Origin of the sequence: Oleidesulfovibrio alaskensis DSM 16109 (assembly GCF_000482745.1) — a bacterium.
In the GTDB taxonomy this organism is placed as follows: domain Bacteria; phylum Desulfobacterota; class Desulfovibrionia; order Desulfovibrionales; family Desulfovibrionaceae; genus Oleidesulfovibrio; species Oleidesulfovibrio alaskensis.
Genome location: NZ_AXWQ01000004.1, coordinates 57672 through 115342 on the forward strand (window position 1 = coordinate 57672; position 57671 = coordinate 115342).

Annotated in this window: 53 protein-coding genes (2 of these 53 cut by a window edge); 10 read left to right on the top strand and 43 right to left on the bottom strand. The window is 56.1% G+C overall.

Features of this window, described 5'->3' with window-relative positions:
• The 25 genes from dnaG to H586_RS0100420 form a co-directional block, all read right to left on the bottom strand.
• Positions 1 to 234, bottom strand: the 5' portion of a protein-coding gene (dnaG, locus tag H586_RS0100300) for a DNA primase (RefSeq protein ID WP_011367955.1). It extends 1497 nt beyond the left edge of the window; the window shows 234 of its 1731 coding nt (coding positions 1-234); its start codon is at positions 232 to 234; the stop codon falls past the left edge of the window.
• Between the two features lie 27 nt (positions 235 to 261).
• Positions 262 to 2577, bottom strand: coding sequence for an endonuclease MutS2 (locus H586_RS0100305; RefSeq protein WP_027181099.1), 2316 nt, complete (start codon positions 2575 to 2577; stop codon positions 262 to 264).
• 2 nt (positions 2578 to 2579) lie between these two features.
• On the bottom strand, positions 2580 to 3035 hold the full coding sequence (locus H586_RS0100310) for a GatB/YqeY domain-containing protein (protein WP_027181100.1): 456 nt from the start codon (positions 3033 to 3035) through the stop codon (positions 2580 to 2582).
• 112 nt (positions 3036 to 3147) lie between these two features.
• Complete coding sequence (gene rpsU / locus H586_RS0100315; RefSeq protein WP_011367958.1) at positions 3148 to 3351, bottom strand: 30S ribosomal protein S21; 204 nt, start codon at positions 3349 to 3351, stop codon at positions 3148 to 3150.
• A 145-nt stretch (positions 3352 to 3496) separates the two neighbouring features.
• Complete coding sequence (locus H586_RS0100320; RefSeq protein WP_027181101.1) at positions 3497 to 3685, bottom strand: hypothetical protein; 189 nt, start codon at positions 3683 to 3685, stop codon at positions 3497 to 3499.
• A 21-nt stretch (positions 3686 to 3706) separates the two neighbouring features.
• The gene (locus H586_RS0100325) at positions 3707 to 3979 is read right to left on the bottom strand and encodes an HU family DNA-binding protein (RefSeq protein ID WP_011367960.1); all 273 of its coding nucleotides are present in this window, start codon (positions 3977 to 3979) and stop codon (positions 3707 to 3709) included.
• A gap of 193 nt (positions 3980 to 4172) precedes the next feature.
• Positions 4173 to 5015, bottom strand: a complete 843-nt coding sequence (gene rsmA, locus H586_RS0100330; RefSeq protein WP_081701732.1) for a 16S rRNA (adenine(1518)-N(6)/adenine(1519)-N(6))-dimethyltransferase RsmA — start codon at positions 5013 to 5015, stop codon at positions 4173 to 4175.
• Positions 5015 to 6469, bottom strand: coding sequence for an alpha,alpha-trehalose-phosphate synthase (UDP-forming) (locus tag H586_RS0100335; RefSeq protein WP_011367962.1), 1455 nt, complete (start codon positions 6467 to 6469; stop codon positions 5015 to 5017). Before H586_RS0100335 ends, rsmA begins: the two co-directional genes overlap by 1 nt.
• 98 nt (positions 6470 to 6567) lie before the next feature.
• Positions 6568 to 7374 carry a trehalose-phosphatase gene (gene otsB, locus H586_RS0100340; RefSeq protein WP_027181103.1) on the bottom strand — a complete coding sequence of 269 codons (807 nt, stop codon included), beginning with the start codon at positions 7372 to 7374 and terminating at the stop codon, positions 6568 to 6570.
• The gene (locus H586_RS0100345; protein ID WP_011367964.1) at positions 7349 to 7870 is read right to left on the bottom strand and encodes a DUF2062 domain-containing protein; all 522 of its coding nucleotides are present in this window, start codon (positions 7868 to 7870) and stop codon (positions 7349 to 7351) included. Before H586_RS0100345 ends, otsB begins: the two co-directional genes overlap by 26 nt.
• Before the next feature lie 40 nt (positions 7871 to 7910).
• Positions 7911 to 9953, bottom strand: coding sequence for an elongation factor G (fusA, locus tag H586_RS0100350; RefSeq protein WP_027181104.1), 2043 nt, complete (start codon positions 9951 to 9953; stop codon positions 7911 to 7913).
• 51 nt (positions 9954 to 10004) lie between these two features.
• Entirely contained in the window at positions 10005 to 10796 is a 792-nt protein-coding gene (locus H586_RS19790) for a hypothetical protein (RefSeq protein ID WP_051363798.1), read from the bottom strand.
• Positions 10797 to 10934: 138 nt separating this feature from the next.
• Positions 10935 to 11666, bottom strand: coding sequence for an outer membrane protein assembly factor BamD (locus tag H586_RS0100360; RefSeq protein WP_027181105.1), 732 nt, complete (start codon positions 11664 to 11666; stop codon positions 10935 to 10937).
• Complete coding sequence (trxB, locus tag H586_RS0100365) at positions 11659 to 12582, bottom strand: thioredoxin-disulfide reductase (protein ID WP_027181106.1); 924 nt, start codon at positions 12580 to 12582, stop codon at positions 11659 to 11661. Before trxB ends, H586_RS0100360 begins: the two co-directional genes overlap by 8 nt.
• Positions 12582 to 12905, bottom strand: coding sequence for a thioredoxin (gene trxA / locus H586_RS0100370; RefSeq protein ID WP_011367969.1), 324 nt, complete (start codon positions 12903 to 12905; stop codon positions 12582 to 12584). Before trxA ends, trxB begins: the two co-directional genes overlap by 1 nt.
• Positions 12906 to 13056: 151 nt before the next feature.
• Entirely contained in the window at positions 13057 to 14160 is a 1104-nt protein-coding gene (gene tsaD, locus H586_RS0100375) for a tRNA (adenosine(37)-N6)-threonylcarbamoyltransferase complex transferase subunit TsaD (RefSeq protein WP_027181107.1), read from the bottom strand.
• 78 nt (positions 14161 to 14238) lie between these two features.
• Positions 14239 to 15255 (bottom strand): class 1 fructose-bisphosphatase, encoded by a 1017-nt coding sequence (gene fbp / locus H586_RS0100380; RefSeq protein WP_027181108.1) that lies wholly within the window; start codon positions 15253 to 15255, stop codon positions 14239 to 14241.
• Positions 15256 to 15280: 25 nt separating this feature from the next.
• The gene (locus H586_RS19795; protein WP_155891326.1) at positions 15281 to 16546 is read right to left on the bottom strand and encodes an SPOR domain-containing protein; all 1266 of its coding nucleotides are present in this window, start codon (positions 16544 to 16546) and stop codon (positions 15281 to 15283) included.
• Between the two features lie 43 nt (positions 16547 to 16589).
• Complete coding sequence (locus H586_RS0100390) at positions 16590 to 17534, bottom strand: tetratricopeptide repeat protein (RefSeq protein WP_027181109.1); 945 nt, start codon at positions 17532 to 17534, stop codon at positions 16590 to 16592.
• On the bottom strand, positions 17518 to 17844 hold the full coding sequence (locus H586_RS0100395) for an FtsB family cell division protein (RefSeq protein ID WP_011367974.1): 327 nt from the start codon (positions 17842 to 17844) through the stop codon (positions 17518 to 17520). Before H586_RS0100395 ends, H586_RS0100390 begins: the two co-directional genes overlap by 17 nt.
• A 2-nt stretch (positions 17845 to 17846) precedes the next feature.
• Entirely contained in the window at positions 17847 to 18119 is a 273-nt protein-coding gene (locus H586_RS0100400) for a hypothetical protein (RefSeq protein WP_011367975.1), read from the bottom strand.
• 60 nt (positions 18120 to 18179) lie between these two features.
• The gene (gene pgsA / locus H586_RS0100405; protein ID WP_011367976.1) at positions 18180 to 18731 is read right to left on the bottom strand and encodes a CDP-diacylglycerol--glycerol-3-phosphate 3-phosphatidyltransferase; all 552 of its coding nucleotides are present in this window, start codon (positions 18729 to 18731) and stop codon (positions 18180 to 18182) included.
• A gap of 122 nt (positions 18732 to 18853) precedes the next feature.
• Positions 18854 to 19750 (bottom strand): Mrp/NBP35 family ATP-binding protein, encoded by an 897-nt coding sequence (locus H586_RS0100410; RefSeq protein ID WP_011367977.1) that lies wholly within the window; start codon positions 19748 to 19750, stop codon positions 18854 to 18856.
• Between the two features lie 79 nt (positions 19751 to 19829).
• Positions 19830 to 20417, bottom strand: coding sequence for a YqaA family protein (locus tag H586_RS0100415; RefSeq protein ID WP_011367978.1), 588 nt, complete (start codon positions 20415 to 20417; stop codon positions 19830 to 19832).
• A gap of 9 nt (positions 20418 to 20426) precedes the next feature.
• Positions 20427 to 21068: a protein-L-isoaspartate(D-aspartate) O-methyltransferase gene (locus tag H586_RS0100420; protein WP_027181110.1), complete on the bottom strand. Its 642-nt coding sequence runs from the start codon at positions 21066 to 21068 to the stop codon at positions 20427 to 20429.
• 194 nt (positions 21069 to 21262) lie between these two features.
• On the opposite strand from H586_RS0100420, the gene H586_RS0100425 reads away from it, so the two are divergent.
• Both H586_RS0100425 and H586_RS0100430 read left to right on the top strand, forming a co-directional pair.
• Positions 21263 to 21691 (top strand): CBS domain-containing protein, encoded by a 429-nt coding sequence (locus H586_RS0100425; protein WP_011367980.1) that lies wholly within the window; start codon positions 21263 to 21265, stop codon positions 21689 to 21691.
• Positions 21692 to 21774: 83 nt separating this feature from the next.
• Positions 21775 to 23082 (top strand): M23 family metallopeptidase, encoded by a 1308-nt coding sequence (locus H586_RS0100430; protein WP_027181111.1) that lies wholly within the window; start codon positions 21775 to 21777, stop codon positions 23080 to 23082.
• Positions 23083 to 23348: 266 nt separating this feature from the next.
• On the opposite strand, the gene H586_RS0100435 is transcribed toward H586_RS0100430, so the two are convergent.
• The 3 genes from H586_RS0100435 to H586_RS0100445 all read right to left on the bottom strand — a co-directional run bounded on the left by H586_RS0100435 (position 23349) and on the right by H586_RS0100445 (position 31835).
• Entirely contained in the window at positions 23349 to 26933 is a 3585-nt protein-coding gene (locus tag H586_RS0100435) for a PEP/pyruvate-binding domain-containing protein (protein WP_011367982.1), read from the bottom strand.
• Between the two features lie 193 nt (positions 26934 to 27126).
• Positions 27127 to 30843, bottom strand: a complete 3717-nt coding sequence (locus tag H586_RS0100440; RefSeq protein WP_027181112.1) for a pyruvate carboxylase — start codon at positions 30841 to 30843, stop codon at positions 27127 to 27129.
• A gap of 92 nt (positions 30844 to 30935) precedes the next feature.
• Positions 30936 to 31835, bottom strand: coding sequence for a biotin--[acetyl-CoA-carboxylase] ligase (locus H586_RS0100445; protein ID WP_027181113.1), 900 nt, complete (start codon positions 31833 to 31835; stop codon positions 30936 to 30938).
• A gap of 71 nt (positions 31836 to 31906) precedes the next feature.
• Here H586_RS0100445 and H586_RS0100450 point away from each other — a divergent pair, with 71 nt between their 5' ends.
• Positions 31907 to 33013 carry a tRNA nucleotidyltransferase/poly(A) polymerase-related protein gene (locus H586_RS0100450; protein ID WP_081701733.1) on the top strand — a complete coding sequence of 369 codons (1107 nt, stop codon included), beginning with the start codon at positions 31907 to 31909 and terminating at the stop codon, positions 33011 to 33013.
• Positions 33014 to 33279: 266 nt separating this feature from the next.
• Positions 33280 to 34581 carry a phenylacetate--CoA ligase family protein gene (locus H586_RS0100460; RefSeq protein WP_011367986.1) on the top strand — a complete coding sequence of 434 codons (1302 nt, stop codon included), beginning with the start codon at positions 33280 to 33282 and terminating at the stop codon, positions 34579 to 34581.
• Positions 34582 to 34669: 88 nt separating this feature from the next.
• Here H586_RS0100460 and H586_RS0100465 read toward each other — a convergent pair whose 3' ends face one another.
• The gene (locus tag H586_RS0100465) at positions 34670 to 35176 is read right to left on the bottom strand and encodes a 4Fe-4S dicluster domain-containing protein (RefSeq protein ID WP_027181116.1); all 507 of its coding nucleotides are present in this window, start codon (positions 35174 to 35176) and stop codon (positions 34670 to 34672) included.
• A 26-nt stretch (positions 35177 to 35202) separates the two neighbouring features.
• Positions 35203 to 36261: an FAD-dependent oxidoreductase gene (locus H586_RS0100470; RefSeq protein WP_011367988.1), complete on the bottom strand. Its 1059-nt coding sequence runs from the start codon at positions 36259 to 36261 to the stop codon at positions 35203 to 35205.
• Positions 36262 to 36454: 193 nt separating this feature from the next.
• Between H586_RS0100470 and H586_RS0100475 the strand changes: the two genes are divergently transcribed.
• The 3 genes from H586_RS0100475 (at position 36455) to H586_RS0100485 (ending at position 40332) form a co-directional block, all read left to right on the top strand.
• Positions 36455 to 36886, top strand: coding sequence for an ACT domain-containing protein (locus H586_RS0100475; protein WP_011367989.1), 432 nt, complete (start codon positions 36455 to 36457; stop codon positions 36884 to 36886).
• A 67-nt stretch (positions 36887 to 36953) separates the two neighbouring features.
• Positions 36954 to 38390, top strand: coding sequence for an RtcB family protein (locus tag H586_RS0100480; protein WP_081701734.1), 1437 nt, complete (start codon positions 36954 to 36956; stop codon positions 38388 to 38390).
• 4 nt (positions 38391 to 38394) lie between these two features.
• On the top strand, positions 38395 to 40332 hold the full coding sequence (locus tag H586_RS0100485; RefSeq protein WP_027181118.1) for a molybdopterin-dependent oxidoreductase: 1938 nt from the start codon (positions 38395 to 38397) through the stop codon (positions 40330 to 40332).
• A gap of 103 nt (positions 40333 to 40435) precedes the next feature.
• Here H586_RS0100485 and H586_RS0100490 read toward each other — a convergent pair whose 3' ends face one another.
• From H586_RS0100490 to uvrB, 6 genes are read right to left on the bottom strand one after another with little or no spacing between them, the layout of a single operon-like run.
• Entirely contained in the window at positions 40436 to 42088 is a 1653-nt protein-coding gene (locus H586_RS0100490) for an NAD+ synthase (RefSeq protein ID WP_011367992.1), read from the bottom strand.
• Positions 42089 to 42868, bottom strand: a complete 780-nt coding sequence (gene dapB, locus H586_RS0100495) for a 4-hydroxy-tetrahydrodipicolinate reductase (protein ID WP_027181119.1) — start codon at positions 42866 to 42868, stop codon at positions 42089 to 42091.
• A gap of 22 nt (positions 42869 to 42890) precedes the next feature.
• The gene (ligA, locus tag H586_RS0100500; RefSeq protein WP_234702925.1) at positions 42891 to 44954 is read right to left on the bottom strand and encodes an NAD-dependent DNA ligase LigA; all 2064 of its coding nucleotides are present in this window, start codon (positions 44952 to 44954) and stop codon (positions 42891 to 42893) included.
• Positions 44955 to 44983: 29 nt separating this feature from the next.
• Positions 44984 to 45715, bottom strand: coding sequence for a glycosyltransferase family 2 protein (locus tag H586_RS0100505; RefSeq protein WP_011367995.1), 732 nt, complete (start codon positions 45713 to 45715; stop codon positions 44984 to 44986).
• 6 nt (positions 45716 to 45721) lie between these two features.
• A complete protein-coding gene (locus tag H586_RS0100510; protein WP_011367996.1) occupies positions 45722 to 46762 on the bottom strand; it encodes a potassium channel family protein in 1041 nt (346 codons plus the stop codon).
• 32 nt (positions 46763 to 46794) lie between these two features.
• Positions 46795 to 48843 (bottom strand): excinuclease ABC subunit UvrB, encoded by a 2049-nt coding sequence (gene uvrB / locus H586_RS0100515; RefSeq protein ID WP_027181121.1) that lies wholly within the window; start codon positions 48841 to 48843, stop codon positions 46795 to 46797.
• 213 nt (positions 48844 to 49056) lie between these two features.
• Here uvrB and H586_RS0100525 point away from each other — a divergent pair, with 213 nt between their 5' ends.
• On the top strand, positions 49057 to 49542 hold the full coding sequence (locus H586_RS0100525) for a hypothetical protein (RefSeq protein WP_011367998.1): 486 nt from the start codon (positions 49057 to 49059) through the stop codon (positions 49540 to 49542).
• Between the two features lie 49 nt (positions 49543 to 49591).
• Here the strand turns inward: H586_RS0100525 and aat are convergent, their stop codons facing one another.
• From aat to H586_RS0100545, 4 genes are all read right to left on the bottom strand, one after another.
• Positions 49592 to 50338 carry a leucyl/phenylalanyl-tRNA--protein transferase gene (aat, locus tag H586_RS0100530; protein ID WP_011367999.1) on the bottom strand — a complete coding sequence of 249 codons (747 nt, stop codon included), beginning with the start codon at positions 50336 to 50338 and terminating at the stop codon, positions 49592 to 49594.
• Between the two features lie 26 nt (positions 50339 to 50364).
• Complete coding sequence (clpA, locus tag H586_RS0100535) at positions 50365 to 52647, bottom strand: ATP-dependent Clp protease ATP-binding subunit ClpA (protein WP_027181122.1); 2283 nt, start codon at positions 52645 to 52647, stop codon at positions 50365 to 50367.
• A 1-nt stretch (position 52648) separates the two neighbouring features.
• Positions 52649 to 52963: an ATP-dependent Clp protease adapter ClpS gene (clpS, locus tag H586_RS0100540; protein WP_011368001.1), complete on the bottom strand. Its 315-nt coding sequence runs from the start codon at positions 52961 to 52963 to the stop codon at positions 52649 to 52651.
• Between the two features lie 64 nt (positions 52964 to 53027).
• Positions 53028 to 53678 (bottom strand): class IV adenylate cyclase, encoded by a 651-nt coding sequence (locus H586_RS0100545; protein ID WP_234702920.1) that lies wholly within the window; start codon positions 53676 to 53678, stop codon positions 53028 to 53030.
• Between the two features lie 20 nt (positions 53679 to 53698).
• On the opposite strand from H586_RS0100545, the gene H586_RS0100550 reads away from it, so the two are divergent.
• Complete coding sequence (locus H586_RS0100550) at positions 53699 to 54073, top strand: fluoride efflux transporter FluC (RefSeq protein ID WP_027181124.1); 375 nt, start codon at positions 53699 to 53701, stop codon at positions 54071 to 54073.
• Positions 54074 to 54109: 36 nt separating this feature from the next.
• Positions 54110 to 54460, top strand: a complete 351-nt coding sequence (locus tag H586_RS0100555; RefSeq protein ID WP_027181125.1) for a DUF190 domain-containing protein — start codon at positions 54110 to 54112, stop codon at positions 54458 to 54460.
• A 173-nt stretch (positions 54461 to 54633) separates the two neighbouring features.
• Here H586_RS0100555 and H586_RS0100560 read toward each other — a convergent pair whose 3' ends face one another.
• The 3 genes from H586_RS0100560 to H586_RS0100570 form a co-directional block, all read right to left on the bottom strand.
• Positions 54634 to 55704 carry a protein-glutamate methylesterase/protein-glutamine glutaminase gene (locus H586_RS0100560; RefSeq protein WP_027181126.1) on the bottom strand — a complete coding sequence of 357 codons (1071 nt, stop codon included), beginning with the start codon at positions 55702 to 55704 and terminating at the stop codon, positions 54634 to 54636.
• A 7-nt stretch (positions 55705 to 55711) separates the two neighbouring features.
• Positions 55712 to 56563: a CheR family methyltransferase gene (locus H586_RS0100565; protein WP_011368006.1), complete on the bottom strand. Its 852-nt coding sequence runs from the start codon at positions 56561 to 56563 to the stop codon at positions 55712 to 55714.
• Positions 56564 to 56631: 68 nt separating this feature from the next.
• Positions 56632 to 57671, bottom strand: the end of a protein-coding gene (locus H586_RS0100570; RefSeq protein ID WP_027181127.1) for a chemotaxis protein CheA. The gene runs 1090 nt beyond the window's last position; 1040 of the gene's 2130 nt are visible here — the last part of the coding sequence; its start codon lies off the right edge, out of view; it ends in the stop codon at positions 56632 to 56634.

The window sequence follows — 57671 nt, forward strand, 5'->3', positions numbered from 1 at the left end:
TCCGTTTATCCGGCTGTAAAAATCAATTATATCACCGGAAGCCTGACAACCGAAGCAGTAGAAAAAGCCCTCTTCCTCATTGATGGAAAAAGAAGGTTTGGTCTCCTGATGAAAAGGACACGGTGCCATCCAGCGGTTGCCTATACGGCGCAATTCAACATATCGCCGCGCCAGCTCGGCAAGATTCAGTCTGGACTTGATGGCCTGTACAGCCGAATTATCGTGACCCGACATAATGGCACAATCTCCGCAAATGCAAGGCTACTTCAATTCGACAATGGTCATGCCGTCGCCGCCGCGCCCTTCGGGTGCAAGGCGGAAAGCATCGACCGCAGCAAAACTCCGCAAAAAAGCGTGAACTTCCTTCCGCAGCGCACCTGTACCCCGGCCATGGACCACTTCCACCTCGCGGGTACCGGCAAGCAGTGCGTTATCAAGCACAGCCGCAAGCTCTGCCACGGCCACATCGGCTCTCATCCCGCGCAGATCTGCGCGCATGGGCGGACCGGCAGGTTCCTGCACGTTATCTTCCGCCACCACCGACTCACGCCGTACGGTCTTCGGCGCGGCAGGCGGTACCGACGCGGCCACATCCTTGCAAGAAACCCACAAAGACACACCGTTCAAGTCAACTTTAAGGCGCTCTTTGCGTGCGTCAACCTCTTCAATGACAGCCTTTTTTCCCCAGGGAATATAACGGACAGTCATGCCTGCGCAAAGTGCTTCCACCGGGGCGGCCTGTTCCTGCTGCGCCGCGGCCTGCTCGCTGACAAGACGCTGACGCACCGCCGCAAGGTCTTTCAACGCCTGCTTATGGCTGCGCTTACCCTGTTTCCAGTCACGCAGCACGTCCTGCGCCTGAGCCTGCACACTTTCAAAAAGACGGAGCCGCTCCTTTTCAAATCTGGCTTCAAGCTTGTCCCGCTTGCTCTTCAGTCGCAGCTTTTCGCGTTCAAGATCATCCAGTTCCTGTTCTCTGGATACTGCAAGGGCATTAAGACGTTCAATAAGCGCAGCTGAATCTTCTCCGTCCAGCAGCAGATAGTTATGCGCACGCCTGAGCACAGCATCGGGCATGCCATGTTCACGGGCAACATCCAGAGCCTGACTGGCCCCAACCTGATCATAGGCAAGACGGTACAGAGGTCTCTTGGTACCGGGATCAAAAAGCACCGAAGCAGCGCGGACACCTTCCCTGCTCAGGGCATAGGCTTTGAGAGCCGGAAAATGAGTAGCCACACACACGGTGACATTCTTTTCCATAAGCTCGTCAACCACAGCCTGAGCCAGCGCGGCGCCCTGCGCGGGGTCCGTTCCCGCACCGAATTCGTCAAGAATAACAAGCGAACCGCTACCGACTTCCTGCCAGATATCACTAAGGTTGCGTATCTGAGCCGTGAACGTACTGACATTGCCCTCAAGGCTCTGTTCGTCGCCGATAAAAGCATGAACTGCACGCCAGCACGGCAGGGTGCTGCCTTCAGCAGCAGGCACGGGCAGCCCGGCAGCGGCCATCAGCGCCACAAGACCTATGGTCTTCAGGCTTACCGTCTTGCCGCCGGCATTACCCCCGCTGATGATCAGGCAGTTCTGTCCTTCCAGCAATTCAAGGTCCACCGGATGCGTATCCGCAGAAGACAGTGCCAGCAGCGGATGCTTCACCCCGCGCAGAGAAAAGGGTCTTGTGTCGTCAAAATCTATGGCGATGCCGCCAAAAGCACCGGCCAGAGCGCACCGCGCCAGCAGCACATCCGCTTCCACAAGCAGGTTCCAGCACGCGTTCACGCCTTCCATCTCTGCGCGAAGCAGACCCGTGAGATATTCAAAAACCTTGCGCTCTTCCGCGCGTTCCTGCCGTTTCAGATTCTGAAGATCGTTGTTGATCTCCACAAGAAACATGGGTTCGAAATAGCAGGTTTCACCGGTCTGGGAGTATTCGTGAATTATTCCCTGCAGCCGGCCTTTGAAGTTTGCCTTCAAAGGAAGCACATATCTGTCAGAGGAAAGCGTCAGGAACTCATCCTGCATGTAATGGCTGAGATTGTAAGTATTGGCCAGCTCTTTCACCTTGCGTGTGCAGAGCCGGTGAATACGGCGTATTTCTTCCCGGACCAGCAGCAGCTCCGGTGAACTTTCATCACGCAGCAACCCGTCTTCGCCAAGGCAACGCATCAGTCCGGAAAGAGCCTTTTCAGGCATGCGGTAACGTTCCAGCATCTGCGCCAGAAGCGGCCAGTTTTCCGCCGTATTGCCACTCCCTATGGCAACGGCCAGCTCGCGTGATTGCGCAAGCACCTGCCGCACGGCCCACAGGGCGTCAATATCCAGCACAGCCGCCGGTGATTCCAGAAAACGGAACACACCTGAAAGATCGGGAAACGGAGCAAGAGAGAACCCTGTCCGTTCCGCCCACAGCTGTCCCTGACGGAAAAAAGCGCAGCGCATTCTGGCGCTGTCACAGTCAGCGGCGGGCGCCAGCAAAAGACAGGCCTGTGCCCCGGCTTCGGATACAGCATATCCGGCAAGGTGCCGGAGCACCTTATCAAATTCCAGTACGTGCGCGCTTCTGGACTGCATATCTAACTGGACTGAGCCTGCAGCTTGGTGCGCACCATCCCGCTGAGAGCCTTGCCGTCCACACGTCCCTTGTAGTCCGCCATGATGGCGTTCATCACCTTGCCCATATCCTGCATGCCAGAGGCACCCAGATCGGCAATGGTCTTTTCCACAAGTGCGGCCAGCTCGTCTTCACCTATCTGCGCGGGCATGTAGTCTTTCAAAATTTCAAGCTCGGCGGCTTCAGTGTCTGCCAGATCCTGACGGCCGGCAGCCGTGTACTGTTCAATGGAGTCCTGCCGCTGCTTGGTCTGCCGGATGACCACTTCCAGAACTTCGTCTTCTGTAAGCGGACGCATTTTTTCAACCTGCAGATTCTTTACGGCGGTCTTCAAAAGACGCAAAACGCCAAGACGCAAAGAGTCCTTGGCTTTGTAAGCGGCGATGTAGTCTGTTTCGATACGGGAAGAAAGAGTCATGAATTACCCCTTTTGCAAGACAATACGGGAAACCCGGAGCAAGCCGGATTTCCCGTGAAAGTTATATCAGCCACAGCGAAGCTTGCGGGCCTTCATAACAGAGAGGGTGCAACTAACCCATGTTAGCCTTGCGCATTTTCTTCAGAAGACGCTTGCGGGCAGCCGCTTTCTTCTTCTTGCGCATCACGCTGGGCTTTTCAAAGTGCTGACGCTTCTTCATTTCGGAAAGAACGCCGGCCTTTTCGACCTGCTTCTTGAAGCGACGCAGTGCGATATCAAAGTTGTATTCGTTATCGTCAAGGTATACACCGGGCAAAGAAATCACCTCCCTACAACGGCAGTCTGCCGCCGTAGCGGATGCCGTGAACAGATTTCTTTACCCGACAAACTACGCCATGGCAACCCTTGTTTTGCCACGGCACAAAAAAAGGCGACCCGAAGGCCGCCCCGAAAAACGGAGTCTAGTGGTGCGACCCGCCGCCCTGACAGTCCTGCGCAGCCTGTGCAGCCGACTTGAACACCACATAACCGAGGCCGGCAAACAGCACAAAAAGCACTGCGTACAACACGCCGAAAAACACAAAGTGATCAGGAGCCCACCACGGGATATCCATGGGGAGCGGGCTCTGTATGGTTTCACCATGCAGCATCATGACAAAAGCCTCCGATGGTTACTTTACTGCGTCTTTAAGCAGTTTGCCGGGACGGAACTTAACAACCTTGGCAGCAGGAATGACAATGGGATCGCCCGTGCGGGGGTTGCGGCCCTGACGTTCCTGACGGGTTTCAACCATAAAAGTACCGAAGCCGGTAAGGGTAAGTTTGCCTTCCTTTACCAGCACATCCTCAACGGATTCAAGAAAAGCGTTCAGAGAACGTTCTGCGTTGGCCTTAGTCAGGTTCGCTTTTTCAGCAATTTTTTCCACCAGATCAGCCTTGGTCATCTGCCGTCTCCTCCTCTCAGGGTTTGCAGGATTATCAGGCTAAAGCGTTACGACCGGCGCACCCACACAATATCTGCAACCGGCACTTTGAGATTTTTTTCTCAAGCTTCTTTTTTTCCGATACCAGAACACCTTGGGAGGCGCAACCGGCACTATCGGCAGAAAAGACTCAAGCATATTTCAATGCCCTGCGTCAAGACACAAGCTGTGATTCCAGCAGGTTTGCAAGTTGTTGAAACTGGTTAGGCGACAATTCCTCAGGCCGGGCGGCGGGCGGCAATCCCTGCTGCTCAAACCAGCCGCACACTGCATCACTCCAGTAACGCTTTAATATTTTTTGCAATTGCTTTCTGCGCTGCTGAAAGCATATCTTTAAAAGAACTGAAAGAGCCCCCGGACTGAAATTTCTGGCCGAAAGCGGCAGAGGTGCAAAAGAAAGGACCGCCGAATCAACCTTGGGCCGGGGTTTGAAAACAGTAGGCGGCACGATCAGTTCCTTTCTGGGAACCGTATGACTCTGTAACCATACACTGAGCGCGCCGTACTGCCGCGAACGCGGGGCGGCCACAATGCGGTCCCCGACTTCCTTCTGAATCATAAAAACAGCACGGCTGAAAGCGGCAAGACTGAGACAGTCCCACATAAGGGGCGAAGCCACGTTATAGGGCAGATTTCCTATAAGCTTCCATGAACGGTCATCCGACAGGCGTTCCCACGGAAACGTCAGGGCATCGGTGAGCACCACCTGTTTTTCCACCGGCGTTCTGCTGTCCGAGCGACGGTGTTCCCCTGCCCAGTATGTATCTTTTTCCAGCAGCCACAAACTTGCGGGCGCAGCCTTCTGGATAAAATCAGTCAATGCCCCCGGCCCCGGGCCGATTTCAATGACGCAATCTGCCGGGCCGATCTGCAGGGCAGCGACTATTTTGGCTGAGATATTCTTGTCCTGCAGAAAATTCTGCCCCAGGCTTTTCTTCGCCCGTGGCGCAGATGCGGTTCGTTCGGTCATAATATGCTGGTATTCCTTATCAGTCATTATTTACGGGCATAGGTCGGCGGAAAGTCATCAAGATGGCGCGAAAACGCAGCCAGCAGAAACATATCCACCCAGCGGAAAATATCATTTTTTCGAATCACGTCCCGCATTCTGTCCATCCTACGGCGTGCTTCCTCGGCAGGCATATCCAGAGCCTCTTTGATGCTCTGCGCCATGCCTTCCCTGTCAAAAGGGTTCACCAGCACGGCTCCGTTCTGCAGCTGCGCTGCGGCACCGGCAAATTCGCTGAGCAACAGCACGCCCCGCCGGTTCACATTGCAGGCGCAGTATTCTTTGGCCACCAGATTCATGCCGTCACGCAGAGGGGTGACTATGGCCATCGAAGCGGCCCTGTAATACGCCACAAGCTCTTCCCTGCCAAGGCTTCTGTACTGGTACTGCACAGGATTCCAGCCCGGTCTGCTGAACAGCCCGTTGATTTCCCCGACCAGCCTTTCAATTTCCTGCTTCAGGGCGTTGTATCTGGGCACCTCCTGCCGGCTGGGAACCATTATCTGCATCAGGGTGACATTGCCCCGCAGTCCGGGGTATTTTTCCAGCGCTTCCCGAAAGGCCTCCAGCCGGAATGTTATTCCTTTAGAATAATCAAGCCGGTCCACGGCCAGAAGCATCCTGCGCCCGTCCATGGCGCTTTTCAGCTCGTTCACCCTGCCGGACACCGCAGGAGAACGTGCCGTACGGACAAAAGACCGGTAATCGATGCTGATGGGAAAAGCCCCCAGCCTTACCTTGCGCCCGTCCAGCAGCAGTTCGATTACAGGCCCCCTCCCCTGCGGTTTCACATGAGGAAGCAGTACCTGTACCGACTGCATGAAATTTCTGCGGTCACGATAGGTCTGAAACCCCACAAGATCATACTCCAGCAGCGCGGACAGCAGTCTGCGCCGCCACGGCAGCTTCAGATAATTGTCCATCGGGGGAAAAGGAATGTGCAGAAAAAAACCTGCCCTGCGCCTGCTGCCCATGGACTTGAGCATTTCGCCCACATGCATCAGGTGATAGTCATGCACCCAGACGTACGCTTCCGGATCGCCGGAATCCATGACAGCACGGGCATACAACTCGTTCACCCGCAGGTACGATTTCCAGTATTTCGGAAAAAAATTGCACAGCGACTGGAAATCATGAAACAGCGGCCAGATAACCTCGTTGGCAAAGCCATAGTAAAAATCGGCCACATCTTCTTTCTCCAGCCTGACCGGCTTGAGGGAATAGCCGGCCTCACGGGAAAACTCGCCCAGAAGTGATTCGGCCTCATGTTCACCGCTGGCGCCGGTCCATCCCACCCAGGTGCCTCCCCGGTCTCTCAGTACCGGAGCCATGGCAGAAACCAGACCTCCGGCACCGGTCGTTATTCCCCACCCGTCTTCATTTCTGGACAACACGACGGGAAGCCGGTTGGATACGACGATCAGGCCCTTTGCTGGCGTCATGGAAGCCTCCTTCTGATAATTGCAGTGGAGGAAACTATAACGGCAACGGCACTGCCGGACAACCCGGAGCAGAATTACGCGGAAAAAAACAAAGGCAATCAGCAGCGGCAGGCTGCAAGGCGGGATAAAAAGGCCAGCAGCTGCACCGGCGGCACAAGATGCCACTGTGCAGCAGAAACCGCAGCAGGACGGTCAGTAACCAGAACAGCAGCGCCTGTACGGTCACCGGATGCCAGAACAGGAACAAGCACGCGGAAAGCATCTTCGTCTGTTTTGTCATCTCCCAGATAAAATGCCGCAGCCAGGGGATGATCTTTCAAAAGCTGCGTCACTGCACGGGCCTTGCTGAAACCGGCTACACGCAGTTCCAGGCCGCATTCGAATGGCAGAATCTCCAACGCCGCGTCACTTGCAAGCAGTGTCCACTGCCCCCGCAGCGCATCCAGCACTGAGGATGCCGTGCCGGAGTCCATGCCCCGCACGTGCACAGCCACGCTGAAGGTTTTGCGTTCAATCCGGCGCAGACAGACCTGCCCGCAGGCAAGAGCGAACGCATCATCCAGCCGCTGGCGCAAATCACCGGACAGCGCAGCCTTTTCACACTGAGCACCGGGAAGCTGCCTTTCGGCCCCGTGCCCGCCCCATACTTCCAGCGGAATACCAAGGTCCAGCAAAGGCGGAATTTCGTGACACTGTCTGCCGGAAACAATAACCGGCACAATGCCGGTGCACGCAGCCAACCGGCGGAGGGATTCCCTCACGCCGTCATACGGCCATGCTCTGTCCCGTTCAGCGGTAAAAGGTGCCAGCGTACCATCATAGTCAAGCATAAGCAGCACCTCCGGGGCAACGGCCACCTTTGCCCACAGTGCCTGATGATTATCTGCCTGCTCCCATGTCAGCATGTTCTCTCGCCTTCCTGCCCGCTTCGTATTGTTTAAGCAGCTTTATCATTCTGCGCTGCCGGTAGGCGTTCACCATGCGGAAGGTGACTATATATGTCAGAAAAGCCAGAGGAACCCCCAGCAGAATACCACCGGCAAACATAACAACCACAATCTCCCAGCCCTGGTGCAGCATGGCTTCGAGTTCAAGGTGATGCGGGTTGAAGTGCGCCTGCACCGGCATGACAAGGCTGCCTATGTAGTACAGCATTGTATAAAACGGAATCATATTCACCGGATTTGAAATCCAGGTCCCCAGTGCCGCAGCCACCTTGCTGCCGCGGAAAACAAACGCCATAACCACAGCGGCTATGGTCTGAAACGGGATGACAGGCAGACATCCCACAAAGATGCCCACAGCCAGCCCCATGGCAATTGAATGTGTCGATGCTTTTAAGCGCAGCAGCCTGAGGTATTGAAAACGCAACAGGCGCCTGAAAGAAGCCCACCAATGCACGGATCTTTTTTCCTCCGCAAAGTGATATACACACCAACGGTTACTGCAGCATGTCAAAACGGTTAAAGGTGAGCACAAGGGCCGCACGCCCCTGTGTCGCGCTGCGCAACTGCGTGGTGAAACCGAAAAGCATTCGCATGGGGGCTATGCCGCGCACGATTTTAACACCGCTCTGGTCAAGCATTTCTTCCACACGCCCCCCTTTGGCACCCATCAGGCTGATGGCTTCGCCGACAAACTCTGCGGGTACAGAAATTTCCACTGTCATTATGGGCTCAAGAAGAACCGGACCGGCTTTTTCCAGCGCCGCCTTCACGGCAGCCACGGCAGCCATGCGGTACCCGGCGGCGGAAGAGACCCCGTCTGTGCGGTACAGAGCCGTAACTGTCACCCTGACATCCTGTACGGGAAAGCCTTTGACCACTCCGCTCAACAGACAGTCTTTCACTCCCTGCACAGCTTCGGCTATCCAGCTTTCAGGAATTGTCTCGTCATCTACCGCCGTCTGCACATCCACACCGGCATCCCGTACCAGCGGTTCTAGACGAACCGCCACGTGCCCGTACAGACGGGTATCACCCAGTTCACGGTCAAATTCAGCTTCCGCTTCCGCGGTCATGCGTACCGTTTCCTGATAGACAACCTGAGGGTTTCCGGAACGGGGAGACACACCGTATTCGCGGCGCAACCGCTCGAGCACCACCTCCAGATGCAGTTCGCCCATGCCCGAAAGCACCCGCTGTCCGGAGTCTTCGTCATGTTCAAGCGTAAGAGTGGGGTCTTCCACCAGCACGCGCGAAAGCACATCGTCCAGCTTTTCAGCTTCTTCAGCATTACGGGGTTCCAGAGCCAATGAAATAACAGGGCGGTACTGCTGGATGTTTTCGAGCACGACCGGCGAGCCTTTATCCGTCAGCGTATCGCCGGTGCGGGCCTGCTTAAACCCCACAACACCTACAATTTCCCCGGCACGCGCCTGTTCCACACGCTCTCTGCGCCCCGCATGCAGACGGAAAAGCTGGGCAGCCTTTTCAAAACACTGACGGCTGCTGTTCCAGCACGCGGTCCCTTCGTGCAGCACACCGGAATACAGCCGTATAAGCGCAACAGCGCGCGACCCTTCCATGATGACCTTAAAAACCAGTGCGGCAAGCGGAGCATCCGGAGTAATGGCCAGCTGAATGTTTCCGTTTTCAGTTGCTCCGGCCGGAGCGGGCACATCAGCAGGTCCCGGAAGGTACCTGCACACAGCATCCATCACAGGCTGGACACCCACATTACGCAGGGCAGAGCCGGCAAAAACAGGAACCAGACCATGCTCCAGCGTAGCCGTGCGCAGGTGTGCTTCAAGCTGGTCTGCACAAACAGCCTCTCCGGAGAGATACGCCGCAAGAAGCCCGTCGTCAAAATCTGCCAACGCCTCGATCAGACGCTCGCGCCATGATTCTGCAAGCGACAGTTCCTGCTCTGAAAGATCTGAAAAAGAATATGTTTTTCCGTAATCAGAAGCATCAAAATCGATGCGCCGCATGTGTACAAGATCAATGACGGCCTCAAACGTTTCTCCCTGTCCTACGGGAATCTGCACTGCCACGGCGTTGGCTTTGAGTCTGGAACGGATATCGCCCAGCACGCGCTCAAAATCCGCGCCGACTCTGTCCATTTTGTTAATAAATGCCAGCTTGGGCACGTTGAAACGCTGAGACTGCCGCCAGACGGTCTCCGACTGCGGTTCAACGCCGCCAACAGCACAGAAAACGCCCACCGCGCCATCAAGAACGCGCAACGAGCGTTCCACCTCAATGGTGAAATCGACATGCCCCGGGGTGTCTATGATGTTAATATCGTGATCTTTCCAACGGCAGGTAGTACAAGCTGACGTAATGGTGATTCCGCGCTCCTGCTCTTCGGGCAGATAATCCATGGTGGCAGTGCCGTCATGCACCTCTCCCATTCTGTGTATCTTGTCTGAATAATACAAAAAACGTTCAGTAAGAGTAGTTTTTCCCGCATCGATATGGGCAATGACCCCGATATTGCGCAAAGACTTCATGTACTCATCAGAATGAGATTTGGCTGTCATACTCGGTACCAGACCTGCTGTTAATCATGCGATGGAAAAAGAGACAGAACATTACCCGGTGAAAGAAACAGATTGCTCAGTAAAAAAAGCGCGGGAAAGCTGGGGCCAGTAGAACAGCCCTTCCTGCCCTGTACCCAGATGGACGATTGCGTGCCGGCAGATGTCCGTCTTCTGCGCAGCAGCAACCAGCGCGCGCGCTGCAGAAGCCGAGGTCGCCTCCACCACATCGACGCCGGGATGCGCCCAGCGCAGAACATCCTTATCGGCCGCGCTGTCCGCAGCCAGACAGGAGATATGCGGTTCACGCCACGCAGCAATATCCGCCGCCGCACATATCTGCCCCACAGACGCCACCTGTTCATGGTTGCCGAGCAGCATCACCCTGCCCCGTCCGCGGGCATGCACCTCCTGAATCAGAGACACGGCAGCATCGGGAGTCATATCCGCCACCAGCTCTATTCCTGCGAGTTCACAGGCGGTAAGCACTGCGGCAGGCCAGCTGTCGTCCGCACCGATGCGCACCACGCAGACAGCCCTGACGCCGCTTAAAAGCGCAGGCAGCGTTGCAGCCAGAAGACGCGGTCCCGATGCATAATTTTTTTCCAGCACTGCAATGCACCAGTCCGCCGGACGGCTGTGCACCGATACGGCTCCGCCCTGTCGCAATGAAAAGCGTGCAGAACCGGCATCACATTCCGGAAAACCATACAAAGCCTGATGGCGGGCTATGGTTGTTTTCAGCCAAGCGCGTTGTCTGTCGGATACTGCGGCATACGCTTGTGCAAAAGCATCATCGGCGACAATACGGCCATCAACCCACGAAGGAAAAAAGGCGTCAGACATCAACCACACCGGAAAGTTGAATTTTTCTCAGAATCAGAACCAATGTCCCCTGAAGGACTATACAGTAACCAGCCGCAACTGCAAAGACGCGCAGGAGAAATAAAAAAAGGCGGCCTCAGCCGCCTTGATATTGTTCTGTTACAACCACTCGAACCACTGCTTCCACGAGCCGTGGCGCCGGTCTCTGTCCTGCTGCGCCTTTTCTTCCGTGGCACGCAGATAGGCTATTTTCCCTTTTTCCTCGGCATACGCCCGCAGGTCTTCCACATCCGGAAACTCCTGCGCCACATGCTGATAGCGGGATGCCGCGGAACGGAATTTTCCGGTACGCCAGTAAAAATCCGCCACGAAGAGTTCATGCTCGGCCATAAGCCTGCGGCACTCTCCCAGCAATTCGCCGGCTTTCTGGGCATACTCGCTGCCCGGATAAGACTCACGCACACGGCTGAAGTATTCGTATGCCTCCGCAACATTGGTCTGCGGTCTGTCAATGGACACAAAACTTTTCAGGTTGGCATTGCCTATCTGAAAAAGCACATACGGAATGGCTTTATGCCGCGGATGCAGAGTTTCAAATTCCTTATATGCCTCTGCCGCCATGGCATATTCTTCATCCAGAAAGTATGCATCCCCCAGCGACAGTTCGGCCTCGATGGCATACGGACTGAAGGGGAAGTTATCTTTCAACTTGCTGAAATAGCCGGTGGCGGATGCGTAATCTTTTTCACGCATGGCATCATTACCGGATTCAAAAAGCTCCTGCGCGGTGTCTTCCGGCGGAGGCAGGAAAAAATAGTCAATGATGCCGCAGCCGGAAAGAGTTGCCAGCAACGGCAGCATCACCATAAAGCGTACAATGGTTCTACGCATCAAGCTGTTCCAGATAAAGGAAAGCAGAATTGGCTGCTGTGGCACCGTCGCCAACGGCGGTAGTCACCTGACGGCACAGCTTGGAACGCACATCGCCCGCGGCAAAAATACCGGGAACATTCGTCGCCATTTCCACGTCCGTAATGATGAACCCCTGCGCATCAACGCCGAGCTGGTCCGGGAAAAATCCGGTAACAGGCTCAAAGCCGATAAACACAAACAGCCCATCAAGTTTAAGAAAATGTTCTTCACCGGTCTTCAGGTTGCGCAAGGTAACGCCTTCGAGAGCATTTTCACCGTGAATCTCAGTTACTACGGTGCTGCGCACAACCTCGATATCAGGCTTGATGCACACCTTGTCCTGATAGCATTTCATAGCGCGGAAATCATCGCGACGGTGGATCAGGTGCAGCTTTTTCACAAGCTTAGAAAGATACAGCGACTCTTCGAGCGCGGAGTTCCCTCCGCCGACGACGCCGACTTCCTGACCGCGGAAAAAGTTGCCGTCACACAGCGCGCAGTATGAAATCCCCTTACCGGTCAACCTTTCTTCGTTAGGCAGCCCCAGACGCTTGTAACGGGCACCGGAGCAGATAATGAGGGTCTTTCCTTCAACCCACTCATCGCCCACACGCACCCTGTGCACGCCGTTTCCGGGAATAATTTCAGCCACTTCGTCAGTATATTTATCAAATGACCAGCCATCGAGGTGAGCGGCAAACAAATCCACCAGCTCGTACCCTTTCAATCCTTTGGGAAATCCCGGGTAATTCTCGATTTCTTCCGTCATCAGCATCTGACCGCCGGGTGACAGCTTTTCGCACCATGCAACGGAAACACCGGAACGAAGAAGATAAAGGGCGGCCGTCATGCCTGCCGGCCCCCCTCCGATAACAATGGAATCGTAGAGCTTCATTACCCAAGAGCCTTCTGGGTGATCATGTCCTTTATGCTGCTCTTGGACACTGCGCCGGTGATCTGCTCAACAACTTCTCCGCCCTTGAAAAGAATAAGGGTGGGGATGGCGCGGATGCCGTACTTGCTGGGGGTTGCGGGATTTTCGTCAACATTCATCTTGACGATGTTCACCTTTCCGGCGAATTCGGCTGCCAGTTCGTCGATGACCGGTCCCATAGCACGGCACGGGCCGCACCAGGGTGCCCAGAAATCAATCAGGGTGGGGAGTTCAGACTTGATCACTTCAGCTTCAAAATTGCTATCGGTAACCTGCACAGCCATGGGAAGCTCCTTTTCATTAACGTTTAGCGGACTGCTTCTGCCGCTTCATAGCTAAAATGCAACTCCCGTCAGGAGTCACAAGCCAATTCAACAAGAGATATTAGGGCAACCGGAACCTGTCAAGGGAACGCTGCCTGGGGACGCATTTGAATCAGTGGGCATCATGAATGTAATCATCCGGAATAACACGCCCTCTCGGCATAGTTTCCAGTTCGAGCGAATGATGAAGCCCTTCGGATGCCAGCAACCAGCCCGTGTAGGCAATCATGGCCCCGTTGTCAGTACATAATGCAGGGGACGGCAAATGCAAGTGCAGGCCTTCTTCGGCGGCAAGACGTTGCATTGAAGTACGCACACGGCTGTTTGCAGCCACCCCGCCCGCGACCACCACAGACCGGATTTGCCCACGCCCTCCCAGACGCTGCAACGCCCTGCGGGTTTTAATGTACAACGTATCAGCCACAGCCGCATTAAATGATGCGCAAACAAGCGGCATATCTGCAGACATACCCGACGGCAGCACATTGTTCTGCAGCATGGCCTGCAGCTCGGATTCCGCCGGCGGAGCCGCAAGCGCTGTGCCACCGTGAGCTTTCAACCACGTGGAAACTGCTGTCTTCAAGCCGCTGAAGCTGAAATCGAGATTGTCATTATCGGTGTAGGGCCGCGGGAACATGCTGTCATCAGGGTCAGCCATATGCCCCAATACATCAATAAAGCGCCCGCCGGGATACGGCAGATTGAGCATTTTTGCCACTTTATCAAAGGCCTCACCGGCGGCATCATCCAGAGTGCGCCCCACCAGCGTGAAATTACGAGGCGAATCAATCCGGTAAAGATGGGTGTGCCCGCCGGAAACAAGAACTCCCAGAGCAGGAAAAACAAGGCGGTGCTCCAGCCCCGCAGCCAGCAGGTGAGCATGCAGATGATTGACACCTACCAGCCGCTGGCCTCCGGCCAATGCCAGCCCCTTGGCAAACCCCACCCCCACGAGGAGGCTTCCCAGCAAACCCGGCCCACGGGCTACAGAAATCACATCAATATCCTGAACGCCAAGTCCGCACCGGAGCATAAGCGAATCAAACATGCGCCCAATCAACCGGTAATGCTCGCGCGAGGCCAGTTCAGGCACAACCCCGCCAAAAAGCGCATGCAGTTCCGCCTGTGTGGACATCACAGCATCGACCAGACGGCCGTCGTCCACTATGGCCAGAGCAGTCTCGTCACAGCTTGATTCAATACCTAAACAACGCATACGCCCCACCGCACAGAAATGAAGCCGGCAGCCCCGGAAGCAGGACAGCCGGCCATTGAATCACCTTGCTCCGGCACCTCAGGAGTGACGCCGGTAAATTGCTTCCACTGCATCAACATCACCCGCCGACCCGATAAAGAGCGGCACCCGCTGATGCAGTTCTCCGGGTACGATATCGAGAATGCGCTTTGTACCGTCTGTGGCACGACCTCCTGCCTGCTCAGCCAGAAAAGCCAGCGGCGAAGCTTCGCACATCAGACGCAGCTTGCCCTGAGGCTTTTCGGGAAGCCGGTAGTCCATGGGATACATAAAGATACCGCCATAAAACAGGTTGCGGTGAAAATCAGCAACCAACGAGCCGACATAGCGCAGCGAATACGGCTTGCCCAGAGGATTGTCCGGCCCTTTGAAATAATTGACCACCTCGCGGGTGGGTTCATCCCAGTAGTGCCAGTACGATTCGTTCACCGAATAAATTCTGCCCTGCTCGGGGTAGCGGATATCGGGATGGGACAGCAGGAACTCGCCGACACTGGGGTCCAGCGTAAATCCGTGCACGCCCTGCCCCGAAGAATACACCAGCATGGTAGAAGGGCCGTACAGGAAATACCCTGCGGCAACCTGCTCCACCCCGCTCTGCAATACATCGCCCAAGGTCACGTCTTTACTTCCCGACGCTCCCGGCTTGCGCTTGAGGATGGAAAAAATCGTCCCCACGTTGATGTTGACATCAATATTGGAAGAACCGTCAAGGGGATCAAAAATCAGAATGTAATCTCCGGCCTCAAACCGTTCGGGCACTCTGATGAGATCTGCATTTTCTTCAGAAGCCATGGCGCACAGCACACCGGTGCGTTCCATCCTGTGAATGAGCACTCTGTTGGCATATTCATCAAGCTTCTGGACGTGTTCACCCTGCACGTTTACCTGTCCGGTGCCGCCAAGCACGTCGAGCAGACCGGCTTTATTCACACTCTTGGATATAATTTTGGCAGCCAGAATCAGATCGTACAGCAGTGCTGTAAACTGCCCCGTTGCAGCAGGCGATTTAGTCTGGTGCAGCAGCAGATGTTCAGTCACGGTAACCTGTCGCATTATGTCTCCTTATCAGTTCACCGTATTAGGGACATTGCTTGCGTCGGCTGACAACACCGGCATCAAGAATCTCTATATTGTAATCAAAGCCGGTTCCGGCTTTCACAAAATCACGCACTCTGTTCCATGCATCAGCGGAGTCACGGTAATCCCCTATCTGCACGATGTTCCAGAGCTGACCATCTTTATCGTACAGCTTCATCGTACAGGGATCGAAACCGGCGTCACGAAGCAGTGCCACACGTTCGGCAGCATAGTTCCCGTTGATAAATGCTCCGATCTGCACAGAGTAAACATAATCTGTCGTAGGAGGTGCAGGAGCAGGCTCTTCATGCAGCCCCGGCATCACACTGCCTGACGGCAGTTCATCCGACGGCAGGTCTTCAGCAGCGGGAGCAACAGTCTGCGCGCGCGCAGCCATGGCAGAAGAATCAACCTCGGTCTGTGCTGCCGCAGGCCCGTTCCGCAAGGCTTCGCGAGTTTCAAACCATGCGGCAAGCGCCGCCATGGCGGCGGGGTCTTCCGGGTAAGAATCCACAGAAGCGGCATACACCAGAGGCACTCCGCCCAGATAGCGGGCTATCCACAAAAAATGTCCGCGTTCGTCTTCCGCTTCGCCCGTCACATCGCTTTTCAGCGCTGCCGACCAGTCGACAGCGGCAAGCGGCGTCTGGTCGTACACATATTTACCGGGCCACAGCACCGCGTCACGGGAAACAAGAACAATGTCGCCGGGGCTCGGGCTGTACGCCAGCAGATTGCGTATGTCAAAGTGTGCCACCAGCAACCCTTTGACCTCGCGCCCCGAAAAAACAGGATTGGCCAGATAAAACTCCGGTCCGACGGGATTGGCTTCGGCATACCCCCGCATTGCGCGTTCAGGGGCATTTTCATCTTTTTCAAGCAACGGCGCATAATTGTATGCCTTCAGCTCAAGCTCGGGCTGGCGCAACAGCACATTGCCGTCAGCATCAACCACGGCGACACCGCTCACCCACGGGAAACGCTCCAGAAAACCGGCAACCCATTCGTCAGAAGGAAAAGTGTCCTGATTTTCCAGCACACGGCGCATCTGCTCCAGCTGCTCGTCCATTGCCGTGAAAACCGTGGCTATCTTGGATTCCACAGGCATGACGTCCAGTTCCTGATCCGTGTCCAGCGCAGCGGGTGTATTTACATACGTCCGGTACAGCTTACGGGTATCCTTCCAGTAATTCTTTGCATCCTGTTTGCAACCGGTTAAGGCCGCAAGCAGCATGACCAATAAAAAGAGTCGCCCAAAGCGAATCACGTAACTCTCCTGATATAAATAGATAAAAACGAAAGCGCCTGACTTAGCCGGCAGCGCGGGCCTCTAGGCGTTCCGCAAGGGTTTCCAGCATGGTCAGCAGCTTGTGCTTTGAGTGCAGGGGCTGTTCCGCCCCTTCTTCTTTGACAGCGCCTGCTGAACCGGCAAGCGCCAGAGAATCTTTTCTGGCCATGATATCGCGGCGCACTTCGCTGTCTGCCGTACCTGCAAGCAGCTCATCAAGGATTTCCATGGCCCCCTTGATATCCCCCTGCTGTGCCAGCACTTCAGCCATGGAGCGCGTGCGCAGCGACAACGGTTCATCAGGGATGTCATCGTCCTCGTCGGCCTGAGCCTCTGAAATTATGTCAGCTTTGTATGTGACTCCGCCGGACGGCACAGCCTCCGGCGCAGCCGGACTTATCTGAGTATTATCCGTTGCGGCAGCCACAGCTTCAGTGCCGCATTCCTGCTCCAGCCCGCCACCTGCCGCCTCAGCGGCATCATCCTGATGCACCGGGGGTGCGGCAGCATGCGCGGGGGGGTAAACAGCAGGTTCATCATCTCCGGCACCGCCGGGGCAGGTCCCCAGCGAACGAAGCCCCTGTTCGATGACAGCAGCCCACGAAACAGGTGTGTCGCCGAATGAGGCAGCAAGAAAATCAAGAGCCAGCGAAGCATCGCGCGAGTCCGGCTGAGCCGCCAGCGTACGGCCCCATGCCTGCCAGAACTGGGGGTATCTGCGCAGTCTGTCACTCAGCGCTTCAGCTTCGTCATCTGCTTCAAGTTCGCGTCCGAGTGTGTCAAGACACTCGATAAGCAGCATCCGCGCTTCAAGATGCTCCGGATGCCGCTCCAGCCCCTGCCGCAGCGTTTCAACTGCTTCCGCGGGCTGTCCGTTATCCGAAAACAGCCTGGCAAGGGGAAAAAACACTTTAGAGCTTGGCTCAAGCTCAAGAACTTCACGATACCACTTAATCTTCTCGTTCATCCGGAGCCGCTCCCAAAGTTCCCTGTGACGCCTTTCCGGAAAAGATATACAGAATTTCGTCTTCGCGGACAAAGTTCATTCTTTTTCGGACCATCTTTTCAATATACCGGCCGTCAGACTGTAATAAACGGATTTCTCTGCTCAGGGCGATGTTGCGGTTATCAAGCGAAGCAATCTGCGCCTGCAACCGTTTGTACTGCGATTTCAAATCATTATAGGCAATCACGCCTTGCGTTCCCCAGATAAGCGTATACAGCATTATCATATTGAACAGCAAAGAACCGCCCAGAGCAATATGGCGCCAGAGCATGGTTACTGCAGATAGTGGCGGGCAGCCTGCTGTTTCCGGTACAGAGACAAGGGCCCTTCCAGTTCTTTCAGAAAATTGGCTGTGGCTTTTTCAATGCGCAGCACATCATCCTCTTCAAGATCAACGCTATCGAGCTTTTTCATGAACGTCTTCAGCATATTGAGTTCTTTCATGAGATCGTGCCCGATTTCAAGATCCTCAAGATCAGGTTCCAGTTCCAGAATGGTCTGCAAACAGTTCCGCAAGCGGCTCTGCAATTCGTCATGTTCCTGCACGATCACTCTCCTGAGAACCTGCAGCCTCTGAACAACGCGGAAAACCGCGCCTGCCGGCTATTAACCGGCATCCGCCGTGCGCCAGTTTTTATAAAACGCATACAGGTAGTTTCCACCAGAAAATACCGTGAGAATCAACGCCATGTAAAGCAGAAACTGTCCCGCGGGGTTAGGGTCGAATCCGAACCACGGGTAATGCAGAAGCAGCGGGGTCAAAGCCAGCATCTGAAGCACGGTTTTCATCTTGCCGAATTTATCGGCGGCAATGACCACGCCTTCGTCTGCGGCAATGGCGCGCAGCCCTGTAACCATAAGCTCGCGGCAGATAATGACAATAACAACCCATGCAGGCACCCAGCCCAGCGCGGACAGCATGACAAGTACCGAACTGATAAGCAGCTTGTCCGCCAGCGGATCAAGAAATTTACCAAAGCTGGTCACCGTGTTGGAGCGTCTTGCAATGTGCCCGTCCACCATGTCTGAAAGCGCGGCAAGTATGAAACCCAGCATGGCCAGCAGACAGGTTATCCGACCGGGAAAATACAGAAAAACAACAATCAGGGGCACAATGACAATACGGAACAGCGTGATTTTATTTGCCAAGGTAAGCATCGGAAACTGACCCCCATGTCACATTACAATATATTGGCACAAAAAAGCTATACAGCAAAAAAACAGAACTGGCGACCCGCAGCGGGCGGCATAAAACAGCGGGGCCGGAAGGCCCCGCATTATCAGGCATGAACACTGGCTATGACTTCCAGGCTGTTCTCACAGGCGTGCACGATGTTCTCTGCCAGATCCAGAAATCCCTTCTTGGCGTGGGAATCTTCTTCCAGCAGCACCACCGGCCGGCCCACATCAGCGGCCACCACTGTGGCAGGGTCCAGCGGCACAGCCCCGAGAAAGGGCAAGCCGTAACGTTCTGCAAGCGCCTTGCCCCCGCCCTTTTTGAACAGAGAAATCTCTCCGCCGCAATGAGGACAGACCAGTCCGCTCATGTTTTCGACTATGCCGAGAACATTGGACTGGGCGTACTGCAAAAAGTTGATGGCCTTGCGCACATCAGCCAGTGAAACCTCCTGCGGGGTGGTCACCACCACACAGAGAGCGTCGGGAATCGTCTTGAGCACGGTCATATGCTCGTCGCCGGTGCCGGGAGGCGAATCAATAAGCAGAAAGTCGAGTTCTCCCCACTCCACATCGGAAACAAACTGGCGGATGGCTGCTGTTTTTTTGGGGCCGCGCCACAGAACCGCGGAATCCTTGTCACGCAGCAGAGAGTCCATGGAAACCACAAAAAGATTCTCGCTGTAGGGGGCGGGACAGATGCGGCGGGTCTTCTCGTCCACTTCCAGTCCCGATTTGATACCCAGCAGATTGGGCACACTGGGACCGTGGATATCCACATCCAGAATTCCCACTTTGAACCCTTTGGCTGCCAGAGCAGCCGCGGTATTGACTGTAACGGAGCTTTTTCCTACTCCGCCTTTGCCGCTCATCACAAAGAGCTTGTACCGGATACGCTGCAGCACGGACTGGATATTCAATTCCTGCTGGGAAACCCCGAAGGCGTTTTTGGCGATATCGCCGTCCTTCACACTGTCGGGACGGCTTTTACATGACGACATGGCTCACACTCCTTACAAATGGACCGGTGGGGCACAACTCCCAGCCGGCAGACAACCCCGCTTTGGCAGGGGCAGCAAATCACTTCAGATATCTGATTGCAAAAAATCCGGCTATACCGAGTATCGTAAAAACAATCAGCACCAGATCAAAACGCTTTTCGAGGAAAAAACGCACCCGTTCACCGAAAAGATAAATCAGACCGGCAATGGCAAAAAAGCGAAGGCCGCGACTTAGCACGGAAGCGATGATAAACACCATGAAATCAATGCGGAAGGCTCCGGCGGTAAGCGTACATACCTTATAGGGCACAGGTGTGAGTCCCGCTATGGCCACAGCCCACGCATCATAAGTCTCGTACCAGACTCTGATGGCATCATATTTATCAAGCAGTCCGTAAAAGCGGACAATAGGCATGCCTGCCACTTCCATAAAATAATACCCGAGAAAATATCCGACAATACCGCCCAGCAGAGAGGAGACAAGACAGATAAAAGCAAGGCGGAAGGCTTTGTCACGCCGTGCAAGCGCCATGGGGATAAGCAGCAAATCGGGGGGAACGGGGAAAAAAACAGACTCGGTAAAGGAAACGATAGCAAGCACACGGGTGGCCCCGGCGCTGTCGGCCATGCGCCACAGACGGTCAAGCATAGGTTTGAAAAAGCTCATTGCGCCGTCCTACCATCCGTGGTTGCCGACAAGGTCCACAAAGGCCACCTTGCCATAATTTTCATACGACAATGCGCCGTCGTTCTTATGCATCAAAAAAAGCTCCTGTTCGCGCCGCGAAGCGCCCACAGGTATGGCCATGGTGCCGGGGTCTGCCAGCTGTTCCGCCAGCGGCTCGGGAATGCCGGGCCCTCCGGCCGTGACGATGATTCTGTCAAAAGGTGCTGCCAGCGGCCAGCCCATGGTGCCGTCATCCAGCTTTGTCCGTATTCTGGCGTATCCCAGCCTGCGCAGCAGGCCGCGTGCATGGGCCTGCAGTCCCGCAATTCTTTCCACGGTATAGACTTCGGCTCCCATTTCAGCCAGCACGGCCGCCTGATAGCCGGACCCTGTCCCTATTTCAAGCACACGCATTCCCGGAGTGACTCGCAGAATCTGTGACATCAGCGCCACGATGAACGGCTGCGAGATGGTCTGACCATAGCCTATGGGAAGCGGATGGTCCTCATAGGCCTGCGCCTGCAGAGCCTCCTGAACAAAAAGATGTCTGGGTATCTTGCGCATGGCGGCCAGCACGGCGGGGTCTGTTATTCCCCTCGCTGTTAGCTGCTCGCGCACCATACGTTCTCTGCTGCGCCTTTTATCAATCATAGCGTGTGGCTTTCCTTCGAGCCCGTTGTGGCCTGTGCCGCCGACAATAACAGGCGGGGCTTCGGTTGGAAATCAGATTTTCGCCTCTAAGTCAACCTTGGTGCAGGATAAACATCCCGCACATGAAGCGCTTCCCGTCTTGACATCCGGCCAGAGTATGCGAAACTTCCACGAAACAAGTCCGGGAGGCGTCCATGCTTAATGTCGGTGACCTGATGACTACGGAGCTGTTCACCCTGCTGGAAACAGATACCCTCAAAACCGCCCGCTCGCTCATGCAGCTGGCCCGTATCCGGCACATCCCCATCGTGGATGAGCACGGACGGTTCATAGGCCTGCTGACACACAGGGACATACTCGAGGCCACTATTTCCCGCTTTGCAGAAGTGGAGAACTCTGTACAGGACGAAATAGACTCCGGCATTCCCGTCAGTGAGATCATGCGCACGGATGTCCGCAGAGTCCCCCCCGACATGCGGCTGCGTGATGCCGCGGAAATGCTTTTCCGACACAAATACGGGTGCCTGCCCGTTGTGGAAAGCGGCATTCTTGTGGGTATTGTGACGGAAGCTGATTTTCTCAAGCTGACCATCAGCCTTCTGGACGCTGTAGAAACCGTGTAGGCGCGACGCGTCTGCCTTTTTGTATCAGAGACCGGCCGCTCGCCATGCGGGCGGCCATTGCATTGCACTGGAGTCAGATTTCTATGAAAAAATTCCTGCTGTCCACCGCGCTTCTGGCTATCGTGGGCGGTCTTGTCGTTCTGGGTTTTCTGTTGTTCCGCGACCAGCAAGGTCCGCAGATATCCCTGACCCCCGCTGAAGGCCGCATATCTCCGCGGACTGTCTTTAAGCTGACCGCAAAAGACACCAACAGCGGCGTGAAAGCGCTGAGTGTGCGCGTAAAGAAAAACAGCCGTGAATTTATCGCGCTGGACCAGCAGTGGGCGGACAAACTTGTCTCGCGCACGGAAGAGTTCAGCCTGGAAAAAGCCGAGGAAATGGGTGAAGGAACGGTGGAGCTTATTGTCAAAGCCACCGACTCATCCTTTGCCGCCTTCGGCAAAGGCAATACATCCACCCGCTCGTTCACGCTGCGGCTCGACAGCCAGCCCCCGCGCATCAGTGTAACCACCTTGCCGCCCTACGTGCGCCGCGGCGGTTCCGCCTGTATTGCCTATACCGTCAATGAAGACGTCAGGCAGACCGGCGTTACCGTGAATGACCTCTTCTTTCCCGGCTACAGACAGGCCGATGGCTCGTATCTGTGCTTCTTTGCTTTTCCGTTCTATGAAGACACAAACACCTATGCTCCGCGTGTAACCGCAGAGGACGAGGCCGGCAACGTCACATCCATATCACTGGCAGTAAAGCCGCTGCATGTGGCGTTCAAAGAGGATACCATCCGGCTGCCCGATTCCTTCCTTGATAACAAGATGCAGGACTTCACCGATGAGTTCCCGGGACAGATGTCTTCTCTTGAGCGTTTTCTCAAAGTGAACAGAGACTTGCGAAAAGCCAACAGAGCTGCCCTGCTGAGCATTGGCCGCAAGACGTCTCCGGCCATGCTGTGGTCCGGCCGGTTCCTCAACCTGCCCAACGCCAGCAACAGAGCGGGATTCGCCGATCACCGCGCCTACATCTACAACGGTCAGCAGGTAGACGACCAGTACCATCTGGGACTGGACATGGCCTCCATCGCACGGGCACCCATTCCTGCCGCCAACAACGGAACGGTTGTCTTTGCCGACGACATGGGCATTTACGGACTGTGCGTTGTGGTGGACCACGGGCTGGGCCTGCAGACACTGTATGCCCACCTTTCAGAAATCCACGTGAAAGACGGCGACACGGTACAGCGCGGCGATATTCTGGGACTTACCGGCACTACCGGCATGGCAGGCGGTGACCATCTGCACTTCGGTGTCATACTTTCAGGGCTGCCGGTTCAGCCGCTGGAATGGCTCGATCCCCGCTGGATCAAACATAACATCACGGACAGGCTCGAACGCTGAGCCTGCTTCAGCAAGACATAAGCCAGACAAAAAGGCCGCCTCCGGGCGGCCTTTCTTTTTGCCGGTCGCCGGACCGGTCCATGCATAATGCCCTGCAGCATCTAAACAGTGGCAGAGCACAACCTGTATGCATACAGCTGCGGACCCCGCAGGCCGGAGGCGTAACCCTCTGGCGAGTTGCCGGACTAGCAGCATCCGGTGATATTCCGCCGGAACAAAAAAAGGGCTGCCGTAAGGCAGCCCCGCTGTATTCTGTCAGCCCAGTGTTACCACTGTTTTTTACGCTGTTCTTCAAGCGCCCTGGCCTGCTCTTCAAAAGAAGCGAAACCAGCCTGATGCATGGCATCAGTGACTGTGGCGTTCCAGTCCCACGATGCGTAGATAACCGGCTTGTGGAAAACAGCACGGAAGTTTTCAAGCTCCTGCCTGTAGAACTTCTCTTTAGGTGTCTCTATGCTTTCACGCAGCTGTTCGTGCAGCCTGCGCAACTCACCGTCGTACCATTCCATAAGGTCTTCGGCGTTCTTGTACTTTTTAAGAATATGACCATAGCCGTTCTCTTCCAGCAACTGGCGCAGGGTGGCAAGATACTGCCTGCGCAGCCAGTCACCCAGCTTGCTGGTGGGGATGTTTTCAGCCTCCACCGCAGCCATGTCGTGTTTGGTCTGGAAGTAGGTGTCAGGAACAACCGAGGCAGAGGTGATACCTGCCACGGCTACGATACCGCGCAGAATCTTGCTGTTGGAAACGCCCTGCCCGCAGAAACCGACCTTTTTGCCGTATTTCTGCCCGGTGAATATGGTGACCAGAATAGCCCACACCACAGCCGGATCTTCTTCGTCGTAGATATGTCCGAGGCGGGCGTTGTCACGGTCCGTGGCAAGCACCATCTGGGTCATATCGTTGGAACCGATGGAAAATCCGTCAAATTCCTGAATGAACTGCTTGGCCATGATGGCGTTGCTGGGAATTTCGGACATAAGAATGATCTTAAGTCCGTCCACACCGCTCTTCAGCTTGTGCACCTGTTCAAGATAGCGGCGCATGGAGCGCGCTTCTTCAAGAGTACGCACAAAAGGCAGCATGATCATCAGGTTGGTACCGCCGAAGACTCCGCGGGCCAGCTTGAATGCCTCAATTTCCCAGTCGTGCAGATTACGCGAAACACCGCGGAATCCGAGCATGGGGTTATCTTCCACATGCTCGAACAATGAACCGCCCAGCAGGTTCCGGTATTCGTTGGATTTAAAGTCAGTGGTACGGTAGATGATTTCCTTACCGTGGAACGCCATGGCAAACAGCGCCAGCCCCTGTGCCAGCGTCTGAACATAGTGTTCCTTGCCGGTACGGAAGCCGCGGGAACGGATAAGATCGCGGATTTTTGAAGGAACAGTCCGCACTTCTTCCATTTCTTTCAGCAGGCCGCTCTTTTGAGCCACTTCAAGACGCAGGGCCTTGATGCGTGTCAGCACGTCCTTGACCATGGCTGCATCCGCCACCTTCTCCGCCATGCTCTTTACGGTGCCTTCAATTTCGGCACGACGCTTGACGGTATCAGGTTCTTTGCCGACCAGCAGAGCCAGTTCGTCATCATATCCCATGACAACGCGGATATGGTCTTCAACATCCACAGATGTTTTCAGCACATCCAGACGGCGGGTGGCAAGCTCCACATGCTCATCAAGCTTGTGGTCGAGTTCGCGCATGCGCCGGTGCATGGCAAGCACTTCTTCCGTGCCGCGCACGTTCTCACGTTCGGTCAGCTGCTGAATTTCTGCCGCCAGTCCAGTCAGTACGCCTACGTATTCACGCAGCTTGAGATCAAGCCCTATGAGACCGGCCCCCAACTGATCACGCAGCACTTTGGTAAGGCGAGCTTCCAGTTCTTTCAGCTTGGCGGCAACAACGATGTCCAGCTCGCCGTTGTCGTACGCTTCCAGCGCCTGAGGGTGAACACTGATGTTACCCAGCATGAATTCGGCACGCAGCAGGCCAACTTCAAATCCGGCCACGTCGCGCAGACGGGAAAGGAACATGGCCTGTCCCACGTCGGCAAGAATAAGGCCGACCTTGGCCTTTGTGGCAGGCAGCGTGCTGACATCCATCTCTCCGCCTACTTCTTCGAGCGGAAGCATACCACGGTATACTTTGCCGCGAGTACCGTCGACGGTCACTTCCTGACCGTCAAGAGAGCGGAGAATCTCAAGGCGCTGAATACCGATAACGGCAGGAATGCCCAGTTCGCGCGAGGTAATGGCCGCGTGGCTGGTATCGCCGCCCACGTCGGCCAGAATGGCCGAGGCGATGCGCATACCCGGCACCATATCGGGGTCGGTACGTTCTGCAGCCAGCAGGTCACCCTTGTTGATTTTGTTCAGTTCCAGAGCGGAACGCAGATATTTGACCGTTCCCTGCCCTGCACCGCGGGATGCACCGTTGCCTTCCAGAATGACTTCGGCGTTGTTGGCAGCCTTTTCATTCACTTCAAGCCGGCGCATGAAAATGGTGTGCGGGTGCTTTTCGAACTCTTCATTCCAGCGGGTTTCAGGACGGGCCTGCACAAACCACAGACGGTCGGAACTGTCGATGCAGAATTCCGTGTCCATGATCATGCCGCCGTAGGCTATGCTGATACCACGCACGCCCTTGGCCACGGCTTCTGCCTGAGCAAGAGAAAGCGACCAGCGGAAGGCTTCGTTTTCAGGTACGGAAACCATCTTGGTTCCGCCCTTCTCGTCATTGACGATTTTTTTGTCCTTGCAGCCCATCTGGCGGATGACAACTTCCTGCCCGTCACCCCGCTGAAACACATAAAACTTGTCGGGAGTGACCATGCCGCCCACAACAGCCTCGCCCAGACCGTAGCTGGCATCGATGGACACCAGATCTTTGCGCGCGGTTCCGCGGCACCCTGTGGCGGTGTCGGCACTGAAGGCGGTACCGGAAATGACAGGGTTGACCATACGCATGATGCATACGGAAAGAGAGGTGTTTTCAATTGCCCACTCTTCCTTGGCCGTTGCAGCTATGGATTCGTCGCCGGTCGCTTCTGCACGGGCCATGGCATCAAGAATGGCCTCGCGGCGGTATGTCATGCTGCGCAGGTTGTATGCAGAGGCACAGTCCCAGTGATAAGCGTCAACGGCCTGACTTTCACCGACAATATTCAGATAGGTGTCCTGCAGACCGGCAAAAGCTTTTTTGCGCGAATCTTCACCCGCAGCCGAAGAACGCACGGCCACTGCCACATTCTCCACGCCTGCTTCCTTGCAGATGGCGTTGTATGCTTCACGCACACAGGCCGCCACTGCCTCGGGCAGATCAACAGATAAAATGGCAGCCTGAACAAGCAAAGAACGCTTGCGCAGCTGGTCAATCCCCTCGGGGGAAGTTGCGAAACCTTCCACCACGTTATTGATGAAGGTTCGGGTCTTGAGCATGTTCTGCGCACCGGAAGCGGCCGCTTTCTGGCGGATTTCATTGGCCAGATTACGAACGAACTTCTTGAGGAACTCCGGATCCCGGTTGATCTCGGTGTCATTCCAGTCGATGCTGTTGTACTCTTTATCCAGAACACTGCGAACCAAAGACGCGTTTACCTTGGTTTCATCCAGCAACTTATGAAAAGCCACGGAAGAAATGGCACGGAACTGTGGGCTCCGGACGCCTTCCACCTGACTGATGATGGCGGTGTTGTAGTTTTTCCCGCCCACAAGCAATTCTGCATCTTCACCTATGGCGGTAATCTCGGCGCCTGTCAGCACCAGCTTGTTAGTCAGGGCAGTGGTCTCAGCTTTAGCCTTCTGGCTTTTCACTTCAGCCTTGGGCTTGTCTGCCTGAGCTTTGGCCATTGTCTCTCCTCCTATGGGGGATGAAAACACCCAGCCTGCCACATAGTTTTTTCTGCGGCTGGGCATACCTCGAGTCAAATCCCGGTCACGCGTATTGAAAGGCGGAAAACCGCCGGCCCGGGCCGAACGGTTTTCCATACCTTATCTGCATTATACGCTGGTACTCTGCCAGTCAATGAGGCGACGCAAAAGCCTAGGCTTTGCACGCACAGTCAAGCTTGTCGCCGCAATAGGGACAAAAACCGACACCCTCTATGGTGATGGGATGACGGCATTTTTCATTGGGACACAACGTGGGAACAGGCCCCAGCTCGACAATCAGCTCGCCTCCTTTTACAGGTACCATCTGCTTGTTTTCCTTATAGTCGGCGGTCCTCAGCACACGCCTGACCATACCATCCACAGGAGCAAGCACGGCCTTTTCCTGCTTCATGATGGAAATATTGAACAGTTCCTCACCCTTTTTCACATAGTCGCCGGGGTGCACATACATCACCCACAGGTCGCCGTTGGAAGGCGCAGCCACATGATAGGCATTGGCGGGGTCGGCCTTTTCCAGCCCCTGTACATCATCGGCATGGGGTTCGGCCACCTGAATGTCCACACTCATGATTTCCGAATCAAGCACATAGCGCACAACGCTCATGCCGCTTTCATCCGGCAGTGAAATGCTGAGAATGGTCATCTGGTGAGGCTTTCCGTGCGAGTCGGTAAAGTTCAGCTCTCTGCCCGGTTCAATCCCTTCAAACCAGACATGCAGCGGCAGATTGTTAGGATCGCCGAACTGCTGACGCAGCTGAATGGTCGCCACGGCATCGCCCGGATGGTTCAGATACATGACGAACTCTTCATCCGTGGGCTTGCGGCGGATAATATCCACAAACCCCCGCTCTTCAGCGGCAAGATCCATGTCTTCCACAAACTCCAGCGGAGAAGTTTCGGTGCGGCAGTTCACAGCACGCTGCCACTCGTTGCCAAAGGCGCTCTGATACACCCAGTCAGCGGGAAAGCCCAGCGGCAGCTTACCGTATTTGCCCATCAGCAAATCACGGAAAGCATCATTGCTGTCCTGATACAGGGCAAGACGGGCTTCTTTCATTTCCGAGGAGAGATCCGCTTCGCTGTGACGTGTCACGTTGTCCAGCACTTCCAGAAGGTAGCGCACTTCCTGCTCGCCGCCGCGCTTGTAGGCGCTGGTTACCGCCAGAAACGCCGTGTTCCACGTAATCTGCGAGCCGGGTGTCACATCATGATACCGCACTATTTTCCGGGTTCCGGCAAGGAACTTGAGCATATACGGCAGCAGATGGATGTAGCCCTGCTTCATGGCGCCTTCCTGAGAAGAGGAAGTGGCGCCGCCGGGCATGGCGTGTTCCACCACATCGTAGTCGATACCCTGAAAATAGGGCGCCGTGTAGCGGTCATAATAGGGCATGATCTGCTTGAGAACAAAATTGCAGCTGCGGATCATCTCTTTATTGAGATTGGTCTTAAGCCCCAGTTCGTCTTCAATATAAGCAGCCGTGGACAGCACCTCACCCTGACCGTACCAGCGGACGGAAGCGCCTATGGCCGTATCGACGATATGCGCGCCTGCCTTGGCAGCAGCACCTACGGCAGGAACGAAAAGCCCGTCCGTAAAGTGGCGGTGATAATGCAGCACAAGCTGAGGCCACGCCTTGCGCAGAGCCGTGACAAGCTCCGTCATGAAACGCGGCGGGCAAACGCCGGCCATGTCCTTCAGTCCAAGAATGATCATGGAAGAAGCCTTGGCAGAGCTTACCCCCGCCACGTCCGCCACCATGCGCAAAATGGCTTCCGTCACCTGCAGATAATGCGGAACATCGAAGCCTCTGGCCCAGGAAAGAGATATGGCAGGTTCGAAAACCACGCCGGAACGGTTGAGAGCCACTTCCGCAAACGGACGCATGTTGTCGACATGGTTCAGGAAGTCAAAACACCGGATAATCTGGTAGTGGTCACAGATCATCTCTCCGGTCAGACGCATGAGATTGCGCGGCTGCGGCTTGTACCCCAGAATGTTTGTCGAGCGGATAAGAATCTGCTTGGCCGTTTTGGGGGCAAACTGATTCCAGTGCGCCGCTTCGGTAAACGGATAGGTCATGTTGGCCAGCATGGCCACATGGAAGTGTGCCCCCCCGCCGTTTTCAAGCGAGAAGAAATTACAGTTGTCAAGATACGGCCCGATGAGCGCATCTTCCGCAAGACGGAACCGGTTGCCGCTGTTGGACTGCGTTATGTCACGGGCTGTGGTGTCGGTAAAATGCACATAACCTGAGTCTCTGACCATATCCAGCAGAGCTGCTCTGTCTCCCACAGGATACGGCGAAGCTGCCTTGCGCACTCTGGATGTAATTTCGGGCAGCACAGGCCTGAAATCAGGCATGCGCGGAGTCTCGCGGGTGCGGTACTCATCAAGCTTCACATGCGGGTTATATCCCTTGGCCGAAATTTCGGCCACCAGACGGGCCAGACGTTCGGCTTCCGGCTCCAGATCGGTATAACACATGAGTTCAGGCGTGCGGGCAATGAAATTGGTATCAAAATCCGCATCAAGAAACTTGGGATGCTTCACAATCTGCTTGAAAAACGGAATCGTCGTCTTGATGCCGCCCACAACATACTCACGCAGTGCCCGGTTAAGGGTAGCAAGAGCTTTTTCCCACCCTTTGCCGTATGCGATGAGCAGTGAACCGGCAGAATCATAGTTCGAGGGGAATTCGTATCCGGCGGAAAGGTTGGAGTCCAGACGGATGCCGGGACCGCCCGGTGACACATACCGCGTGACCAGCCCCGCGTTGGGCGCAAAGTCGTTCTGGGGGGACTCGCAGTTGATGCGCACCTGTATGGCATGCTGCGTGGGAACCATGTCGTCTTCTTTAAGACGCAGCTGCGCACCGAAGGCGACAGCAATCTGCTCTTCCACCAGATCGATGCCGTACCGGCATTCGGTGATTCCGTGCTCCACCTGCAGGCGGGTGTTCACCTCGATAAGATACGGAGTACCGTCGTCTGTAACCAGAAACTCCACCGTGCACAGCGAGTAATAGCCTACTTCCTGCACAAGCTGACGCGAGTAGTCTTTCAGCCTTGCACGCAGCTCAGGAGTGATGCCCTTCCACGGAGAAGGAGTGATTTCGATAAGCTTCTGGTGATTACGCTGCACCGTGCAGTCGCGTTCGTCAAAGGCGAACACATTGCCGTGCATGTCGGCGATAACCTGAATTTCGATATGCCGTACAGAAGGCAGGTATTTTTCCACATACAGCCGGGGGTTGCCGAACGAAGCCTGAGCCATGGTCGACGCTTTCACAAAAGCGTCTTCAAGCTCATCCTGCGACTTGATGAGGAATATGCCACGTCCGCCGCCGCCGCCTTCGGCCTTGAGCATGACGGGAAAGCCGATTTCTTCAGCTATTTTTCTGCCGGTGGGCACATCAACGGCGCCTTCCGAACCGGGAACAACAGGAATGCCGAGCTGTTTTGCCAGCCTGCGCACCTGCACCTTGTTCCCGAGCAGATTCATGGCCTCTGCCGTAGAGCCGATATACAGCAGTCCTGCCTCGGCACAACGGGAAGGAAACCGCGGATCTTCGGAAGAAAATCCCCAGCCCGGATGAATCGCGATGATGCCCCGCTGCTTGGCCAGTCTGATGATTCTGTCAATATCGAGATATGCTCTGGGATCGGATCCGAGCAGCAGAAGCTCCTGCGCTGCGGAAGCGGCCGGAGAGGTCTTGTCGATATCGGTTGCCGTCATCACGGCGACCGCATCAAAGCGTTCGCGGATAGAACGGCAGATACGCCGGGCGGGAATCCCCCGGTTGGCAACCAGAATAGGCTTGCCTTTCACCTCTTCCAAAACCTGATTGAACGTCTTGATAGCCATTCACTCCTCGTACTCAACAAAACAACCGGAGCCCATTGCATAGACGACCGGGGTTACAACGATCACTAGAGTTTCATTCAGGCACGACGGTGTCATGATATAGGGGAAAGACTGCAGGAGTGGAGGACCTGCTCCCGACCGGACAGGAGTACGCGCAACGCTCCATCATGGCTCAAGCCCATTAACCTGCCCGGACAGCTCCCTAAATCACTCCCGTGTATCATCACAACACGGCCTACCCAGGCAAGATACGCTTCCAAGCGACTGATCAAGCCATCTTCACTGAAGCGAAGAACCTCATTACGGTAGCAAAAAAAAGCACGGTCGACAAGCTGTCGCCACAATTCAAAAGGCGCGAAATCGAAACCCCTTGCAGCCAATCCGCAGGCGGGCACCGCAGCCCCCTCACGCAGGCAGTCTGCCCGGGGAAAGTGCGCTACATTTATACCTATTCCCACAAGCAGCGCACCGTTGCGATCTTCCAGCAGAATTCCTGCCATTTTGCAGTCGTCCAGCAGCAGATCATTGGGCCACTTCATGCGCACATCAATACCGCACATTTCAAACGCTCTGGCAAACACATAGCCCGCAACCAGCGAAGAAAGCGAATCAGGATAGTTTGAAGCGGCGGGAAAACGCAGCGCAGCATATATGTTGCCTGCCGGCGACACCCACTGACGGCGCATCTGGCCTCTTCCTAACTGCTGCGAAACTGCAAGCACACTTGTCCACACCGGCAGTTCTCCGGCAGCGTGCAACGCATGAGCGGCATCCAGTGAAGACCCCACTCCGTCGCAGATGAAAACCGCACCGCAACCGGGGCCACCGCTGGTGGCATATCCTTCATAAACTTCATTGCGGCACGGCTCAAAAGCGGGCAAAAGCCGCACGTCACGCTGCCAGAGGGCATGCGCTCCCCCGAGGGCCTCAGGGGCAAGAGGACGCATGCTGCAGCCCTGCAGCTTTGAAAGAATGTACACGGGAAAGGACATTACCACCTCATTCATACACGGAAAAAACACCCTGCGCGCAACGCCGCGGCCCTTTTGTGCCGCGGCGATATATGGTACCGGAACCTATGCAGACATTCCTTGTAGGCGGTGCGGTCCGCGACATGCTGCTGGGCAGAACTCCCCGCGAATACGATTATGTATTTTCCGGGTCGCTTGAAGAGTTTCTGCTGCGGCATAAAACAGCCCGCAGGGCCGGTACACAGTTTTCCATAGCCATCTACAACGGGCTGGAATTCGCCCCCATGCGCGGAAAGACCATACATGAGGATCTGGCTTCGCGCGACTTCACCGTCAATGCCATGGCGCTTGACGCCGACGGCAGACTGTTTGCCCATCCTGAAGCCCTGCGGGATCTGGCACTGCACAGACTGTCGCCCGCTTCATCTCATGCCCTTGCGGACGATCCGGTACGGCTGTTCAGAGCCGCAAGGTTCACAGCCGCCCTGCCCGGTTTTCACATTTCCGCAGACCTGAAGCGCGCCATGCGTACAGAAGCCGGTTCCGGCAAAATAATGGATGCAGCTCCGGAACGTATCGGCAGCGAAATTCACAAAGTACTGCACAGTGCACGGCCCGGCAACTTTCTGCGGACACTCAACGAGGCTGACTGCCTGACCGCATGGCTGCAGGAGTTCGCCCCTGCTGAAGAGGATGCAGCCGCGCTGCACCGTACGGCAGATATCATGGACAGAGCGGCAGGCGTGCCCATGGCTGTATGGATGGCTCTGTGCCACGATTTGAACACAGGCGCAACGCAAAGTCCGTTACCCGCCGCAGCCCCAACGCCGGTGCGGAAACAGCCGCAGCACCATGCGGCAGCTCCGGCAGCCCGCAGATTCGCCATGCGCATCAAGGCCCCGAATTCCTTTGTACGCGCTGCCGAGGTGGCCGCTTCATGCCACAAAGAAGGCATGCATTACCCCGCACTTAAGGCTGAAAGCCGTGTTTCGCTGCTCATGCGGCTGCATCTCGCCGCATTACTCGATGATTTCTTTACCTTCATCCTAGCTGTCACCGGCAGTGACTTTCGCAGACCGGCAGCGGAAGAACTCGATATCCTGCTGCGGGTAAAACTGCCCCCGGACCAGCAGGGACGGGGGCCCGAATCGGGACGCCTGCTGCACCGCATGCGCTGCGAGGCACTGCAGAGCCGTTGAACAGAGTGCTGCCCCGGCGCAATGCCGCCTCCGTACGCAGCCAAAGACAGCCATACCCCAAACGGCAGGTACCGGTCCGCAGAAAAGCCGGCTGAAAAGATGCCCCTTCTTTTTCCCAGTGTCACGCGCACCGCACGGCCCATCCTGCTTGACCGCCGCCCTGCTTTGGTGCAGACAAACAGTTTACGTCCGTTTCAGTACGGGCATCCTGCTATATCTCGGTAGACATATTAATTTTCTGGAAAGCGCCAGAGGGAGACAACGGCATGATTTATGATGTGGACCGCGAAACACTGCCGCGGGAAGAGCTTGAAGCTCTTCAGGTGAGGCGTCTGAAAAACCTTTGTGAACGGGTTTATGCGAATGTGCCCCATTACAGACGCAAGTTTGACGAAGCGGGAATAACCCCTGCGGACATCAAAAGCCTTTCCGACCTCAAGTATCTGCCGTTTACCGAGAAGCAGGACCTACGCAACAACTATCCTTACGGCCTGTTTGCCGTGCCAAAGGAGCACATCGTGCGCCTGCACGCCTCCAGCGGCACCACAGGCAAAGCCACTGTAGTGGGCTATACCGCGCGCGATCTCAACAACTGGGCTGAAATGATGGCACGCAGCTTCACCGCGGGCGGACTTTCCAGCCGCGACCTGATCCATAACGCATACGGTTACGGCCTGTTCACGGGCGGGCTGGGAGCGCATTACGGTGCCGAAAAGCTCGGCGCAACGGTCATTCCGGTATCCGGCGGCAACACCAAAAGGCAGGTGGTTCTGCTGCGCGATTTCGGGGCCACAGCCATCTGCTGTACCCCTTCGTACAGCCTGTATCTGTACGAAGCCGCGCTGGAAGCCGGCATCGACATGCGCGAACTGCCGCTGCGCATCGGTATTTTCGGCGCAGAGCCGTGGACCGATGAAATGCGCCACGACATCGAACAGAAAATGGGCATCTCGGCCGTCAACATATACGGTCTGTCAGAAATCATGGGGCCGGGAGTCTCCATGGAATGTGAAGACGCCAAAGACGGCATGCACATATGGGAAGACCACTTCCTGCCTGAGATAATAGACCCCGTCACGGGCGAACAGCTGCCCGCCGGACAGCAGGGCGAACTGGTCATCACCACGCTGACCAAAGAAGGCATTCCGCTTATCCGTTACCGCACACGTGACATCAGCATGCTGAATTACACCCCATGCTGCTGCGGCAGAACCCATGTACGTATGAAGCGTGTCATGGGCCGCAGCGACGACATGCTGATTATCCGCGGGGTCAATGTATTCCCCTCGCAGATCGAGTCCATTCTGCTGGAAACTGAAGGAGCCTCTCCGCACTATCAGATAGTTGTCAAACGGGATGGCAATCTGGATATCATGGAAGTGCATGTTGAAGTTTCGGAAAATCTGTTTTCGGACGAAATCAAAAACCTCCAGCGGCTTGAAAGCCGCATTCAGAAAACCATCAAGGAATTCCTCGGCGTCACAGCCAGGGTACGCCTTGTGGACCCCCGCTCGATCCAGCGTTCGGAAGGCAAAGCCAAACGGGTTCTCGACCTGCGCAACGAATAACATTCCGGCAGCTCGGCCATAAAAAAGGGAAGCATCTGCTTCCCTTTTTTATGGCCGCATGACAGCAGCCGGTAAACGGACAACACGGTCATTTTTTTCTGGCCGGCGGCCGGATATGGGCCATGACCCGTTCATAAGCCCGGCGTGACTCTTCAGTCTCCATGTCAGGAACAGTGTCCCTGTCAACCAGCATGATGGCCTCGCACGGGCACATTTCCACACAGGCAGGCTCAAGCCCCACATCCCGTCTGGAAGCACACAGGTCACATTTTTGCACCGTGACACCGAGATCAGTGGCAAAAAAAGCGGCATACGGACACGCCAGAATACAGTTGCGGGTTTCGCACCCGCGGCACAGCAGCGGCTGCAGCACAACGGCTCCGTCTCTGTCACGCATCAGCGCCCCGCGGTTGCACACTTTCATGCAATGTGCCTGTTCGCAGTGCTTGCAGTACAGAGGAACCATGATGCCTTCAACTGTACGAGTCATGGCTATGCGCGGCGTATCGTACAAAAATTTACAGACAGCCTCGCAACTTTCACAGCCGATACAGCGGCTGTAATCAATAAAAAGAGTTTTCCCTTCACAGGACATTACATTGAGCCTCCGGGCTATGCTGGCTAGGGGACAATTCTGTCCTCGTCGTATCTGTATTCGCCCTCGCGGTTCTGCGCCTTCAGGTCAAGCCAGTTGGTCAGTGATCGCGAAGCCCGCAAACCGCTGTAGACAGCCTTGCCTATCTTGCTGGGGCCTGTCAGCACATCTCCGGCGACAAACACGTTCTCTATACTGGTCATATGAAGCCAGCGCACTTCGCCTTTGCGTACGTTTTCTAGCCCCAGTTCCTGCTGAAAGGGAGGAGTGGGAATTTCACCGATGGCAGTTATAAGCATGTCCACATCCAGATGCTCCGCCTCGCCGGTCATACCGTTGGCAAGCTCCAGCCGCTGCACGCCGCATTCACCTTCCACCCGCAGCGGTGTGCGCCGCTCAAGCCATTCGGCGCCCATCTCGCAGATGCGGTCAATCTCGAAACTGCCGCAGGGGGCCTCGCGGGCTGTCCGTCTGTATATCATGTATATTTTGGCGGCACCAAGCGCATGGGCACTGTCCACCACGTCAACGGCGGAATGACCGGCACCGACCACAGCCACGCGCTTTCCGCGCACATCGGGCATGGTGACATTGGGCGAGGCATATTTTGCCGCCCTGATGGGAAACAAAAACTCAAGGCCGGAATGCACTCCCGCCAGATTTTCCCCGGGAATACCGAGCTTTCGGGACTTCCATGAACCGGTACAGATCATGACCGCATCATGCTCTTCCACAAGCTCGCCGAGGCCGCGGATATCACAGGAAAAGTGATCGCCTTCCTCTTCATGCAACGGAGCACTGCAGCATATTTTTGTCTTTGTGCGGAACACAACTCCGAACTGCCGTTCCATGCGCCGCACACCTGCCCGGATACGTTCAGGCGGAATACGCTTTCTGGGAATGCCGAACACCATCAATCCTCCGGGTTGCGGCAGTTTATCGTACACCACAACCTCGTATCCCAGACAGGCCAGATATCCGCAGGCGGCAAGTCCGGAGGGGCCTGCACCTATAATGCCCACTTTGCGGCCGTTGGGCGGTAGCGGGGATTTTCTTAAAAAAGCAAAATTCATGGGATTGGACATAAATTCTCCGTACTGCGCCGTTTATCATGGGTCAAAACGACTGATCGGCCATACAGTATATCCAAGCAGCGGGCATGCGCAACCCCGCGCCGTGTGCTCTTGTCATCGGCGAAGGGGAATGATACTGAAATGAAAAGAGAAGAGGACGCCCCTGTGCGTTTATGACATACAACTCAAACGGGACTGACCAGCCATGAAAGTCGAACAGATCTCTGTTTTTCTCGAAAACAAGGCAGGCCGTCTGGCCGAAGTGACAAACGCTCTTGCCGACGCAAACATCAACCTGCGTGCGCTGTCACTGGCAGACACCTCGGACTTCGGCATCCTGCGCATGATTGTGGCCGACCACGAGAAAGCCAAACAGGTACTGAAAGACAAAGGCTTCACCGTGGGCCGCACCACAGTTGTCGCTGTGGAGGTTCCTGACCAGCCCGGCGGGCTCAACGATATTCTGCAGACCCTTTCCGACAGCAAGGTCAATGTGGAATACATGTATGCCTATGTACAGCCCGGCGGCACCAACGCCGTGCTCATTTTCCGGTTCGACAGAACCGATCAGGCCATTGAAGTGCTTACCGGCAAAGGCTTTACCGTCATTCCCGGTGACAAACTGTACAACGGGTAACACCGACGAGCACACGCATCATCAACGGGCCGGAACACTCCGGCCTTTTTTTATTCACGGAGCATGTATGTCCCCGCGCAACCAGAACATCCGGCCGGTCAGAAAGGCGGAGAACCGCTGGCGCATCTACCCGGTCGGTACCATGAGAGTACCCGTGGACATTTTTGCTTCGGAAGCTCTCATATCGGTCATGGATACGGAAACAATACACCAGCTGACAACTGCAGCCAGTCTGCCCGGTGTCGCCGGTTCCGTCATATGCATGCCCGATGCCCACTCAGGTTATGGATTTCCCATCGGGTGTGTGGCCGGATTCTGTGCCGGTAAAGAAGGAATTATTTCCGCCGGCGGTGTGGGATACGACATCGGGTGCGGTGTGCGCACTCTGCTGACAGATATACCTGCCGCAGAAGTGTATGCGCGGCGCGGCGAAATTGCGGACGCTCTGTTCCGTGCCATTCCAGCGGGGCTGAAAGGAAGCAGTCATATTTCGCTTAACGCATACGAAATAAAACAGATATTGCATGAAGGCGCCGCATGGGCCGTACGCAACGGCATGGGCGAAAAGGAGGACTTGTGGCATACAGAAGAAAACGGCTGCGTTGCCGGAGCTGATGCAGCACAGGTCTCGACCGAAGCCCGGCAAAGACTCACCGGCCAGCTGGGTACTCTGGGGTCAGGCAACCATTATCTTGAAATCCAGATTGTCGACAGCATCCACGATACCGCTGCAGCGGCGCATTTCGGTCTTGCAGAAAACCAGATTGCCATCAGCATCCACAGCGGCTCACGGGGCACAGGACACCAGATTGCCACTGACTACATAAAAGCCATGCAAAACGCCCTGCCCGACGGCCACCCCGCACCGGATCCTTCTCTGGCTTACGCCCCGCTGACATCAGACCTCGGCCGCCGCTATCTGGCCGCCATGAAAGCCGGCCGGAACTGCGCGCTGGCTAACAGGCAAACCATTGCCCACATGGTGCGCAAAACGTTTCTGCGGTTGTTCCCCTCCTGCCGTATCACCCAGCTGTATGATGTTTCGCACAACACCTGCAATGAAGAACACCACGTCATCGAGGGCCAGAGCAGACGGCTTTTTGTACACCGCAAAGGAGCCACTCGTGCTCTGCCTTCCGGCCATGCAGCCCTCGGCCCCCTGTTCGATGCAACGGGACAGCCTGTGCTTGTGGGCGGCAGCATGGGCACAGCATCATGGATATTATGTGCCGCCCGGGGAGCAGAGGCCAGCATGTACTCGGCCAATCACGGCGCCGGCAGACTGCTCAGCCGCGCTCAGGCACGCAAACGCCAGCAACCCCGCAGTCTTATGGATGCACTGAAGCATGCCGGAATCTCGGTAAGAACACACAGCCCGCAACTGCTGGCGGAAGAGGCTCCCTTGGCCTATAAGGATGTGGACCATGTGACTGATACGGCCTGCGCGACAGGCATTGCCCGCAAAGTGGCAAGACTGCGCCCTCTGATCTGCATAAAAGGATAACGACATGACACAGCTCGTAACAGGCTGCACACTCGACTGTCCGGACTGCTGCTCCATGGTGGCCGTACCCCGGCAAGACGGCACCCTGTCCATACAGGGCAATCCGGCACATCCTTTTACTCAGGGGCTCATCTGCGGCAAAGGAAAAAACTTCGTACAGCGCCTGCAATCGTCCGAACGTATCACAACGCCTCTTGTGCGCCGCAACGGTACGCTCCGCAAAGCTTCGTGGGACGAAGCGCTGTCTGTATGTGCCGCGAAAATAGATGCCCTGCGCGCCACCCCGGAAAAAATGCTGCATATACGGGGTGCAGGAACCCGTGGAGTTCTCTTCGACGCCGCGGGAGAACTGCCCGCCCGCCTGCGTATGGCTGCCACGCACGGCTCGCTGTGCGACGAGACAGGTATCGAAGCGTGCAAGGCTGACTTCGGTTCGCTGAATATGAACCATCCCCACGATCTTTTTAATGCAGACCACATTGTAAACTGGGGACGCGACATTTCACGCTCGTCGGTTCATCTGGCAAAAATTGTCAATGAAGCCAGAAAAAAGGGAACACAGGTTCTGCTCATAAGTCCCTGCCCGTCAGGCGCCGCAGGCTATGCCGACGAAGTTATCACAGTACGCCCGGGTACAGACCGCTTTCTGGCCGCCGCGGCGGCCAGACGACTGCTGACGCGCCCCGGTTTCCGTCAGCGCCTTTTACGCTGTTCTGCCAATGCAGACGCATACCTTGCCTGCCTTGACGCCATGGATGAACACGCCCTGCTGACGGCGTGCGATGTATCAACCGCCGCTCTGGAAAAACTGACAGACTGGTACGCCGACACGGATGCCGCTGTATCAACCCTGCTGGGATGGGGGCTGCAGCGCTACATACGCGGCGCCCAGAACGTCAGGCACATAAATGCCCTTGCCATGATAAGCGGCCATATAGGAAAAAACGGCGCCGGTGTTTTCTACAACATATCGTCGTCACGGAACTTCAACCGCCAGTGGATGCAGGATCTTCCGGAACCTTCGCGCAGGTTGAGTCTGCCGCGCATAGGGCAGGAGCTTGCCGGTGCAGCCCCCCCTGTGGAGCTGGTACTGTGCAGGGGCATCAATTTCGTCAACCAGTGCCCTGATTCACACACCACAGCAGCGGCTCTCCGGCATGCATTTGTTATTGTCCTCGATGCATTTATGAACGATACAGCCGCACTGGCAGACGTCCTTCTGCCGTGCAGCCTGATGCTGGAACGGGAAGAAATAGTCGGATCCTTCATGCACAACCAGATAAACTACTGCGCACCGGTGTTTCCGCCGCCCGGTGAATGCCGCGACGACTTTGACATACTGGATGAGCTGGGCAGCAGGCTTTCTGAACCGGTGCGTCTGCCGGACAGAGAGACATGCCTGCGTCGCGCGCTTGATTCCCCGCTTCTGCAGACAACGCTTTCCCGTCTGCGGCAGGAGGGATTCGCCACCGCCGAACACCCGTTCATCGCATATGAAGGTATGCGTACAGACCATCAGGATGGCCTGTTCCATTGTGTCGCCGAACTTTCACCTGACAAGGAAGATTCCGGAGACTACCCGTTTTTCCTGCTGACCCTCATAAGCCGCAACACACTGCATTCACAGATTCCTGCCGGGATGCAACAGGGCCTGCCGGAACTTGCCGCAGCGCCTTGCGCGGCACAGGCGGCGGGCATCGCAGACGGCGAAGCTGCTTTACTTTGCACACCCGGCGGCCAGATGCAGGTCACCGTCCGCTTTGATCCCGCTATTCATCCTTCCGCCGTGCGGTTGCGGCGCGGTGGCTGGGTCAGCCGCGGCTGGGGGGCCAACGGGCTTACAGCCCCGCTGGTTACAGATGCCGGAGAAGGCGCGGCCTTCTACAGCCAGAAAGCCGCTATCAAAAAGTTGCAGGCAGAGCCGCCGCACCCGCAGGCATAAAATGTAATTCTTCCCTGCTCGGTATGGAAATGCGCATGCCGTTCAGCACCGAATAATAAAAAACCCCGCTCCGGAAAGGAGCGGGGATAAAAGCAGCACAAGCTCAGCAAGCATATCTGGCCGCCACCGGCATGCGCCAGCCCGAACCGAACGCCCTGTCAGTGACCTTGAGGCCGGGCGGTGCCTGACGCCGTTTGAATTCCGCCCTCCGGACAAGCCCGATGATGCGGCGTACCGTTTCAGGATGGTGTCCCGCCGCCACAATGGCGGCCATCCCCTGCTTCCGCACGATATGCCGTTCCAGCACATCATCCAGAACGGCATAGTCAGGCAGCGAATCTACGTCCTTCTGGTCGGGCCGCAGCTCCGCAGAAGGAGCCTTTTCCAGAACAGCGCGGGGAATCACTTCAAAACCGCGGACGCTGTTAAGCCAACGGCACACGGCGTACACCATGGTTTTGGGCAGGTCGGCTATCACGCCGAGCCCACCTGCCATGTCGCCGTAAATGGTGCAGTACCCCACGGCCAGCTCGGACTTGTTACCTGTGGTCAGCAGCACTTTGCCGAATTTGTTGGACATGGCCATAAGAATATTGCCACGGATACGCGACTGGATATTTTCTTCTGTCACATCGGCATCCAGCCCTGCAAAAGATTCAGAAAGAGCAGCATCAAACGAGCGCATCAGCGGTTCAATGGGCACAACGCGCGAGCGTATGCCCAGATTTTGCACCAGTGCAACCGAATCATCCACACTGCCTCTGCTGGAATACGGAGAAGGCATCATCACGCCGAGGACATTTTCCGGCCCCAGTGCTTCGGCGGCGATGCAGGCCACCAACGCCGAATCAATACCACCGGAAAGCCCCAGCACCGCACCTTTAAAGCCGCATTTGGCAGCATAGTCGCGCGTACCCAGCACCAGAGCCTGCCATATCTGGGCCTCGGGCTCCGGAGCGTCAGGTGCGACAGCACCGGCCGACGCGGCGCAGGCATCCGCCAGCAACACCTCGGGAACAAACCCCGCAGCGCGGGCCAGCAACGTGCCGTCGGCGCCCATCACCATACTTTTGCCCGCAAAAATCAGATCGTCATTACCGCCGACCTGATTCACATACACCACGGGAACACCAATACGCGCCGCCACGGCACCCAGCATGGACTCACGTTGCGCCTGCTTGCCCAGCGAAAACGGAGAAGCCGAAAGGTTCACCAAGAGGTCCACACCTTCCGAGGCGAGTTCCGCCACGGGATCATGGGGATAGCGTCTGTGCTCTCCCCAGTACTCCTTGTCATTCCATATATCTTCGCAGATGCTTACGCCCACACGGTATCCGTCCACGGTGACCAGACCGCACCGGTGCCCCGGGGTGAAATACCGGCGTTCGTCGAACACATCATACGTGGGCAGCAGCACCTTGGAGCCTGCAACCTCCGCAACGCCGTCACGCAGCAGCACTGCCGCATTGCGCACGGTATCGGGATAATCGCCGGCTGCTGCCACGGGAGCACCGACCAGCACCGGACAGCAATCCGCAAGCTCCTGCGCCAGCCTGTCCAGATGGCCGCGGCAGGCGGAGATAAATTCGTCCATCAGCAGAAGATCGCGGGGGGGATACCCGCACAAAGCCAGCTCGGAAGTCACGCACAGCCGGGCACCCCCTGCACTGGCGCTTCGCACCGCACCGGCAATGGCAGACGCATTGGCTGCAAGATCACCCACCACGGGGTTCAGTTGTAACAGAGCGATACGCATCTACAGCATGTCCGACATGGTATACAGTTTACCGGGTCTGTTCTGCGCCAGCCACTTTGCGGCACGGATAGCCCCTGCTGCAAAGGTTTCACGCGAATGGGCCTGATGGGTCACTTCGATGCGCTCGCCGGGACCCAGAGCATAGACCGTGTGTACGCCGACCACATCTCCGCCGCGAATGGTCTGAATGCCTATTTCCTCGTGCGGACGTTCTCCGATGATACCTTCACGGTGATAATTGGCCACCGTGTCCAGATCCCATTTCCGGGCTTCCGCCAGACATTCGGCAAGGCGCAGTGCCGTCCCGCTGGGAGAGTCTTTCTTTTTGTTGTGGTGCAGTTCCACCATTTCCAGATCATACTGTTCGCCCAGCAACGTTACCAGCTGGGGCAGAATTTTCAGCAGCACATTAACCCCCACACTCATGTTGGGAGCCCAGAACACGGGAGTCTGCAATGCGCAATCCGCAAGTTCGGCTTTCTGCTCTTCGGTGAAACCCGTTGTGCCGATGACCAGCCCGCTGCCGTGCCGCGCACACGCCCGCGCGTTATGCACGCTGGCTTCCGGTGCGGTAAAATCGATGACCACGGCATCGGGCAGTCCGGGCAGCAGTTCCTCCAGCGTTCCGGCCACCTGACAGCCCAGATGTTCCAGTCCTTCACGGCGGCCTTCGCGTTCGACCACACCGGCAAGACGGCATTCTCCGTCAGCACGCACCATACCGGTAATGGTTGTGCCCATACGCCCGCCGGCACCCATCACAATAACGGAAACACTCATGACGTCCTCCTCGCTCTGGCGCCTACTGCACGCGCAGCAGACTGTTTTCATAGTCATCTGCAGCCTGTCCGGAAATTTCTTCAGACTCTGATGCCTGCCTGATGAATTCATCTTCCGTCAGAACCGTTATTCCCAGTGAACGGGCTTTTTCCAGCTTGCTGCCGGGCTTGTCTCCGGCCACAAGTATATCAAGTCTGGCGGAAACGCCGCTCATGACGGCTGCCCCCGCTTTTTCTGCCATAGCTTTGGCTTCAGAGCGTGTCATACGCACCAGCGAACCGGTAAAAAGAATTTTTTTGCCCGCAAGCGGTGTCACCGGCGTGCTGTCACCTGCAGGCTGCTGCTCCTCGGGCCACAGACCAAGATTCTTGAACTGCTGCAAAAGCTCCCTGTTCTGCCCGTTGGCAAAAAAAGCTCGTATGGAACCGGCCACCTCGCCGCCGATATCACGCAGAGACTGCAATGTCTCCTGATCGGCACGCATCAGTTCGTCCATATTGCCGAAACGGGCGGCAAGCGTTCTGGCAGTCTGTTCACCCACATGGCGGATACCCAGCGCGCAGATGAAACGCTGGAGCGTGGATTCGTGACGTGCCGAATCAAAAGCCTCTATAAAATTGGAAGCCAGTTTTTCGCCCATGCGCTCCATGCCCAGCAGGTCCTCCCGCGTAATGCGGAAAAGATCAGCCGGAGAAACCACCCTGCCGCTGTCCACCAGCTGCTCAATCCACTTGCGACCCACTCCGTCTATGTCCAGACCGGCCTTGGAAACAAAATGAATGATTGCCTGCTTGCGCACGGCAGGGCACTGCATATTGGTGCAGCGCCAGGCGGCCTCCCCTTCGCCGCGCACGGCAGCACTGCCGCAGACAGGACACACGGCAGGAAAAACATACTCACGTTCAGCTCCGGTGCGTTCTTCCGGCACCGCGCGTACCACTTCGGGAATCACATCCCCCGCCCGCTGCACAATGACAACATCGCCCAGCATAAGGCCCTTGGCACGTATTTCATCTTCATTATGCAAAGTGGCGCTGGAAACAGTCACCCCGCCCACAGTCACCGGCTCAAGCTCGGCCACAGGCGTCATCACACCGGTCCGCCCCACCTGAATTCTGATGTCCTTAAGGCGGGTACGCGCCTGATGCGCGGGAAATTTAAGCGCAATGGCCCAGCGAGGAGCCCTGGCCGTAAACCCCAGAGCCTCCTGCAGGTCAAGGTCGTTCAGCTTGGCGACTACGCCGTCTATTTCAAACGGCAGTTCATGCCGCGCGGCAGAAAGCTCGGTAAAAGCGGCTTCCACATCTGCAGGCGCAGCGCACAGTCTGCCCTGAGAAGGTACGGCAAACCCAAGCTCCTGCAGTCCCCGCATTATGTCATATTGGGTCCGCCAGCGCTGTCTGCCGTCCGCCCAGACAACCTGCCCCACGCCATATGCCATGAAACGCAGAGGGCGCGCCGCCGCCACGGAAGAATCCAGCTGGCGAACAGAGCCTGCGGCGGCATTGCGGGGGTTGGCAAACAGTTTGCCCCCCTTCTGCTGCTGCCGCGCATTAAGCGCTTCAAAATCGGCGCGGGTGATAATAACCTCTCCACGCACTTCAAGCCGCACGGGTGCTTCAATTTCCGGATTCAGCCGCATGCGGACATTGCGTACCGTGCGCATGGTGTGGGTCACATCTTCCCCCATGCTGCCGTCTCCGCGGGTCACAGCCAGCGAAAACACTCCATTTTCATAAACAAGTTCCATGGCCAACCCGTCCATTTTGGGGTCAACCCAGAATTCAAGCGGAGCATCAGGTTCCAGCCGGACAACGCGCTCGACAAATTCGCGGAACTCTTCAATACCGAATGCGTTATCCAGACTGTACATGCGCAGGGAGTGCTCACGGGGCTTCAGTCCGTCTAGTATCTGCCCGCCAACCTTATGCGTGGGCGACCCCGGATGGATATGCTCAGGGTGTTCCTCCTCCAGCCGCACCAGTTCCCTGAAAAGGGCATCGTACTCCGCATCGGATATTTCGGGCTCATCCATCACGTAGTACCGGTGACCGTGATACTCCAGCAAAGTGCGCAGTTCTTCCATGCGCTGTTCAACCTTGGCCGAATCCTGCTTCACAGGTGCTCCTCGTCTGTCCACTGCCGCTTCATATCCTGAAGCAGCTCGTTGTATTGCGGGCCAAGCCGGGCGGTAAGGTATTCATTTTCCGCCCGCGCCGCCGTCTCTAAAAAACCGCTCACTGTTCTGGCCGTGGAATGATATGCGTGCTGCACAACAATGCCGTTGTCCACCACCACCGCCCAACCCGCACGGTGTGCGCAAAGCGAAAACCAGATATCCACCCCGTATCCGTAGGGGTTGCCGGCATAGTCCACGCCGCCGGTCTGCCGCCAGCAGTCAATGCTGATAACCGGTGCGATACCGTCTACATACGCAACCCGCCGGAACTGGTAACGGGGGTCGGCAACCATATGCTCATGGTAAGGGCTGCGCACCACGGCAGGCGCCCACACCCCTATAGCACCGGTACGCCGCTGCATGCGGGCCATACGGGCTTCCGCCCGCGCCAGCAGCGGCGGGCGCGTGTCAAACATGATATCGTTGTTCAAAAACCACAGGTGCGTGTAGCCGAGCCCCATGACAGACGCAAGAGTGTATTCCAGCGCCCCCGCCCAGTACAGGTTTTCAGAGGTCCGCTGCCATGCGCCGCAAAACGGTTCCGGTGCGCAGTTGTCCAGTACCATGATATCCGCCGCCCGCTGCGGATCGGCCGCCAGCATCTGCTGCTGCAGACGCATGGTCAGCTGCGGGTTGCCATAGTGCAGTATAACAGCCGCAATGCGCATGGCGTGCTACAAAATCTCCTGAAACGACGCAAGATTATCTTCTGAACCGACCACGATAAGCGTATGTCCCGCATTGATGACAAAATCGGAAGCAGGATTGAAATGCATGGTGCCGTCCACATCTTTCACTGCAATGACAATAAGATTGAACCGCGCGCGGATGCCGGAATCCATCAGTGCTTTGCCCACAAGCCCGGAAGATGCCGTGATCAGCAGTTCCTCCATCTGGATATCCATTTTGCCGCCGCGCTGGGTCAGCTCGACAAAGCTTGTAACGGTGGGACGCAGCACTGACTGCGCCATGCGCAGACCGCCTATGCGATGCGGCAGCAGCACCTTGTTGGCGCCTGCCTGCATCAGCTTGCTTATGTGCGACTCCGCTCCGGCACGGGCCACTATGTGCAGGTCGGGGTTAAACTGACGGGCGCTGAGAACCACATAGACATTGGCAGAGTCCAGCTCCAGCGCGGCTATCAGGTTGGTCGCATTGCGGATATTGGCCTCTTCAAGAACCTGGTCGGATGTGGCGTCGCCTGCGATGTGCAGAATGCCTTTTTCATCCAGTTGCGTCACACTTTCAGGGTTCTGTTCGATGACCACCACCGAGCCGCCTTCATGCATGATCTCTTCCGCCACCACCCGGCCTATTCTGCCGTAACCGCAAACAATACTGTGCCCTTTGAGTCTGGCTATGGCTTTGAGCACCCTGCGCCTCCCGAAAGCCTTAAATAATTTACCTTCCACAAGCATCTGCGAAAACGCCCCGAGAATGAACGCAAAGTTGCCCACACCGGTCAGAATAAGCAATGTGGTCAGAATACGTCCCTGCGTGGACATGGGATGTACTTCCTGAAAGCCAACCGTGGACAGCGTGATAACCACCATGTAGCAGCTGTCCCAGAAATCCCAGCCCTCGATGTGCATATATGAGAACACCGCCGCAAAAAAGACCAGAAACATGGTCAGCTGGCTGAACACCAGCGGCCAGAATGTCCCTACCCTGTTGCGGAGGCGTATTATACGCACACGTAACGTCTTCTCGTCCATGCACTGTGTTCCGTATAAAGATTCAGAAAAGCTCAATCCTGCTGCAGCAGCCGTTCGCGCAGCATACGTATTCTGTCGCGCAGTTCAGCTGCCTTTTCAAATTCAAGATCGCGCGCCGATTCCCGCATCTCGCGTTCAAGACGCTGGATAAGACCGCCCAGTTCCTCTGCGCTGATGCCGTACGCCGTGGTGTCCTCCGCAGCGGTCTGGGCCGGTGCAGCCTGCCGTCCTCTGCCCTTGCCCCTGCCTTTGGCAGCAGCAGACCGGGCATCGGAATACAGCGTGTCAAACGGCGTCTCAAGCGATTTACGGACGCTCACAGGCTCTATGCCGTGCTCCTCGTTAAACAGGCGCTGCTTTTCACGTCTGCGTTCCGTTTCCTGCATGGCCGCCGCCATGGAACGTGTCACGCTGTCGGCATACATGATAACGCGGCCGTCCACATTGCGCGCGGCGCGGCCGAATGTCTGAATAAGCGATCCGGTGGAGCGCAAAAAGCCCTCTTTGTCGGCATCCAGAATGGCCACCAGAGAAACTTCCGGAATATCAAGACCTTCACGCAGCAGGTTAATACCCACAAGCACATCAAATTCTTTACGACGCAGCGCCTGAATAATAGCCATGCGCTCCATGGTATCGATGTCGGAATGCAGATACCGCGCACTCACGCCCATGGATGTCAGGTATTCTGTCAGGTCCTCCGCCATGCGCTTGGTCAGCGTGGTTACAAGCACCCGCTCATCCCGTGCCGTTCTGGAGCGGCACTCGGTCATCAGGTCTTCCATCTGGCCTTTGGTCGGCCGCACTTCAGTCAGCGGATCAAGCAGACCTGTGGGCCGGATAATCTGCTCGACAACAATGCCCTCGGACCGGTCAAGCTCCCATCTGGACGGTGTGGCCGAAACATAGACAACCTGATTGAGCCGCTTTTCAAATTCGCTGAACTCCAGCGGACGGTTATCCAGCGCGGAAGGCAGGCGGAAGCCGAAATCAACCAGCGTCTGCTTGCGCGACCGGTCGCCTTTGTACATGGCGCCCACCTGTGAAACGGTAATGTGCGATTCATCCACGAACAGAATGAAATTATCGGGAAAATAATCAAGCAGACACGCCGGAGGCTCTCCCGCCGTGCGGCCGTCCAGATGGCGGGAATAGTTTTCAATACCGGTGCAGTAGCCCATTTCCTCAATCATTTCAAGATCAAGCATTGTTCGCTGTTCGAGTCGCTGCGCCTCCACCAGTCTGTTCCCCTGCCGGTATTCTTCCAGCCGTAGACGCAGTTCTTCCCGAATATCGGAGACGGCTCTGTTCAGGTTGTCTCTGTCGGAAACATAGTGGCTTGCAGGATAAATCACCGTTTTGCCCACATCGCCCAGCACATTGCCGGTCAACGGGTCGATTTCTTTTATGGAATCAATTTCGTCGCCGAAAAACTCCAGCCGCAGCGCCCGCTCGTGGTGATAGGCGGGAATGACTTCCAGCACGTCTCCCCGGACACGGAATGTACCGCGGTGAAAATCATAGTCGTTGCGCTCGTACTGCACATCGACAAGTCTGCCTATCAGGCTGTCCATGCTCATGTGCTGGCCGGCTTCCACAGGTATGACCATCTTTGCATAGTATTCCGGAGACCCCAGCCCGTAGATGCAGGAAACCGAAGCGATGATGATCACATCCCGTCGTGTAAGCAGGGCGTGCGTTGCGGCATGGCGCAGCTTGTCTATATTGTCGTTGATGGAAGAGTCTTTTTCTATATAGGTGTCGGAAGTCGGCACATAGGCTTCCGGCTGGTAGTAGTCATAATAGCTGACGAAATATTCCACGGCATTATGCGGAAACAGCGCGCGGAATTCGTTATACAGCTGTGCGGCCAGCGTCTTGTTGGGAGCAAGAATCAGCGCGGGACGCTGGCAGCGTTCTATGGTATGCGCCATGGTGAACGTCTTGCCAGAACCGGTCACCCCCAGCAGTACCTGATGAGCCACTCCGGCTCTGATGTTGTCACTCAACTGGGTGATGGCCTCCGGCTGGTCGCCTCTGGGCACATACTCCGACTCTATCCGGAAAACGCTATCCTGCATGATTCATCCTGAAAATCAAAAAAGAACCGCAGCGGCCCTGTACCCGCCGGACATCCGGCACCGCATCCGCCTGCTGCAAACATAGGTATTTAGCCTGTCCTGCCGGTTCCGTAAATACGCAACCCACTTCACACCGGCGGGAAAATCCCCTAGAACAAAGGAAAAGAAATATTTCATAAACTGAGCGATTTCATACCATACCGGGAGTTTTCCATGGAAGTAAGCATAGTTCCCGCCGAAGGGAATGAGCCTATAGAACGCATTCACGTTGTCAGCATCACCATCCGTACCTTCAAGGGCCGCAGAGATGTTGAAGCCCACCTTTTCAAAACCGGTGCCAGCATTGAAAACGTGGCTGACTATCCGTGGCAGAACCTTATCGGTCCGCCGCTCGACCCGGAAAACCCCGGCTCGCCGGAGGGTGTAAAACGCATGCTGGCCGAGGCGTTCACTCCTGACGAAAGAGACCGTGTGGTCGAATATCTCAGGGACAGATACGCAACCAGACTGACCTGCATCAGTGCGTGCCCGCTTTCGCTGCCCATCCCGCAGGGGGTCACGGCTCTTTCAGACATCCCCGAAGGCAAAACGCTTGGTTTCATCCACTTCAGCAGGGTACGTAACTACACTCTGCCGTTCGGCATACAGGGCTTTTATGATCTGGCCCAGCATGAACCTCTGGTGGGCGAAAACATCTGATCCTTTTCACATCAAAAACGCCCGCCGGCATACCGGCGGGCGTTACAGCTCACTGATTCTCATCCGGCAGCGTCGCGCGCCGCAACGGGCGGAATCCATCGGGTATCTGCCACCTGCCCGCCCGCAAAGGCATCCGCAGCGCGCGGTCAAGCTCTTCCAGAAAACATGCCCGGGACACCTCCTGCGCGCCAAAGCGCAGCATATGTGTCGTAGTCTGCTGACAATCCACAACGCGGTATCCCCAGAATTCAAGCAGGCGCACAAGCCACACCACCGCCACCTTTGAAGCATCAGTGCGGCGGTAGAACATTGACTCGCCGTAAAAAACGCCACCCAACGCTACACCATACAGCCCGCCGGCCAGCACGCGCCCATCACCCGCACCGCGGCTCCATACCTCCACAGAATGCGCCACACCGGCCTCGTGCAGATTCATATAGGCGTCTATCATCTCATCTACAATCCATGTTCCGCTCTGCCCGGGACGCGCAGCGTCGGCACAGGCATGTATAACCGCCTCAAAAGCGGTATCGAGCGTCACTTCAAACTGCCCGGAGTTGATACGCCTGCGCAGGCTTGCAGGCACATGCAGCTGCGAAGGATACAACACGCACCGCGGGTCGGGCGACCACCACAGGATGGGGGTGTCATCATCGTACCACGGAAAGATACCGTTTGCGTAGGCAGTGACCAGCCGGGCGACACTGAGGTCGCCCCCTATGGCCAGCAGCCCTTCCGACGATGCCGTCTGCGGGTCGGGAAACTCCAGCTTTTCAGACAGTGCGTAAAGGTGCATGCAGACTCCTGCCCGGGTCCGTACCGCTACGAGGCGGAAGCCTCGAATCTGAACGTGAGCCCGAGGTCATCATCCGTTCCGTGCGCTGCCGGCTTGCGGACTCCTATCCGCACTGCGCCGCCTTTCTGCAGCCTGCCGAACAGCACCTCACGGGCAAGCACGTCCTCAATGCCTGTTCTGATGATGCGTCCCATGGGCCGGGCGCCGAAAGCGGGATCATATCCTTTCTCCGCCAGACGTTCGCGGGCTTTGTCCGAAAGATGGATGGTCACCCGCCTGTCCTTCATCTGTCTTTGCAGCTCACTTATGAATTTTTCTACAATTTTCAGCATCACTTCGCGGGAAAGATTACTGAACGGAACGAGGGCATCAAGCCGGTTACGGAATTCAGGGCTGAACAGCTTTTCCACGGCCTTCAGCCCCTTTGCCGCCATATCCTGCCCGGCACTGTCGCCGAAGCCGATGGTTTTGGCCGCCATTTCCTGTGCTCCGGCATTGGAGGTCATAATAAGAATGACATTACGGAAATCGGCTTTGCGTCCGGTATTATCCGTCAGTTTGGCGTAATCCATTACCTGCAGCAAAATGTTGAACATATCGGGGTGTGCTTTTTCAATCTCGTCAAGCAGCACCACGGCATGAGGTGTCTTGCGCACGGCTTCTGTAAGCAGCCCTCCCTGATCAAACCCCACATAGCCCGGAGGAGCCCCGATAAGCCTGGCCACGGCGTGTTTTTCCATATACTCGCTCATGTCAAAGCGTATGAAGCTGACCCCCAGAGTAGCAGCCAGCTGTTTGGCAAGCTCTGTCTTGCCCACCCCGGTGGGACCATAAAAAAGGAAACTGCCGGTGGGACGCTCGGGACTGGAAAGACCTGCGCGTGACCGCAGGATGGCTTTGGTAACACTGTCCACCGCAGCCTGCTGGCCAAAGACAACGGAATGCAGGTCTTCTTCCAGCCGTTCCAGCCTGCCCCTGTCCGAAACACTGACCCGTTGTGCGGGAATCTGCGCCATACGGGAAATAACACGCTCAATATCGCTCACGGTAATGGTGTTGCGCTTGCGCCCGTGTGCGCCCAGCTTGTATACGGCACCCGCCTCATCAATGACATCTATGGCTTTATCAGGCAGAAACCTGTCCTGCAGGTACCGGCTGGAAAGTTCCACCGCCGCCTTGAGTGCAGGCTGAGTGTAACGCACTTCGTGAAACTCTTCGTAATACGGACGCAATCCCTTGAGAATTTCAAGGCACTCATCCTGCGAAGGTTCCTGCACGTCGATTTTCTGAAACCGCCGCGAAAGCGCACGGTCTTTTTCAAAGTGGTTGCGGTATTCCTCGTATGTCGTGGAGCCGATACAGCGTATACCACCCGATGCCAGCACCGGTTTGAGGATGTTCGAAGCATCCATTGAACCGCCGCTGGTGGCTCCCGCTCCCACAATGGTATGTATTTCATCAATAAACAAAATGGCTTCAGGAATTGCCGACAAATCCTTGATAACCGCTTTAAGCCGGGCCTCGAAATCACCCCGGTATTTTGTCCCCGCCAGCAAGGTTCCCATATCCAGCGCGAATATTTCGGCATCGGCAAAGCTTTCGGGCACATCGCCATCCGCAATGCGCAAAGCCAGCCCCTCGGCTATGGCTGTCTTGCCCACGCCGGGGTCTCCCACAAAAAGCGGATTATTCTTTCTGCGGCGGGCAAGCACCTGCACTGTGCGCTCCAGCTCGGCAGACCGGCCGATAAGAGGATCAATCAGCCCGTCACGGGCCCGCGCTGTCAGATTGACGGTAAACTGATCAAGAGCAGAAGCTCTGCCCTGCCGTTCGCCGCCATCCGCAGTCTGCGCTGCCGGTTCAGGTTCTCCGTCGGACCAGTCTCCCATGCCGTGCGAAATGAATTCCAGCACGTCGAGCCGCGCCACCCCCTGCGCCCTCAAAAAATACAGCGCATAAGAGTCTTCCTCTTCAAACATGGCGGCCAGCACATCGCCCAGCTCCACCGCATTTTTGCCGGATGACTGCATCTGCATGACGGCCCGCTGCAACACGCGCTGCACCCCCATCGTCTGCACAACCTCTGTGGGGGTCTCTTCCGGAAGCGATTCAAGATGAGAATCAAAAAAAATCTCTAACCGCTTGCGCAGATTCTCGGCATCGGCCCCGCAGCCTTCCAGTATATAAATGCCCTGCGGTTCCAGCGTCATGGCATACAGCACATGCTCAAGGGTGAGATACTCATGGTTTCTCGCCTTCACTTCGCTTACCGCGACGGATAAAACGGCTTCAAGCCTCTTGCCGATCATATTACACCTCTTCCATGCTGCACCGGAGCGGAAAACCTTCGGCCCGGGCACGGGCATGTACCATGGCTACTTTGGTTTCTGCTACTTCGGCTGTGTAGACGCCGCACACGCCTATACCCTTTTCATGCACGCTGAGCATTATCGACATGGCCTGCTCGCGGCTTTTACGAAAAATATCAATCAGTACGGCCACAACAAAATCCATGGACGTATAGTCATCATTATGCAGCAGCACCCTGAACCGGCGCGGCTCTTTAAGTTCCTCCTCCAGCAGGACATCGGCGTCCTCTCTGGTGGACAGCTTACGGTCACTCATAGGTTGTTCCGTGCCTCCCGTAGAAAGCAGTATAGTGTCACGTTCACAGATGTCGAGGCCACGGTCAGGCGATACTGCCCAGCAGAGACAAGGCCGCTTCGTCATCGGGAAAATGAAAATTATCATCCTGCGGAAGACCGGCTGTCAGGCGGTACTGCCTGTTAAGGTCGTGATAGGTTGCTCTGGTGGCCTGACAGCCGGAAAATCCCAGCGCCTCCGCCAGGCGGAAAATGGCCTCCCGCTCTCCCTCAAGTTCAACCACATCACCGAACACCAGTGTGTCGAGGCATACCGTCACCCCGGCGCACAGCCACTCTTCGCGTATCTTATCGTACCGGAATGCGGCCTCGTATCCAAGCCCTTCCAGAATGCCACGCATGGAATCAAAGCCGGCAACAGTCGTCTCGCGCTCATCCCACACTTTTACATCATCAGGCACCGGTTGCGCCGGCGGCACCTTGAGCGTAAGCACACAGCGCCGGTCCCTGCCGTACTGCTGCGCCCACTGCTGCGAGCGCAGCCGCAACAGTCTTCCCGTTGCCTTCAGATCACGTTGCGGAGTATCAAAAACGATATTACGTTCCCAATGGCGCCCGCGGCTGACGCCGCCAAGCCGATGCAGCCGCGGACGCAGAGCAGTGAAGTCGACACCGGTATATTTCAGTTCCACCTCGTAAGACATATTCACCCTGTACACAGTTACCGGCAACGGCATGCCATCACCGGAGGTTCATTTTGCAAAAACTGTTACTTATAGCCATTGCCGGCGGACTTGGCAGCCTGAGCCGTTACTCGCTGGCAGGTGCCGTGCAGCGCCTTTTCGGTGCATCCTTCCCTGCGGGGACGTTCGTCGTCAACATCACAGGCTGTTTTCTTTTCGGATTGGTGTGGGGATTTCTTGAAGGCAGACTTACTCTGGGTCCGGCCGCCCGCATGATTGCCCTCACCGGATTCATGGGGGCTTTCACCACGTTCTCCACATTCATCTTTGAAAGCGTGGCGCTGCTCAACAGCTCGCAATGGCTGTTTGCGGCACTGAACATAACGGGACAGATAGTGCTGGGCATCCTGCTGCTGGCGGCCGGCCTGTATCTGGGCAAACTTGTCTGAACACCCTTCTGCTACCTTAAAACCACAGGAGACACTATGCATACCCCCCCGAAAGACGCCGCAAGGCTATGCATTTATACCGGTGAAAACGACACATCCGACGGCAGGCCGCTGTATGAACTGCTGGTTGAAAAAGCCCGCCATGCCGGACTTGCCGGGGCCACGGTGCTGCGCGGCATTTCCGGATTCGGCGCCAACAGCCGCGTACACACCCTCAAGGTACTGCGCCTTTCCGAAGACCTGCCGCTGGTCATTGAAATTATTGATTCCCGGAAAAAAATCGATGCGTTTCTACCGCAGGTAGACAGTCTCATGCGTGAAGGGCTGGTCACTCTGGAACCGGTTCAGGTTATCTTTTACCGGCACAACGACGGACACAAGGAATGACGCCGGAGAAAACCGGCAGCCTCACTGTACAGAAAACAACAAAATGAACGGAAAACAACAGCCACCATGCGCCGGTTCAAAAAAATCTTGCAGCCGCAAGGTATCAGAAAAGACAATAATTCCGTAAGAAATTGACAACACACATGGACATGGTGTGCTGCCGCAGCAGATTTTCAGCTGTTGCAGGCTTTAACAATCGCCGCAGCCAGTGCTCCCAGCGGCAGAACGGCATCCACCCCGCCCAGCTTCACGGCTTCATGCGGCATACCGTACACCACACAGGTAGCTTCGTCCTGCGCAATGGTATAGGCGCCGGTTTCATGCAGCTCTTTCATGCCTGCGGCGCCGTCATCCCCCATGCCGGTCATAATGGCTGCCACGGCATTGTTTCCCGCATAGCGGGCCGCGGAGCGGAACAGCACATCCACGGAAGGACGATGCCGCCGCACAAGCGGACCTTCCTTGGTCTCCACATAGTAACGGCTGCCCGAACGCTTTAGCAGCAGATGCAGATTGCCGGGAGCAATAAGCGCCTGTCCTCTCTGCATCACATCACCGTCAGAAGCTTCCTTCACCTGTATGCGGCAGGTGGAATTGAGTCTGCCGGCAAATGCCGCGGTAAAATGTTCAGGCATATGCTGCACAATGGCAATGGGCGGACAGTCCGGCGGCATGGCTTCCAGCAGAACCCGCAGAGCTTCGGTTCCGCCTGTGGAGGCCCCCACAACCACAACCTTTTCCGTTCGCTGCACGACGGACCTTCCGGCATTGGCCGGCAGCATGGCATCGGCCGACAGCTTGGGGGTAACTTCAAAACGCTTTGCCGCCAGCTTGCGCAACTGGGCGCGGGCAGCGGCCTTGACTGCGTCGCATATTCTTATGCTGGATTCTTCGAGAAACTGCTTGGTACTGACTTTCGGCTTCTGAATAATTTCAACGGCGCCGTATTCCATGGCCTTAAAGGAGGCTTCGGCTCCCTGCTCCGTCACGGCAGAACAGATAACCACCGGAATGGGATGCTGACTCATTATCTTGCGCAGAAAGGTCAGCCCGTCCATGCGTGGCATGGCCACATCCAGCAGAATAACATCGGGCACCACCGTTTCCATGCGTTTGACAGCTACAAAGGGGTCAGAGGCAGTTCCCACCACTTCCAGTTCTGGATCGGCAGAAAAGATATCGGTAAGCGTCTGCCGGACAAGGGCTGAATCATCAACAATAAGAACCTTGATGCGTCGTGCCATGGTGTTCCTACACTCTCCTGTAGACGGTCGGGGCAATCTGCTCCAGCGGAAGAGCCATTCCTGACAGGCTTTCGGAATGACCGATGAATAGGTGGCCATCTTTTTGCAGACAGCGGCAGAACTGACGGAACAGGCGCTCCTGAGTCGGTTTATCAAAATAAATTATGACATTACGGCAAAAAATAATATCAAGCTCTTTATCGAAAGAAAACTCTTCCATAAAATTCAGGCGCCTGAAATCAATAGTCTGCCGTAGTTCCGGCCCCATACGGACAAGCGCTTTATTCGGGTCTTTGCTCCGCAGCAGGTATTTTTTACGAAACTGCTGCGGAATGCTGCCTATCTTGTCCTGTTCGTACACGCCGCGTGCTGCATGCTGCAAAGCCCGCGTTGAAATATCTGTGGCCAGTATGCTGAACGAAAACGACTTGTTCCACCCTGCAAACTCGTGCATCACCATGGATAGTGTATAGGGTTCCATACCGAAGGAACATCCCGCACTCCACAGTCTGAGCGTCCTGTGTCCGCCCGTGCGCCGCATCCATTCCGGCAGTATGTCCTGAACAAGAATTTCAAAATGCTTCGGCTCGCGGAAAAATTCTGTAGTGTTTGTGGTAACCACATCTATCAAAGGCCGCAACTCGCTCTGCTGCCCCTTTTCAGTGAACAGGAAATCCACATAACTTTCGTACGAATCCATTCCGAGCACACGCAACCGCTTCTGCAGCCGCGCTTCCAGCATGACCTTTTTGCCCTGCGGCAGCTTGATGCCGACCTGCGTGTGGATAAACTGGCTGAGCTTCTGAAATGATTTTGAGGACATGACGCGTGGGTGCGCTATTCCAGTGGTTGCTGCCATGATGCGGACACACTCTCCGTTGAAATCGCGTAACAAAAGCAGGCTGATGCGCTGCCGGAACTGCAACTCTACCGGGCGGAAATCGCAGACTGGACCAGACGGGGCAGGTCCAGAATAAGCGCCATGGTTCCGTCTCCGCGTATGGTAGCCCCCGAAATACCTTCGACGTTCTTGAATACCTTGCCCAGACTTTTAATAACTGTCTGGTGTTCGCCCACCACCCTGTCCACCACGATACCGAACCGGCTGCCCAGCGCGTTGACAACCACTATCTGTTCGATTTCCGGCGGTGTTCCAGAAACGTCAAACAGCTTGCGCAGAGAAATATAGGGTACAACCTCGTCGCGCAGATTGATTATCTGCTTTCTGCCGGAGTCTGCCGTGCCGAAATGCTCGACACACTCTTCAACAGGTGCGAGGGGAATCACATAGCTTTCTTCACCCACCTGAACCTGCAGGCCGTCAATGATAGCCAGCGTAAGCGGCAGCCTGATGGTAATGACCGTGGACATGCCCGGTTCGGATGTCAGCTCTATGGTGCCGCGCAGTTCTTCGATGGAACGCCGGACAACATCCATGCCCACCCCGCGTCCAGAAACACTGGTAACTTTTTCTGCCGTGGAAAAACCGGCAGCAAAAATAAGAGCATAAATCTCTTTATCCGAAAGCTCGGCATCGGGCGCAACAATACCGCGTTCCACCGCCTTTGACAGCAGCCTGTCCCTGTCCAGCCCTTTGCCGTCATCGCTGATGGTGATAAGCACCTCACCACCGGAGTGGGCAGCCCCCAGAGTTATCGTACCCTTGCGGGGTTTGCCGGCCGCCACCCGCTGCTGCGGTGGTTCCACACCATGGTCAAGACTGTTACGCAGGCAGTGCACCAAAGGATCGCTCAGGCGTTCAATGACTGTTTTATCCAGTTCGGTCTCTGCCCCAAAGGTCACCAGATCAACTTCTTTGCCCAGGTCAGCGGAAAGATCCCTCACCAGTCTGCGGAATTTGCTGAAGGTGGTACCTATGGGCAGCATGCGGATACCCAGCGTGGCATCGCGAAGCTCATCGCTGAGCCGTTCCAGATTTTCGCTCAGTGCCAGCATATCGGCGTCTT

What these genes read in the sequence shown, in the direction of transcription:
- H586_RS0100305 (WP_027181099.1), bottom strand. Translation starts at nt 2,577, where the DNA reads ATGCAGTCCAGAAGCGCGCACGTACTGGAATTTGATAAGGTGCTCCGG.
- H586_RS0100310 (WP_027181100.1), bottom strand. Translation starts at nt 3,035, where the DNA reads ATGACTCTTTCTTCCCGTATCGAAACAGACTACATCGCCGCTTACAAA.
- H586_RS0100320 (WP_027181101.1), bottom strand. Translation starts at nt 3,685, where the DNA reads ATGCTGCATGGTGAAACCATACAGAGCCCGCTCCCCATGGATATCCCG.
- H586_RS0100325 (WP_011367960.1), bottom strand. Translation starts at nt 3,979, where the DNA reads ATGACCAAGGCTGATCTGGTGGAAAAAATTGCTGAAAAAGCGAACCTG.
- rsmA (WP_081701732.1), bottom strand. Translation starts at nt 5,015, where the DNA reads ATGACTGATAAGGAATACCAGCATATTATGACCGAACGAACCGCATCT.
- H586_RS0100335 (WP_011367962.1), bottom strand. Translation starts at nt 6,469, where the DNA reads ATGACGCCAGCAAAGGGCCTGATCGTCGTATCCAACCGGCTTCCCGTC.
- otsB (WP_027181103.1), bottom strand. Translation starts at nt 7,374, where the DNA reads ATGCTGACATGGGAGCAGGCAGATAATCATCAGGCACTGTGGGCAAAG.
- fusA (WP_027181104.1), bottom strand. Translation starts at nt 9,953, where the DNA reads ATGACAGCCAAATCTCATTCTGATGAGTACATGAAGTCTTTGCGCAAT.
- H586_RS19790 (WP_051363798.1), bottom strand. Translation starts at nt 10,796, where the DNA reads ATGTCTGACGCCTTTTTTCCTTCGTGGGTTGATGGCCGTATTGTCGCC.
- H586_RS0100360 (WP_027181105.1), bottom strand. Translation starts at nt 11,666, where the DNA reads ATGCGTAGAACCATTGTACGCTTTATGGTGATGCTGCCGTTGCTGGCA.
- trxB (WP_027181106.1), bottom strand. Translation starts at nt 12,582, where the DNA reads ATGAAGCTCTACGATTCCATTGTTATCGGAGGGGGGCCGGCAGGCATG.
- trxA (WP_011367969.1), bottom strand. Translation starts at nt 12,905, where the DNA reads ATGGCTGTGCAGGTTACCGATAGCAATTTTGAAGCTGAAGTGATCAAG.
- tsaD (WP_027181107.1), bottom strand. Translation starts at nt 14,160, where the DNA reads ATGCGTTGTTTAGGTATTGAATCAAGCTGTGACGAGACTGCTCTGGCC.
- fbp (WP_027181108.1), bottom strand. Translation starts at nt 15,255, where the DNA reads ATGCGACAGGTTACCGTGACTGAACATCTGCTGCTGCACCAGACTAAA.
- H586_RS0100390 (WP_027181109.1), bottom strand. Translation starts at nt 17,534, where the DNA reads ATGAACGAGAAGATTAAGTGGTATCGTGAAGTTCTTGAGCTTGAGCCA.
- H586_RS0100395 (WP_011367974.1), bottom strand. Translation starts at nt 17,844, where the DNA reads ATGCTCTGGCGCCATATTGCTCTGGGCGGTTCTTTGCTGTTCAATATG.
- pgsA (WP_011367976.1), bottom strand. Translation starts at nt 18,731, where the DNA reads ATGCTTACCTTGGCAAATAAAATCACGCTGTTCCGTATTGTCATTGTG.
- H586_RS0100410 (WP_011367977.1), bottom strand. Translation starts at nt 19,750, where the DNA reads ATGTCGTCATGTAAAAGCCGTCCCGACAGTGTGAAGGACGGCGATATC.
- H586_RS0100415 (WP_011367978.1), bottom strand. Translation starts at nt 20,417, where the DNA reads ATGAGCTTTTTCAAACCTATGCTTGACCGTCTGTGGCGCATGGCCGAC.
- H586_RS0100420 (WP_027181110.1), bottom strand. Translation starts at nt 21,068, where the DNA reads ATGATTGATAAAAGGCGCAGCAGAGAACGTATGGTGCGCGAGCAGCTA.
- H586_RS0100425 (WP_011367980.1), top strand. Translation starts at nt 21,263, where the DNA reads ATGCTTAATGTCGGTGACCTGATGACTACGGAGCTGTTCACCCTGCTG.
- H586_RS0100430 (WP_027181111.1), top strand. Translation starts at nt 21,775, where the DNA reads ATGAAAAAATTCCTGCTGTCCACCGCGCTTCTGGCTATCGTGGGCGGT.
- H586_RS0100435 (WP_011367982.1), bottom strand. Translation starts at nt 26,933, where the DNA reads ATGGCCAAAGCTCAGGCAGACAAGCCCAAGGCTGAAGTGAAAAGCCAG.
- H586_RS0100440 (WP_027181112.1), bottom strand. Translation starts at nt 30,843, where the DNA reads ATGGCTATCAAGACGTTCAATCAGGTTTTGGAAGAGGTGAAAGGCAAG.
- H586_RS0100445 (WP_027181113.1), bottom strand. Translation starts at nt 31,835, where the DNA reads ATGTCCTTTCCCGTGTACATTCTTTCAAAGCTGCAGGGCTGCAGCATG.
- H586_RS0100450 (WP_081701733.1), top strand. Translation starts at nt 31,907, where the DNA reads ATGGTACCGGAACCTATGCAGACATTCCTTGTAGGCGGTGCGGTCCGC.
- H586_RS0100460 (WP_011367986.1), top strand. Translation starts at nt 33,280, where the DNA reads ATGATTTATGATGTGGACCGCGAAACACTGCCGCGGGAAGAGCTTGAA.
- H586_RS0100465 (WP_027181116.1), bottom strand. Translation starts at nt 35,176, where the DNA reads ATGTCCTGTGAAGGGAAAACTCTTTTTATTGATTACAGCCGCTGTATC.
- H586_RS0100470 (WP_011367988.1), bottom strand. Translation starts at nt 36,261, where the DNA reads ATGTCCAATCCCATGAATTTTGCTTTTTTAAGAAAATCCCCGCTACCG.
- H586_RS0100475 (WP_011367989.1), top strand. Translation starts at nt 36,455, where the DNA reads ATGAAAGTCGAACAGATCTCTGTTTTTCTCGAAAACAAGGCAGGCCGT.
- H586_RS0100480 (WP_081701734.1), top strand. Translation starts at nt 36,954, where the DNA reads ATGTCCCCGCGCAACCAGAACATCCGGCCGGTCAGAAAGGCGGAGAAC.
- H586_RS0100485 (WP_027181118.1), top strand. Translation starts at nt 38,395, where the DNA reads ATGACACAGCTCGTAACAGGCTGCACACTCGACTGTCCGGACTGCTGC.
- H586_RS0100490 (WP_011367992.1), bottom strand. Translation starts at nt 42,088, where the DNA reads ATGCGTATCGCTCTGTTACAACTGAACCCCGTGGTGGGTGATCTTGCA.
- dapB (WP_027181119.1), bottom strand. Translation starts at nt 42,868, where the DNA reads ATGAGTGTTTCCGTTATTGTGATGGGTGCCGGCGGGCGTATGGGCACA.
- ligA (WP_234702925.1), bottom strand. Translation starts at nt 44,954, where the DNA reads ATGGAAGAACTGCGCACTTTGCTGGAGTATCACGGTCACCGGTACTAC.
- H586_RS0100505 (WP_011367995.1), bottom strand. Translation starts at nt 45,715, where the DNA reads ATGCGCATTGCGGCTGTTATACTGCACTATGGCAACCCGCAGCTGACC.
- H586_RS0100510 (WP_011367996.1), bottom strand. Translation starts at nt 46,762, where the DNA reads ATGGACGAGAAGACGTTACGTGTGCGTATAATACGCCTCCGCAACAGG.
- uvrB (WP_027181121.1), bottom strand. Translation starts at nt 48,843, where the DNA reads ATGCAGGATAGCGTTTTCCGGATAGAGTCGGAGTATGTGCCCAGAGGC.
- H586_RS0100525 (WP_011367998.1), top strand. Translation starts at nt 49,057, where the DNA reads ATGGAAGTAAGCATAGTTCCCGCCGAAGGGAATGAGCCTATAGAACGC.
- aat (WP_011367999.1), bottom strand. Translation starts at nt 50,338, where the DNA reads ATGCACCTTTACGCACTGTCTGAAAAGCTGGAGTTTCCCGACCCGCAG.
- clpA (WP_027181122.1), bottom strand. Translation starts at nt 52,647, where the DNA reads ATGATCGGCAAGAGGCTTGAAGCCGTTTTATCCGTCGCGGTAAGCGAA.
- clpS (WP_011368001.1), bottom strand. Translation starts at nt 52,963, where the DNA reads ATGAGTGACCGTAAGCTGTCCACCAGAGAGGACGCCGATGTCCTGCTG.
- H586_RS0100545 (WP_234702920.1), bottom strand. Translation starts at nt 53,678, where the DNA reads ATGCCGTTGCCGGTAACTGTGTACAGGGTGAATATGTCTTACGAGGTG.
- H586_RS0100555 (WP_027181125.1), top strand. Translation starts at nt 54,110, where the DNA reads ATGCATACCCCCCCGAAAGACGCCGCAAGGCTATGCATTTATACCGGT.
- H586_RS0100560 (WP_027181126.1), bottom strand. Translation starts at nt 55,704, where the DNA reads ATGGCACGACGCATCAAGGTTCTTATTGTTGATGATTCAGCCCTTGTC.
- H586_RS0100565 (WP_011368006.1), bottom strand. Translation starts at nt 56,563, where the DNA reads ATGGCAGCAACCACTGGAATAGCGCACCCACGCGTCATGTCCTCAAAA.